This is a genomic window from Nitrospira sp. T9 (assembly GCF_052156535.1).
Lineage (GTDB): Bacteria > Nitrospirota > Nitrospiria > Nitrospirales > UBA8639 > Nitrospira_E.
Genome location: NZ_JBQKUP010000039.1, coordinates 57,672 through 115,342 on the forward strand (window position 1 = coordinate 57,672; position 57,671 = coordinate 115,342).

Below are 57,671 nucleotides of genomic sequence, written 5' to 3' on the forward strand. Positions count from 1 at the left end.
TTGAAGAAGACGACACGCAAGCAAGCGGTTGAGGAAGTTGTGCGGTGGCTGACCGGAGATGAAGAATTGAGTGATCATAATTAGTATAGAGCGACACCACCCAAGAGCGAGGTATGTTGACAATACCAACAGGTCTGTTAGGCGCAGCCCGTTAAGCGGTACTTAAACAAAGAGCACCTGAAAATATGTTGGGCTAAGTGGCTCCATCGGATTCGGTCTCCAGCAAAGAGGCCATCCATCCTCCTGCTGGAATCGTTAACAACGGGCAGGACACTTTTCGAAGAACTTGTTCCGTCTGACTGCCCCGCAGCGCATCCAAGAATCCCCGACGTCCTGCCGTCGTCATGATTAAGAGATCTGCTTTATGGTTTTTGACAGTCTTCAGAATAATCTTTGAAATGTCGCCGTTTTCTGTGACCTTAGTCCATCGCCACCCTGGTACTGACGGAAATCGTACTGTCGGCATTTGACCATTCTCGCCGACGTGGAGGACGGTGAACCGACCGGAACGGCAATTGAGCTGTTGCACAAGACGGGCGGCTGCCTGGATCGCAGGTTGGGGTTTAGGATCAGCTGCCACCGGAATCACAATATGCTTCAATGAGACGACGCCATCTTGTTTAGACACAAAACCCGTGATTCCCTTCGGTATCAAAAGGGTCATCAAGCGTGATTTCCTTGTAATCGGCTTGGCCACCGATCTGCTCATCCAGTAAATCCGGTTGTTGTCCTGTTGAGTCGCTAGAACAAGGAGATCGGTTGGGTGATGTTCTAACCACTCCAAGACGGATTTAACGGGATCCTTATGTTGGATCGTTAACTTTCTGACGTTTATTCCCAATTGCGGTACTGCTGACCGTGGACTGTGCTTCGGTAACAGTCCCCATCGTTCAAGTATATTTCTGACTCCAGGAAACTCTGTCCAATCCGTCTCCATATCGTTGGCGACATGCAAAATCGAAAGCTTTGCCTTGGCAGTTAAGGCTGCTTTAAGAGCGTGGGCGAAAGCCGTATGACTGCCTGAGCTAAAATCGGAACAATGAACCACAGATTGGATAAGCGGTCGTCGTAAACGATGGTTGGTCATGACACTCCTTTCACGAAAGACCTGCAACACTTCGGTCCACGATCCTAACCGGCAGATTGTACCCCAAATGATCGTGAAGAAAAATAGCTATGTCTCAAGGGTTCAATGGGTATTGTCAAATTGACGACATGAGGGCACAATGAAGCCACTTTTCAGAGTCGTGGCAGCACACACTTCATGCACACACGACGTCCTGCCAAACTTGGAATGCCTGAATACGTAACAGAGGATAGTTGACCGCTAGCATGAGATGGCGACTGGGCAATCTTCAATGAGCAAGTGGATGGCAATCTTCCTCTGCTTTGCCGCAGCTTTCGCGCAGACAATCGGCAGTCTGGCTTTGGGTCTGGCGACGAGAACTCTCTGTTCCGATTTGTGGTACAGAGTGATAGAGGAGAACGTGGCGACGATCGACAAGCAAGGGCACGGTCCGGACATCGGTTCTGACGAATGGAAGTCGGTGATTGAGTTCAAGCTCGGGATTCGGGACAAGCCGGATGTTCCGAGTCGTGACACCGAAGCCTGGTGCCGTCACATCGATCAAATGGTTTTGGAGAACCGCACTTCCTCGAAAGGTGTCGGGGATCCCGGCGGAACTGCCAAGGCGCAAGGCCCATCGTACGCTTGTATCAATGTTATTGGCGGTAGCATTGAGGCGATGATTTGCAAGGATGAGGAATTATCGGCACTCGATCGCAAGCTGTCCGGTGTCTACGCTACTGCATCGAAAAAAGCGATCAACGAGCATCCTCCTGTCCTCAGGACAGAGCAACGCGGTTGGATCAAAGGGCGCGACGACTGTTGGAAAATCGAAGACACCCGCGGATGTGTCCGGGATGAGTACACACGCCGCATCGCCGAACTGCAGGCCAGGTATCGTCTGGTACCCCACAGTGGGCCGGTCAGTTTCCTGTGCGAGGACACCTCTGCCAACGAGGTCGTCGCCACGTTTTTCCGGACCAAGCCTCCAACGTTGATTGCCGAACGCGGTGGCAGCCTCTCGCTGATGTTCTTACAGGGGAGTGGCAGTGGGGCTAAGTACCAAGGTCGCAACGAGACCTTTTGGGAACATCAAGGGGAAGCGTTGATCACGTGGGGGCATGGTTCACCGGCGATGCATTGCAAAAAGGCGTCGTGAGGCAGATCCGCGACAGCGAAAGAAACCAGAAAATGAAGTCTATTGAAGAATAAGGGCGTGTTGGATATTTCGCGCACAACACGCATACATACCCGAGGGAGTGCCGAAACCAATAGCGGGAGGGAATGTTCAAAAAAGTCCGTCCAGCCAGGCCGAAGCCATTTTGCCGCGCGGAGCGTATATCGAGTACGTGAGCACGGCAAAATCGCGAGAACGCCGTTGGCGGCTTTTTGCAACATTCACAATAAGGAAAGCCCAGGCCCAAAACGTCGCTACAGTCCAGGTCGATGATTTGTCTCAATGGGAAGAGAGTTTTATGACCCATGGGAAGCTGTTCCGCTCTTTGCAAAGGCGAAGAGCAAAGATTCTGCTGTTTCTGGGCTGCGGCTCATCCCCAACGTTCGGCGGCCATAGTACCGGAGGACTTGGCAGATGGTGCTGGCAGCGCGAGGGGCTCCGCAGTGTTTGAATGACCGTTTGTTTGAGGGATGAGAAGCTGAGTGCCGACCGGCGAAAGGAGCAGAGGCCATGATCAAGCACTTTGACCACGTCACCATTGTGGTAAGAAATGTCGAGGAAGCCAAGCAGTTTTTTGGCCTGCTGGGGTTCAAAGAAGACATGTCCGTCGTGATCGAAGGTTCGCAGTTCTCCAACTACATGGGGGTTGACGGTATCGAGGCTGAACACATCACCCTTGTGCTTGCCAACGTTTCACCACGAACGGAGGTTCAACTACTCAAGTATCGCTCCCCGGATCCTCTCCCGGACTCGGCTATTCGCAACCTCACCAAACTGGGGTTCAACCACGTCTGTTTCGCCGTGGACGATCTGGAGGCCGAGGTGGCAAGGCTTAAAGCCCACGGCGTTCAACTCCGCAACGAGGTCATGGACTTCCATGACCGCAAACTGGTCTTTCTTTCCGGGCCGGAGGGCATCACCGTGGAACTGTCGGAATGGGATCGAAGCCGCGGGTAACGTGAAACCAGCCGCTGCAGCTGACGGCGTGCCGCTATGAGGGTCCCTTCGGCTGAGCTTGATCCGTATGCGGCCTTGACTTAACGGAGGGAATCGACATGAATCGCGTATATGACCCAACGATTGAAAAGATTGCACGGGCGTTTCCCCAGGTCGACGTTTCTGACGTACAGGGCGCACGACAGATGGTAGCCGAATTCTGTGAGGCATTGCAGAAGTCAACGGGACGTCCCAGGCACGACCAAATTAAAGAAGTAGAAAAGACGATTCCAGGTCCCAATGGTGCTCCGCCCTTTCCGATCCGCCTCTACGTTCCTAAGGATCGCACCGAGGAGAGCCCGGCCTTTGTCAACTTCCATGGAGGTGCGTTCATTTTGGGTGATTTGGAGAGCGAACATCCGCGTTGCTTGGCAATGGCGGTAGAGGGTGGTGCCGTCTCAGTAGGCGTCGATTACCGACTCGCTCCAGAGCACCCCTTCCCTGCAGGGGTGGAAGACTGTTATGCCGCTTTGAGGTGGGTCGCGGCCAATGCAGAGGAACTCCAGGTTGATCCCAACCGTATCGCAATCGGAGGCGGCAGTGCAGGAGGTAATCTGTCCGCGGCCGTGGCGTTGATGGCCCGAGATCGCGGCGGACCGAAAATCGCCTTCCAGATGTTATTCTACCCGGTGGTTGACGACCGTTCTGAGACGGACTCCATGAAGGCCGGGACCGACCTGTATATCTGGGATTATTGGAACAATCTCCGCATGTGGGACCACTATATCGGGCGTGATCGTGTTGAGGTGTCTCCGTATGCGGCACCGGCACGGGCGGATACCCTCACCGGCCTGCCGCCAGCTTACGTGATGACCTGTGAGCATGACCCTCTACGTGACGAAGGGATTCTCTATGCGATGAGGTTGATGGCAGCCGGCGTGCCGGTGGAACTCCACCACTACCCGGGCACGGTCCACGGCTTTGACTTTCTGGCGCAGTCCGATATTTCCACGCTCGCCATAAGGGAAGGTGTCGAAGCGTTCAAGCGCGCCATGGGTAGGGCCTCATAATGTAGATAACTACAAGAATAGGAACGCATATGCCAAGATCGTCGCCACAGTCCAAGTCGAAGGTTTGCCGAAATGGGAGGAGAGTTTTAGAACGCATGGAGGGTTGTTCCGCCGACAAACGATCAATGGCCGGTACGATACAATTTTTTGTGCTGGACAAACAGTTCAAGTTCTAAGGTACTTGAAAGGCATCGGGGGATCCATTGAAAAACCCCAAAACGGACACTTGATCCCACTTTATTCGATGTTACTTTGGATAGACAGTAGACATACGATACCGAATCATTTGGATGTGCCTCATAACCACGGCTCGGAGCTGACGCCCTACATCGTGCGTTTTAGGCGTTACTTGCGTTGGAAAGCTGTGGGCCGTTGCTCAAACTCGCCGTTGGAGGGAATCGAAAGGCAAGGAACAAGGTGAAGCTCCTTTATGTCTTAATTCCGTCGATCATAATAGCTGGCGGATACCTGAGAATATCCTCCCAATAGTTTCCCTCTTCACCCGCTTGTGGATCAGGGCCAATGGTCAGGTTATGGAACGTGACGTCGCGAAACCCCGCGTCGTAAAGCGCCGACTCATGAGCTGCGATCGGCATATGATAGTTCTCGATCTCAATCGTTGAGTCGTCTAAATAAATCGTCCAGACGAGCGGGGCACCCTCATACGCGGATTCAGGCAACCGGGCCTGGAAACCATATTTTCGGTAGTCCGGCGGGTGGGCCTGCATTGAGTACAGATCCGGATTGACGATTAAGGTCACGAATCGTCCGCCGGATTTGATGCGCCGCGCCAGCCCGCGACACATGATACTCAGTTCCTGGTGATTGGACGCATAGACGAGTAAGCAAGTGGAAGTTGAGATATCAAACTTTTGTGCTGTTGTTGGCGCTCGTGCGTCCTCGACACGATATTCAATGCCGAGCGGTTCATAGGCTTCCTGCCGGCGAGCCAGCTCGATCATTTCTTCTGAAATGTCGACGCCGACCACCTCTGACGCACCGGCCTTGCGAAGCTCTCGTGTCAGCCATCCTTCCCCACAGGCCACATCGACCACCGATTTTTCGGCAAGATCACCGATCAAGTTCATCATTGAATACAGCACGCTCCTGGTCCACCACGGTTGCTCTTTTGCTTTCTTGTATTGATTCGCGATCTGATTGTAGTCCGTCGTCATTGTTCCCCCAATCGCTTATAGCTAAACGAACCGTCCTTGGACCGGAAGGGATTACGGGTTCCTCCTTTCCGCCATCGCGTTTCGCTATGCCAATTCTACCGTCTCGATACTATTTGTTTAAGGCATTGATTTTAGAAAATTAATGTGTCCGGTTTTTTTAAAATGTAGAAATTATTTTCAAAAAATACTTGTTAAGTCTACAAGGCTCTTTTAGTATCCACCTTTTCTTTTCTAAAGGAGTGCCATGCAGATTCGACCATGACCCATACTCTCATGAAAAGTAGATTCATTCAATGTAACCTAAAGGTCGACCTCGTGCCTTGTTCGCACCCCATTCACATCCTCATTGTATGGATGGTGCTCGGAATAGCTGTTTTCGGGTGCGCGTCCTTTGATCCCCGCCCCGTTAAGACCGTACCCTTTCAAGACCGCACTAAGAGTCAGACCCAAGGTAAAATCACGGTCACCTCCGCCGCTCTGACGGAGGAAGAGAGTGAGGCGGTTTTTGGCGTGAACTTAGGGGATGATGGCATTCAGCCTATTTGGCTACGCGTGGAAAACAATACTCCATCATACTACTGGCTCATTGAAAGTAGCTTGGATCCCGAATACTTCTCCCCATTGGAGGTTGCCTATCAGAATCACTCCTTCTTCTCCGATTCCACTAATCATGAAATGGACAATCATTTTATCAACGCAGCATTCCGTAATCCGGCCGGCCCTCATTCCACCACATCCGGCTTTGTTTTTGTCAATTTGTCTCGAGGACGAAAGTTCGTCCATGTGGATTTGTTGACTCCAGGGGATGTGAAATCCTTTACATTCATCCTTCCTGTACCTGATCTACATGCGGACCACCTCCAAGTTGAGTTTGATACGCTGTATTCCGAGGGTAAGATCGTCGATTATGAAGACGAGACAACCTTTCGAGAAGCCTTGGAACAATTACCTTGTTGTGCGACAAATGAAGATGGGACCAGAAAAGGGGATCCTCTCAATTTAGTGATCATAGGACCGCAGGGGGTCCTAGCCCCTCCCTTCATTTCCCGTGGATGGTACGAGACGGAGGTCATTTATGAGGGATCTATTTGGAAGACGATCAAATCATTTTTGCTCGGCTCCCGATATCGTTATTCTCCAGTGAGTCCACTCTATCTTTTCGGTCGGCCACAAGACATTGCCGTCCAAAAGGCTCGAGGTACTATTAAGAAGCGCAATCATTTGCGCTTGTGGCTCAGCCCTTTTCGTTTCAGGGGTGACCGAGTGTGGATTGGCCAGATCAGTCGTGATGTTGGAGTTCGCTTCACGACGAAAACCTGGAGCTTTACGACCCATGTCATCGATCCCGATGTAGACGAAGCACGAAATTCTCTTGCCACCGATCTCCTGTATACCGGGGGACTGGCAAAAATTGGGTGGGTCTCCGGGCTTGGGGTAGCCACACCTGATCATCCCCAAACGAATCTCACCGGAGACCCTTATTTCCATGACGGTCTCCGAACGGTTCTTCTCTTTTCAGACCAGTACACTACGATGTCAGAAATTCTCTTTTTTGATTGGGAAAACCCCTCTCTTAAAACAGCCCGTCATTTGCGACAGATTCCAAGCCTCGATTGACCTCACAATGTTCTGTCTATGGCTGGAACATGCGAGCATTTTCATTTTTTGCAAATGTTGGGGGGCAGATGATTATGAAGAGATAATCGCACTAGCCCAGGAATTGGTGGAGGAAAATGGAAGGACAGGAAAATATGACACCATCGTGATCAGTAGTGGATATCATGGACGCACTTGTTGCGATTTTGATAATGGCAGCCAGCATTCTTGTCCTGGGGCAACAAAGGGTCAAGGGGCAGGGGCAAGCCCTGATTGAAATCCTAGAGCGCGAGGGAAAGTGGGGTCGCTTCCAGGAAGTTGCGCTGCGCGGGTTGTTCAGAACAAAAATATGTCATTCACGAAGACAAAATTTCGATCAATTGCATCATGCCTCGATCCTCATGGACCAGATTGTGGCAATGCAAGACATACTTTCCGGTAAACACCTCGTATCGTGTCCGCATGGTCACGGTCACAGGTGGATTGTTTCTGACAAGGATGGTGTCGCGCCAGACCGGATCCACCGGCTTCCCATTGATTTTGATCACCTGGAAGGGATTGACATGTATGTGAAACGGATGGTTGCCGTTCTTCGATGATAATGTCCACTCCTGGACCCCATTGAGTTTCATCGTTCGATCCACACGGGTGTGATCGAACTCTTTCCCATCAATCATGAACTGACCGCCGGCAATGTTGAACACCAATTCCGGCTGCTGAGGAGGGTCAGTGAGTTCGTTGTCTGTAATCGGGCGAAATGGAGCGAGAGGTCGAAGCTCACGGTTGCTGGGAAGACCCATGTTGAGTCGTGGGCCTGCTACCTGAATATTCGCCAATAGTTGCTCAGGTTCTTGTTTTCCGTTCAGCCCTACCTCCTCCATCTTTTTTTTCAATCTGTACATGCCTGTGGGACCCGCTTTGATCAAAATGTCGGCGCGGTTGCCAGGGGCCAAAAAAACCTCCTTACTCGTATCGATCTTTCCTAAGGTAATCCCATCAATCGCAATGACATGGAGATCTTGAGGAACGCCTTCGTCATTTACCAGCTCTATGGTGAGCAATTCATCGATGCCGGCATGAATCAAGCGCCATCGTTGAACCTCGCCAGGCTGAAGGGTTAGCACCGGTTCCAATAATCCATTGATTGTGGTCGGCAGCTGGTTTTCGGGATTGTCGAACGGAATCCTGAGTTGTTGAAAAAGAAACACCTGATCACGAGCCACTTTGATTTCAGGCACTTGATCAATATCGCCTTCAATAATCAATGCGCCAGCCATGCCTTCTCGCAATTGAGATGCCGTCGATCCATGCCGGTGTGCGTGGTACCAGAACGTCCCGGCATGATGATGGTCAGGAATATCAAACTGGAATTGCAGATCTTTGCCGGGGGGAATCTCAAGGAGCACATTGTCACTATTGCCCGTCGGTGAAATATGAAGACCGTGCGTATGTAAATTGGTGGTGTTCGGGCAATTCTCTGTATTGGGTGGGCCGCATTCTCCTTGTTCGGGAGGTAGTTGGTTGAACAAGTAGACTTTCATGCGATCCCCGGCTTTGATTCGAAAGGTCGGACCCGTGAGCCCACCTTCATAAGATCGATTCGGTGGGAGAGGTTCTCCGTTGAGCGTATTATTGGCAAAGGCCACGCGCAATTGGGTATTGAGGAACCCATGCATCGATCGCCGCACTTCCGGCTGTGTAAAGTGTGCAAGGCCTGACGCATTTGTGGTGATCCCTGGTTCATTTGTCACATGGGTTGAAGCGGCTTCCTCCATGCCGTTAGATCCTGCGTCTGACAGTTTCTGAGGCCTTTCAGCACACCCAGTAAGACCGGATACCAGAAGTCCACCGCCAACACCGACTGCTGCCCGTAATAACTGTCGTCGGGTTAACGGAGATTCTTCGGAGGAGCCTTTTTCGTGTGATAATTCTCCATGATCCTCGGTCATTGCGTTCCTCCTTTTCAATAGTTGATCAGGATTTCATCATACAAGATATCTATAATAAAAAAACGGAACAGCGGCACTTCTTCTATGGTTCATTGAGGACTTCGAGGCGAGTCTGGTGGATCTGCGGGCCATCGCTTTGTATACTATCGCTTTGTTGATTTTCAATAAAGATATATTGGCAAATATCTGAGTATAAGTGGAGAGAAATTATGCCAGCCCAATATGATGCGATTGTGATTGGGAGTGGTCATAACGGACTGACATGTGCCTGCTACCTTGCGAAAGCCGGCCTCAAGGTTCTCGTGCTGGAGCAGTATCATTCGATTGGTGGGATGACCAACACGGAAGAGCTCACCCTACCCGGTTTTCAGTCAGACACACATGCGTTCTGCATTCAGGTTGGGAACTTTTCGCCGGCCCTTCATGAGCTGCAGTTAGCCCGATACGGTTTCGAGCTGATCTATTCCGACCCTTGTTTTACTCACGTCTTTCCTGATGGCCGCTCGATCTCCGTGCGTCGGAACTTAGATGAAACGTGTCACAGTATCGCTCAATTCTCAAAAAGAGATTCTGTAACGTGGCGCAGGCTATACGAACGATTTCTTGCAGTGAAGGAGCAGATTGTCCGTTCAATCAATAGTCCACCACCGACTTTTGCTGACCAAGCGGCGGTCTTACAGCGTTTGCCTGGTGGTCTCGACGAATATCGCTTTCAACTGCAAACATTCCGATCATGGTGCGACGAGATGTTCGAAGCGGAAGAAACCAAAGTTCTCTTCGGTTCCTGGGATTTGCATGTGGGTGCTTCTCCGGATGACGTGGGGGGTGCGAGCTTAGCCTGGCTTTTTTCCATGGTCATCCAGCACTTTGGGAATAACGTGGTAAAGGGAGGTATGCGCCATCTTCCTCTCGCACTGGCCGGATATCTCGAAGCTCATAACGGGGTAATCAGAACGGGTGCTCGAGTCAATAACATCGTGGTTGAGAATAATAAGGCGATTGCGGTAAGGCTTGTCGATGGTGAAGAGATTCGGGTAGACCAATTGATTGCTTCGAACGTCGACCCCCAGCACCTCGTGCTGGACCTGCTTGGCGAAGATCAGGTAGGGATGAATCTTGCCAATAAGATGCGTCAGTATGAATTAGGAGAATCCGTCATGGTTATGTATCTGGCGCTTGACAGCCCCGTCGAGTACAAGGCGGGACCGCTGGCCGGGAAGTCGGTTTATGTGCATCCCACCCCAGCATCCCTGAACTATTTTTCCCGTCTTTTTTATGAAGTCCGTCGTGGTTGGTTGCCATCAGAACCATTTTTTCTCATGTGCAACGACTCCGTCGGAGATCCAACTCGTGTGCCTGCCGGAAAAGGATTAATGAAACTTGTTGTGCAACCGGTTCCGTACATCATCAAGGGTGATGCCACAGGGAAGATAGCAAGTAAAACTTGGAGTGAAGTCAAAGAACCCTTTGCCGATTATATTATCGACTGCATCACGCGGGATTCTATTCCTAATCTCCGAGGAAAAATATTGAAACGAGTTGTCCATAGCCCGGAGGATCTCGAAAAATTGATGCCGAGTGCCCCCCGGGGGACGATAACCCATGGTGCCTTTGTCCCCTATCAGACGGGGTCCATGCGTCCGATACCGGAATTGGGGAACTATAGATCTCCTATCTCGAACGTGTATCTTTGCGGATCGGGCAGCCATCCGGGCGCCGGAGTCACGATGGCGCCAGGACGAAATGCAGCCCAAATCATTTATCAAGATCTCAAACTGGATTTCACCAACACCTTTCCCAGGTCATGAACATATTATTTAATTCCTCAGAAACTCGAGTTAGGCATTTTCCGAAATCCGGGCTCTCTCTTAGATATATGGGATGGTTGTAATTTGCCAGTCTCTGGTGACAGACGGATAGTGAAACGCAAGGATATATCGGGATCAATTTCTCACCATGACGTTTGTCATGGTTGGTTGGCCAAATCTCTGATGACATGTTCCAATCCGGTGACCACGCGGGCGAAGTGGCCAAAGTGAATATGATCAGGTGTATCGTTCGTGGTGTGGTAATTCGGATCTCGAAACAGGGCGGTATCCGTGACCATGAGGGCGGGAAATCCTTCTTGCCAGAATGCCCAATGATCAGACCAGTCTACCCCGGGCAACCATTCAAACAGCGCGGCGCCTTCTGAGGGAAACTGGGTGTGTTGCCGAAAGGCTCCTACCGCCCGCTGCACCCAATCCCGGTTCGCAAGATTACTCACAAACCCGATGAAATTTCCCGTTGACGGGTAAATGAGACCGAGGGGTGGCGGGTAGCGTTGGCTGCTCGGTGCGTCAGTATAGTAGCCAATAGTTTCAAGGCTGAGCATGAGGACAATGTGTTCATTCTGTTGGCGACTGCGCTGTGCGTACACCCAACTCCCCATGCTTGGGGTTTGAAAGAAGGGGGGTTCTTCATTGGCGAAGGCCACAAATCTGAGGGTGCGAGAAACAGGGGATTGGGCGAATTGCCGGGCCAGGGCCAACATCGCTGAGATCCCGGTCCCGTTATCATTCGCCCCGGGACTTCCTTTGACGGAATCATAGTGTGCGCCAATGACCAGGATGTCTTCCCGGCGATCCGTCCCGCGTACCTCCGCTTCGATGTTCTCACAGATTTTTCCGGAAACGTCGAATTTTTGGCGGAGGACATCATATCCGGCCGCTTTGAATTCAGCGCGAATGTATTCGGCCGCGAGCAGGAGTTTGTCGTAGTGAAAGAGATTGCGTTCTCCTATTTGCATGCTCAATATGTGGACATGGGTGTGGAGTTTTTGCTCCAGGTCACGTATTTCGTCCGTCGCTACTGGCAAGGCTCCTTGATAGCTACTCCCCGGCATCCAAATCATTCCGTACCATCCTCCTGCACACACAACGACCAATGTTCCCGCCATAACGACCCACCGTGAAGTGTTCACCTTTCTCCTCCGACCTTTCAGAATCAGAGTCCATTCTTTCCTGCGTGTGTAACCGCCGACCGCGGTGCGGTGTTATTTGGCATTCTGCAGGATTGTTGCGATAGGCTTATGTGATGAAACAGCAATGGGATTGCCATTAGGCACAGATGCTTCGCTTTCGGCTGAGGATGACATGCTGGAAATTATCCATCGATATTTAGGATTCCATTACTTTTCCGGCAACCAACCAGCCATGACACAGCGTTGTGCGAAGAGCGGCACGAAGCTTTGAGTGTCCAGGGAAATCGTATTCATGAATTGGTCTGCCAATGTTTGATCGGCGAAGCATTCATAGACATCATCCAGGAATCCCCCACGGAGTAACGGATGATACAGAAACTCTTGGCCTGGACCGGTGTGCACTTCAAGGGGATATTCTGTCACGTCAATGTTGATCAATCCGCAGGTTGCCAGCCATGTTCGGGCATCCACCGCCGAAGGCCGTTCGGCGAGATAGTCCGCAAATGCCTCTCGCTCTTTCGTAAGCCCTTGTTGGGTCATTTCCCGGTCCACGCGTTTCCATAAGGAATCAAACGTTCCAAGGGATGGGAATGTGAGAACCAATTGTCCTCCAGGCTTGAGAAGCCGAGCCAATTGCTGAAGTGCTTCAAGACGGTGAGGCCGAAAAAACATAAAGGACAGATTTCCTGTGATGCGATCGAATTGGCCGAGGTCGGGTGGCAACATTCGGACATCCCCAACCCGAAATTCCAGCCAGGGGAAATATGGTCCCTGAACGGCGCGGGCACGAATGAGTTGGGCGTGATTGACATCAATTCCAATGACATGGCCACCTGGTCCAACATGATGAGCGAGATAAAAGGCAGGAATCCCATCTCCACAGGCCACATCCAGTATCGTTGCGCCTTCAGAGAGATCCAAGTGGGTCAGCAGGCTTTCGGCAAATGGTTTCGACCAGGGATCCTTTTTCGGCAGTTCACACAGCCATGCCGGCGGCTTCTTCAACGAAGATGAATGGGAAGGAGTGGGCATCATGAACCACCACGGCTGAGCATCAATGAAACCCTAGCATGTTGGGGGCGGCTTATACGAGAGCCCTTGCATCTTCCACATTCAAGGGCTGTTGCCCGGAAACCCATGTATCGAGAACCCCCCACCACATTTTTCAATCTTCCCGCCAGGTGTGCCAGCTGGTCAGAAAAAATTTTCAATCATGCGTCCTGGTTTGATTTTGGTATGAACTATTCTCAAAAGACCGGCGTTGAGGGGAGAGACTGATTCGGTCGGGGTGGATTATATTTTGCCCGCATCAACGTAACGAGTAATCCGGGTGAGTAATCTGTGTTGTTTAATCATATCCTGGGTCTGATACGAATATGAAATTTAAAGAAAGCATGGTGTTTTTTTGTGTGAGGACGTTGAGATCTACCGATTCCGTGGCGTAAACAATCCCCCGACCTATTTTGAATTTACGGGATTGACGGAGTGGCTTCTGCCTGCACAGGCAGGTCTCGTTCTTTGGGCTCTGGGCTGGGACGATCCACATTTTCCAGGGATTCAGGAGCTGAGATAGGAAGTTATCGAGTCAGTACAACGACTTTCAAGGCATGCTCCATCTGCTGAGAGAACAGGAAATCGGTTTAATCTTCTTCAATGATGACTTGGTGAAGCAAGGTCTTGTTGGCATCAAACCACTCTATGTGGACCGACGGCTTCAAGCCATCAGGATTAACGGTGATTTTCCCAAAATTTCGTGAGGCGTCGTTAAAGTACTCAAATCGTGGCTCTCGATTAGAAATCTTGTAATTCATCGGAGCCGCCAGCGGACCGAAAATAAATTCTTTGCGATCCGTCAACCCAGGCAGCCGGCTCACCGCTCCAAGATGCACATCGCCGGCAAGAAACAGCACGCCCGTAATGCCCATTTTGTCTAAAAACTCCAAGATCTCATCTCGCTCATCGTGATATTCTCCCCATTTGTCGACCCGAGGATCGGAAAAGGGGACGGAGGAGATAATAAATTTGAATTTGGCGGAAGAGGCCTCGAGCTTGGCCAACAGCCATTGTTTTTGATCAGCTCCCAACATCGTGTTGGTTGCCGGGTTCCGATATTGGCGGGTATCCAGGAGAAAGAGTTCCACGGCTTTTCCCCAGCGAAATTTGCGGTAGAGACGGGTTGTATCTGTCGCGTGTTGATGAATGGGCCAATAGGTAAAAAATGCCTGGCGACCAATAGGCATGAGTGGATTCGTTGAGGTGAAGTCACTGTCCACTTCGTGATCGTCCCACATGGCATAGACACTTGTTTCGGCGAACAGCCGTCGAGCCAATCCGTCACGGTTTTCTCGATACTTGTGCCAATAGTCTGATAATTCTCGGGCAGGCGTGTCTTTGTCAGCGTAAATAGTGTCTCCCAAAAAGACAAAAAAGTCTGGATTCACCATGCGCATGGTTTCCATAATTGAAAAGGGTTGGAAACTGTGGCGCGTATCGCCTCCAATCACAAAGGACACGGTCGTCTCGTCGTCTTCAAGTGGAGCCGTGATGAATTGACACGGTCGTCCGGGATCTTTCCCCGGCACCAGGCTCCGATACCAATACCGTGTTTTCGGGGTCAAAGCCGTCAGGGGAATGTGAGTGGTGAAATCGGTTTCCGGAGAGGTTGACACCATTTTGGTTTCTTGAAAGGTGGACCACTGTGGGTCAGTGGAATATTGAATTTTCAGTGTTTGGGCGCCAGTGGTTTGCAACCACACGATGGCTTCATGCGGCGTCACATCTCCCACGGCGCAATTAAATTCGCTGCCTCTCTGTTCTGCACTATCAGGCAATTCTATGGAGGCGCACCCTCCCAACACTCCACAAAAGCAGATGAGCAATACCCATTCTTTCATGTCGGCCGGAGCAAGCCTCCAACCCGTAACCCAGCGTGGCTTCGCTTTCATCGTATGGTCAATCCTTTTGAATTTTTCCAGCCGGGAGAAATCCTCTGGTGATTAAAATAGATAAGGTCGGAAGGGGGATGAAGCCCACTTGGCATAATTTCCTCGAACCCGTTAGCGCGCGGGTACTTCGAATAAGATTTAACCGGGTTCGATCCTTCGCCAAAATTTGCACCTTTGCTCTTGCAAAGAATACAATTTTACTAGTCTCCCTGAATGACGAGGATAAGAGCAACATTTATGACGCCGTTTCCCTTTCTCTGTATTGCATTGCTTGGGGCTTTTCATCTCACTTCCCGTGAGGAGTCTGTCTTCCCTTATCAAGCTGATCACCAACCTTCCATCCAGGTCCAGCCTGTGGCCATGAATACCAATCCGTTTTCGTCGATTCAAACACGCCCGAAGCTTCCGGTCGAACCGGATGAATTCGATCCTCGGGAGATCAACGCCTACTATGATTGGCGCAACGATATGTTCTTCAGGGAATTTGACCTGACCGGCTCCGGGTCCGTTAATTTCATGACGGCGCGCCGAACCTATAAGGTTTGGCTCGACGAGTTCGGCACTCCGGTCGTCTTGACCGTTGGCGATCCGGTGTTTTTTTGGATTGATTTAAATGGAAACGGGAAGTTTGAGCAGGAGCTGGGTGAGATGTTCAAGGATTCCTATGAAGATGGGGTCACCGGCAATGAAGAGCCTTATGATAATAGCGATCTTCAAGAGCCGGCGGGCCCTGGCTCGGAATGGAACCCTCCCCCACAAGGAGGTTTTAAGCTCCCGCCCTGCGATTCACGGTTCGGGTGTTGATGTTATCCCAGAAAAATAGTTGCCTTTCATTCATCCACGAACGCAAATCCCACCTGCAAATCTCCTTGTGCATCAATGGTGACCTCCTGGCGCTGTTCACCCAACACCGGATGCCGGACTAACAACGTATACGTTCCCGGCGGAATTTGGTCAATGGTGAACCGGCCCTCTTGATCAGAAATGGCGAAATACGGGTTATCCACCACGTACAACCAGTTCTGCATGAAGTCATGCCGATTACAAATGATCCGCGCCACGACCCCGTCTTCCATTTTGTCTAAGGGAAATACCCGGGCGATTTCATCATGAGGGTGAAGATCCTGATTATGAACCGTGCGCAGAATTCTTCCCCTGGTATCCTTGGACACAAAGGAGTGCAGGACATGCTTGATCGAATCCTTGTTCTGAAACCGCACGGCTTCATTGGCTGCGATCACACCCGTGAAAGGACCAAAATTGCAATCTTGGGTCTTGACCTGAAGTCCGAGGGATTTCCCTCCCAGGTATCGAAATTCACCCGTTCCAGGTAAATTTCCCGTGAAGGTTTTTGGAGAAAAAGGTTTTCCCGTATCGATGCCTTCAAGCACGACCACCGCACCAGTCAAGAATCCATTCCGAGATTCAACTTTCATGAGGCTTCGTTCCTGGCCACAAATCTCTGGATTTTTATCTACCTTAAAGTGTAAAGGCTCAGGCGGGGAGCCTAGGAAAGAAACCCTTCCATGGATGGATCCACCAGTCTGAACATTCCCCACTTCATATGCATGGGACGCACCGGGACCCATGACCAGGGATAGACTAGCCAGTAATATCCACAAGGCATTGTTGTTATTCATGATCCATCTCCTTTTTTGCTTTTTCCTAGACTCTCCGGAATTTGAGCCATTCCTACCCAATCTTTTTTCTACATGACCATTTGCCATCCAACCCAAAAAGACCAGGCTTGCCTCAATTGCGGACCGTCGAGATATTGATAAATAGGCGCGCCGGCTTCAACATTCAGATGATTCTCGAGGCCCATAAAATCCGGAAACAGAATATTCACACCTCCCATAAGGTCCAACCGCTGTCCCCCTTGTCGATCAGTGTCGGCAGTTGGGACAAGAGGGATTTGTGCGGGTCCAACTGTTGTTTGGAGTTGGCCGTCTTCTCTCTTGATGTTGTACCATTGTTGCCAGTTCAATCGCGCAGACGTGCTGATCCAATCAGCCCAACGGTAGGCCCCCCAGGAATTCACCTTATATCGATTGCCCTCCTTATAACCCTGTTGATTGTGTCCGATACGAACCGTTCCAAGGGCCTGAAACCCCCACGAAACATTGTTCCGAACTCCGGTATAGGTCAGTCCGGGTAACAGATCGACGGTGCCTGAACCCAATCGCATTGGATAGGGCAGCAATGAGTTGTTCCCTAACGGTGTGTTATCCGTAGGATTGATATCTCCGGTCGGCAGCGATACACCCGTATTCAAATGAAACCGATGGGAACCGATACTGGGTGTTTCAAAGGCATACAGTCGCCAAAGGGCCGCCAACTTGGTATCCCCGAATCCGCTGGAGTTGGTCGTAAAATTAACCCCGGCTCTGTTTTGATGTTCCATCTCTTTCATGACGTAGGGGAGCATGGCCATCAGGGTAACCGTATCATTCAAGCCATACATTGCACTGAACATGTGCATCTGCGTCGTCATGTGTTTAGGAGTCACCGCAAAATCTTTTAACACGTCATTGGTGGATAGGTTGTCGGTACCATTCCGCATCTTGTCCATATACATGTACATATATCGGTAGGTAAACATGAACTCACCCTTGTTATGGGTATGATCCTGCATGACCCCGATGGGAGCGTGGGAATCGGGGCGCTCCGCCTGATAAAAATTGCCGATGACGAGCCGTTCCCCTTTTTCTTCGGCCTTCTTTCCTAAGGATTCCTCCACTCCCCCCATGAGACCATCCAATAGTGCCCCTTCCGCAGGCGGGAGGGCATAGACGATTCCAAAACTTCCAACGATGAGCCCAAAACATAGATATCGAATACTCCTAGTCATATCTTGGCAATCCTTTTTTGAATAGAATTTTCAGTCAATCCAGCTCCAATAAATGAATAATGGCGAACCCTTTCCGAATAAAACCTGTTTGGAGGAAAGGATGTTTCCAAAAAGCAAAATTCCGCTCGGAAGCTTGTCTAGCCAAGGCTTACGAATGAAACACTTTGAACATCGAATGTTTTTTATAACGAATGAAATGCGTAATGAGAAAAGCTAAAGGCAGGAAGGCGGGGCACGGGAAGCTGGAGGGATAACGAAAATAACTTGATGAGTGATTGGACACCAATCTTCAATTCGAAGAAAAGAATCAACCGGTCCATCCACCAGCACCCGGTTAGTTTCTAGTGTTTGCCCTGCAGCACAAAACCAGGTGCAGAGAAGTGTGGAATGAGTCCCTTGATGGTGTTGGGAATGGTGTTGGCTGTGTTCAACAGCCTGGGCGGTGAGTATGCCACTCAGGGTCAGTAAACAAAAAACCAGGCAAACAACAAATAGGTGAGAAATACGCTTCATTGTGTGAGAACATAAGATTCTTTAAGGCCTGTAATTTTACTAACAGATAAGGAGACCCCACTTCAACCCTATGATGGTGGGGCATTTTTCTACAAAGCCCGCTTTAAAAAGGGCTTAAGAATGATCAATGGAGGGTTTTTTGGAGAGTTCTGAACTTGTTTGAAAGAACAGACCACTCAGGATTTGCGAGTCCTGCCCCCGTAGGGGCACTTAGTCGTATCGACTCTAGGAGTACTTTCTTAATGTAAGAAGGATTCCCTCCAAAAATACAAAAAGGGATTTTTTGCCAGCTTATTCGGTGAATTAATCTACCCCTATTCTGGGTTCCGAGACACTTCCAAAATACACCAGAAGATCCCGTGCAGAAATTAAACCGACGATTTTCGGTCCATCACATACAACGAGATGGCGAACGCCTAAATCACCCATCAAATCTAACGCATCGTGCGAAGTTTGGGCCAACTGAATCGTAGGGAGAGGGGAGGTCATGAGACTCTCTACTTTGGTCTCATCCAGGTTTTTTTTGAGGCCAACGGCCTTATGAACAATAGCTGTATCAGTAATGATTCCAACTGGAATTCCTTTCCGCTCAACCAACAAGCTTCCAATTCCTTCTTTCTGCATCTTTTCGGCCGCTTGAGTGATTGAAAAACCTTCAGAAATGGTTTTCAGTTCTTTCTGCATAATTTGAACGATCATGTATGGTTCCCTTCTGATGAAGTTGTTTGTAATTTCTTTATATTATACCAATTTTTCCAATACCGTCACCGTTCTTTTTTATTCTAATCAAACGCCAATCGATTAGGCAGGAACGGTCATCCCGGAACGAGATTTATCTTATACAGGCCAGACCAGCTCTGGGAAATCATAATGAAAGACGAAATTCTTTCGCGGATTATTGCCACTTCAAAAAGCGGGTATTGGAAATTTTTTGGGAAAACCAATATCGGCCTTGACCTACTTCGCGTGTCGTAACCTATTTTTTACCTAGAGTTAATAAATGGATTTTTCCATAAGTGTTTTAACTCACTCCTCACTCATTTAAACCTTCAAACAATGACCACATTCCATATTTTCTTTCAAAAAGGCCCCCTTTAATTCCCAAGAATCCGTGGTCTGATAAATTCAGCTTTTTAGAGTCTGGAGGTGTTACCCTATTGTTATGCACTCCGAACGCTCAAAAAAACCCCAAAGTGATTCAGAAGGAGAGCCCTCGCCTTCACCCCAAAAAAGGATCCAAACTCAAATACACCGTCGTCAGAAAGCAAAAGCGGTTTCTCCCCTGGAAGACGAGTGGAATGACCAATCGGATACCCCCCCTAATCTTCGGACTCCTTCCTCGAAGATGAAAAAATCCTAGGTTGGTCATTTGTTGGGGGTGATCTCCAGGCAGCGCAGGATTCTAAGACCATGTGCGTAATTGGAATTCAAGTCAGGGGTTTGAGTAAAATCTGCCTCAACCTTCTCCCTTGTAAGCCATACCCTTCATTGCTTCCAATTGGGCGGTGTATTTTGGTTTCTATAGGGACCTTTCTCCCCTTAAAAAGGACATGGGCCACACACAAAAATTTCAGATTTTTTTGCGTAGGCTCTAATTTCTCTCTTCCTCCATTTATGATGAAAATTGGAGGCTGACGTTGATTCAAAAGGAGTTATATAGCAATAAAGATGACAGTTTTCTAGAATGTATTTAAGTTTTTTTACCTATTTATAAATATTCCCCACAACCATTAGATCCTAAAATATCAAACGAGTATTAGGATAACCTTTGCCTTTCTGCCTTGAACAGAGGAACACCATTCATGTGCCGAACCTTGACCGTAGGGCAGAAGTCCCAAGCCATCTAGTCTGATGGGTGGTGGAATTTATTCTTTTCCACTTCCGGCTATTCATAAACGCAGGATGGTGGGAAAATTTTTTACAGGACTATTACCTGTCTATATTTCATGGCACAGTATGCTATGAAATCTTATGAAAACTTTGCATTAATCTTCATTTCGAGCCCAGTTGGTCTGAATGGTCCTTACCCTGTTAGGTCTTTCGTTCCATTGATTCACAAAAAAATAGAGTGCTACGATGCCGGCCTCGGTAGAAGGCTTTGAATTGTAAACTATTTTAGGAGAGTCCCCGGATGTCTGGCTCAGACCTTCTCCTTGAGTATCTGACCAAATTCCTTCCTATCCTGATCTTCATCGGTCTTGCCATGGGGTTTGGGCTGGTCACTCTTGCTCTGTCCTATCTGGTTCAACCTAAATATCCCGAAGCCGAAAAGCTTTCGACCTACGAATGTGGATCTGAACCCTTTTCGGATTCACGTATGCCGTTCCCCATTCGATATTATGTCATTGCGATGCTGTTTGTGATTTTTGATATCGAGGTGATCTTCCTTTATCCTTGGGCAATTACCTTTAATCAGTTGGGCATGATCGGGTTTATTGAAATGATGATATTCATTGGATTATTTGTCGTGGCGTATGTGTACGCCTGGCGTAAAGGGGCCTTGGAATGGGATTAATTCAAATCGGGAAGCCACAAAAAGACGGCGATCTGGGGATTATGACCCTTTCCCTGGAGAAAGCCGTAAACTGGGCCCGAAAAGGCTCTTTGTGGCCCATGACGTTCGGTTTGGCCTGTTGCGCTATTGAAATGATTGCCGCCGTGTCATCCCGTTATGATATTGACCGGTATGGCGCAGGAGTGTTCCGCGCCTCGCCTCGTCAATCTGATTTGATGATTGTGGCCGGAACCGTCTGTCGCCGAATGGCTCCGGTTATTCGCAAAATTTATGACCAGATGCCTGAACCAAAATATGTGATTTCCATGGGGTCATGTGCCACATCCGGCAATATTTATGATAGTTATAGCGTTGTTCAGGGTGTCGATCGGTTCGTTCCCGTTGATATTTATGTGCCGGGATGTCCTCCGACCCCGGAAGCATTGTTTGACGGGATTTTGAAATTACAGGATCGGATCATGCAAAAACGGGTGTTCACCAAACAACCGGAACAGGTCAAAGTCTAAGGAAAGCCACGAATAATTCATGCATCCGATCGCAGAAAAGATCCAAAACCGATTTCCTGACGGGTTTGTGGGGGCCAATGAATGGCGGGGAGACTTGGCGATTACGGTCAAGCGGGAAGCCCTGCATGATGTCTGTTCATATATCCGGAAGGATCCTGACCTGGACTGCGATTACATGGTACATGTCAGTTCAGTGGATTGGCCTGATGATGAAGAACGATTTGAAGTGGTCTATGAAGTCTACTCGATTCGGAAACGCCATCGCATCCGAGTCAAAACCCGAGTTCCCGAACACGATTGTCTGGTCGATTCCATGACGGATCTTTGGATGGGAGCGGATTTCATGGAGCGTGAAGTGTTTGACATGATGGGGATCCGGTTTAACCGCCATCCTGACCTTCGCCGCATTTTGATGCCAGATGATTACACCGAAGGATATCCGCTTCGCAAAGATTTCCCCGTTCAGGGGAAAGGCTGGCGTGATACCTTTGATTTTTTAAACGACCCGACGTGATTGCCGAGTCCCTTTGGGGGCAAGGTGAGCCGGCAGGCTCTAGGCTAATATCATGAAACTGGAAGATCAACGTACGACCGTCTATAAAGTCGATCCGAACCACCCGGAAACGGAGTCATTGCCCACGCTCCGGACGGAAGAACTCCTGTTAAACATGGGGCCGCAACATCCCAGTACGCATGGGGTACTGAAGGTGATTTTGGAGCTTGAGGGTGAGCGGATTGTGAAGTCCACGCCGGTGCTAGGCTTTCTCCATCGAGGAGTCGAAAAACTGGCTGAGGGCGGGACCTATCACCAGTTTATCCCTCATACCGACCGGCTGGATTATGTTTGCGCGATGTATAACAACTTCGCCTATTGTCGGGCCGTGGAAAAACTCATGGATATCACGGTTCCTGATCGAGCGGAATATCTCCGGACTCTCGTGGCTGAAGTGCAGCGTATTATCGGCCATCTGTTCTGGTTGGGCACTCAGGCGCTGGATATCGGCGCGATGACCGTCTTCTTTTATACATTTCGTGACCGGGAAATTTTGTTGGACTGGTTCGACGAACTCTGTGGTGCCAGGTTGACCACCAGCTGGTATCGCATTGGCGGTGTGGAACGGGACTTTACTCCTTCGTTGACAGAAAAAGTCCAAAAATTCCTGGACTACTTTCCTCCAAAAATTGAGGAATATGTGATATTTTTGGAAAAAAACCGCATCTGGTTAGCCCGTACACGCGGGGTAGCGGTGATCTCTGCCGAAGATGCGCTGAGTTTTGGATTGAGCGGTCCGACCTTGAGAGGATCCGGGGTTGATTACGATCTGCGAAAATATGAACCCTATAGCGCCTATCCTAAATGTGAGTTCAGTGTGCCGGTGGGAAAAAATGGAGATACCTACGATCGGTACTGGATCAGGATTGAGGAAATGCGTGAAAGTATCAAAATTATTCAACAATGCCTGCAGCAAATGGAGCCAGGGCCGATTTTGGCTGATGTGCCGAGTGTGACTTTGCCTCCTAAGGATCGGGTGTTCACGAATCTGGAGTCGATGATTCAGCAATTTAAGCTTTTCTCTCAGGGATTTGATGCACCCGCCGGTGAAATCTATTGCGGAACGGAAGCGCATAAAGGCGAACTGGGATTCTATATTGTCAGCACGGGCGGAGGTCGGCCCTATCGTCTGAAAATTCGTGCGCCTTCTTTTATTCATATGGGCGCATTCGATTATATGGCCAAAGGCTATATGATTGCCGATGCGGTCACAATTTTTGGAACATATGATATTGTCATGGGAGAGTGTGATCGGTAGTGTCGCTCTGCCGCACCACGTTTTAAAGATATGTTGTTGGTTATTTCTAGAAGAGGACTTCAATGGGATTAAAGCCTGTCACTACGCCTGACGTCGAGGCGGCGACGATTGAACTCACCTTGGATGGCGAGGTTGTCCAGGCCAAGGAAGGAGTCTCCCTCTATGACGTCATATCCAGCACCGGAAAAATTGTGCCTGCGATGTGTTACCACTATACATTCGACCCATTCGGATCCTGTGGAATGTGTCTGGTTTTTCAGGAAGGGAAAAAAGCCCCTGTCCGGTCATGTACCGCGAAGGCCGCAGCCGGAATGGTCATCCAGACCGAAGGCGAAGAGCTGTTTCTGGCCAGGAAAAAAGCTGTGGAGAAGCATCTATCCGTCCATCCGCTGGATTGTCCGGTGTGCGATGCCGATGGCCATTGCGAACTGCAGGACATGGCCTTTCAACATGGCGTGACCAATTTAGCCAACGCAAAACAAAAAAATATTCCGGAAGATACGCGCAGCCTGGTTCTTGATTTCAATATGAACCGCTGCATCGCTTGCGGAGAATGCATCAATATTTGCAAAGACGTGCTACGCATCGATGCCCTGCAATTTATGAAAAAGGGCGGGTTTACCCAGGTAGTGGCGAAAGGCGATCAAGCGCTGGATTGTGAATTCTGCGGGGATTGCCTGGCGGTGTGTCCGGTTGGAGCCATCACCAATAAATTTTCAAAATATGCTTATAAACCCTGGCAGCTCAAAAAAACGACCACGACGTGCAATTATTGCGGCGACGGTTGCCAAATATATGTGGAAACCAAAGATACCGAAGTGGTTCGGGTGACCTCCCCCCTTTCCTGGAAAAACAAATGGGGAGATCGCACAGATACGGTAAATGGGCATGACGGTATCTGTGTGCGTGGCCGCTTTGGATTTCAGTTCATTGATAGTGACACCCGTCTGAAAACTCCATTGGTTCGTACCGAATCCGGATTGAAACCTTCCCCCTGGCTTGATGCGTTAGATTTGGCTGCAGGTCGTTTAGCCAATGTCAAAGCGCAATATGGTGCGCAAGCCATCGCCGGGCTTATTACAGCCCGGTGTACCAATGAAGATCTGTATGTGTTTCAAAAATTTATGCGTTCTGTTATTGGTACGAATAATCTGGACAGCAGTTCCAGATATGGGCATCTGAATTTTGTCAGGGCCATGAAGCATTCCTTGGGCCTTCACCGCATGATGAATACCTCGGAAGAGATCAATAAAGCGAAGGCCGTCCTCATCATTGGAGCCAACATTACAGAGACCAATCCGGTTGCAAGTTTGCGAGTGAAGTCGGCTATGGGGTTGTATAAGGCCCAAACCATTGTAGTGGATTCCATGCAAACCAATATCGCGAAATTGGCCTCTCACCCCATGATGGTGAAGCCAGGGACCGAGGGCCTCTTTGTTCAAGGTCTGGTGAAGTCGGTCCTGGATCAGGAGTTGATTGACGAAGAAGCTTCGTCGGCATTTCCCGAAGCCTTGCATGCGTTAAGGCAGGCCGTTGGGTTATTTTCTCTTGAGGACATGGCCAGTCAGACGGGGGTGGGTCAGGAGCAAATTCATGAGGCAGCTCGAATATTTGCTGAAGCGTCCAGGTCGATCATCATTTGCGGGGAGGGCATTCTCCGGCATGCCGGGGGCTATCAGCATATGTTGAATCTTATCGATCTAGCCTGGGTAACAGGAAAGCTTGGTCGAAAGGGATGCGGCATTAACACCTATACCGAGGAAGCGAACGAACAAGGGGCAATCGATATGGGTGTCGCACCGGAATATCTGCCCGGTCCGGTTTCCTTCACTGATTCCCAAGCCCGGGAAACGTTTGCTCGTGTCTGGGGCAACAACCTTCCGGATGTTGACCGCGGAGCCAATCTCACGGAAATCCTGGACCGTTGTCTAAATGGGGAGATTAAAGCCCTTTATCTGGTTGGCGAAAATCCATTAGAAACGCTTCCCGCTTCCTATGATGTCACAAGTGCTTTAGCGAAATTAGACGTCCTCATATGCCAGGATCCCTTCTTAACGGAAATCGCCAAGATGGCTCATGTAGTTTTTCCAGCTTCCACCTTTGCCGAAAAAGACGGCACAGTGACCAATCAGGAAGGAAAAGTACAATTTCTCCGTCCGGCTCTGGATTCTCTTGGCGAAAGCACCTTGGATTGGCACATCATGGTCGGCATGGCAAACGGGTTAGGCTCGCCCATGGAATACGAAACGACCCAGGATATTCAAAATGAAATCCGAAAAATCCTTCCGGGTTATTACAATCTGGGGAAGGTCTCTCACGTGGCTCCTGACCTTTCGGAGTATTTCTCGAAAGCTTTTCCCGAGGAAGTGGCGTCGCGTTATCCCGTAGGGATGGAGAGTCCTACTCCACGGCCTTTTGCCTTACGCATGATTCAATTGCTTTATCATTCAGGGAAGCTTTCCACCCGGGCTTCCGGCCTGATGGAAATTTCACCCAATACGTCTCGTCTTCGCATGAGCATCCAGGACTTCAACAGACTTGGACTCGGTGCTCATGACCGTGTGCGGATCACTTCAGATCAGGGCACAGTGGAGATGGGAGTGGAAGAGGATATGTCGTTATTGCCAGGGACTTGTACGGTTCCTGAACATTTCAATGATCCACCCGTAAAAGACCTGATGCCGGTTCAGATTGATCCTGTCACAGGGGTTCCTTATTTCAAGTTGACCTATGTTTCTATTGAAAAGGCCTGATCGGAAAGGCCAGCCATCAGATCATGAGTAATTCTCCAGCGACAAAAAAGTTTTTCGACGCCGTGCTCTTCCGCGAAATCTGGGATGCGATGAAGGTGACGCTTAAGCATTTGCTGCATCGCCCCATCACGTTTCAATATCCACGGGAGAAACGAACAATTCCTGATGCCCATCGTGGCGCCCTTTGCCTGCTGCGGTATGAGGATGGGAAAGAGCGTTGTGTGGGCTGTGATTTATGTGAGGCAGCCTGTCCGTCCCGCTGCATTAAAGTCCTTAGCGAAGAAGATAAGACTCTGCCGCTCCAACGTTATGCCACTGAATTTTATATCGATATTACCAAATGCGTCTTTTGTGGATACTGCGTCGAAGCCTGTCCGGTGAATGCGCTGGCGATGACAAAGGTCTATGAATTTTCGACTCATGATAAGCGGACCCTCCTCTTTGACAAGGCGCGGCTCTACCAGATTGGAGAGCGTCATATAGATGATGCCAAAAAGTATCTCTATGCCCATAACCAAGAGAAGGAAGGGGAGGAAGGCCGCGCCTACCGCTACCATTTCCCTGTTTCAATAAAAAGCACCCAGGAACCATAGTTTCATCATGATGTGGCTTCTTTTCGGATATTTTGCCACGGTGAGTGTCGTGGCAGGGGTTTTGACTGTGGCATTGCGAAATGCCGTGCACTGCGCTTTGGCCTTGCTGACGCTCCTGCTCCATGTCGCGGGTCTGTTTGTCCTGTTGAATGCGGAATTTCTTTTTGCGGTGCAGATCATTGTGTATGCGGGAGCGATTCTTATTTTGTATCTTTTTGTGTTGATGTTGATGAATTTAAAAACGGAGGAACAGCATCTCCATAAAAAATATGCCTTTTTAATATTTGCCGGAATCGCAATATTTGGAGAACTTCTGATTCTCCTCTTTCAATCGCCTTATGGCGGTGTGATTGGAGCGGCTACGCCTGACCTCATCCTGCAAACGGGACCAAGCCATGCCATTGGGATCACGATGTTTAGCGATTATCTATTGCTCTTTGAGGTGATTGGGATTTTCCTGTTAGGGGCTGTAATTGGTGCCATCGTTCTTGCTAAAACACCCGCGAAGACTGATTCACAAGAAGAACCAGGCATTTCTTCCATGCCCTAAGCCCCATAACTCATGATTCCTCTTTCAGCCTATGTGGCTCTCAGCGCTATTTTGTTTATGACCGGACTCGTCGGCGTCCTGATCCGGCGGAATTTTATTGTCGTCCTGATGTCCGTGGAGATTATGTTGAATGCCGCCAATATCAATCTGGTGGCTTTTTCTCATTATCTTCATTCCATGTCCGGGCAAATGGCGGCACTCTTTATCATTGCGGTGGCCGCAGCGGAAGCCGCTGTCGGATTAGCGATTATCATTGTGGTGTTTCGCGGGAAAATGGCCACGAACGTCGATCAAATTAATATTTTAAAGTGGTAACGTGTTCGATCTGCTCGTTCTCCTGATTCCTCTTTTTCCTCTGCTGGCCGTGTTGGTCAACGGGCTGTTGGGCTCTCGCTATTCCCATGATATGGCGGGGCGCCTGGCTTTTGGCTCCGTCGGATTGTCATTTCTATGTGTGCTCGGTGTTTTCGTTTCAATTCTCGGAGATCCTACCCCGCGAGAAGTGATTGCCTACTCCTGGATTTTCGGAGGCGATCTCTCCATAAATCTTGCCTTTCTCATCGACCCCCTGAGTGTCATCATGCTGTTAGTGGTGACCGGTGTGGGGTTTCTCATCCATGTCTATTCTGTAGGCTATATGCATGGTGAAGAAGGGTTTACTCGCTTCTTCACCTATATGAACCTCTTCATGGTTTCCATGCTCCTGCTGGTCATGGGAAACAATTATGTCGTGTTGTTCATTGGGTGGGAGGGCGTGGGCCTCTGTTCCTACCTGTTGATCGGGTACTACTACGAAAAAGTTTCGGCGGGGAAGGCCGCGACCAAAGCCTTTGTCGTGAACCGGATAGGCGATGCCGGATTTTTGCTGGCAATATTCCTGATCTTTTCCCATTTCGGCACACTCGATTACACGGCTGTGATGGCCAAAGCCTCGACTCTTTCATCTGAAATGGCCACCGCCATCTCACTCTGTTTGTTAGTCGGCGCGATCGGCAAGTCGGCGCAATTACCCTTGTACACCTGGTTGCCCGATGCGATGGAAGGCCCAACTCCGGTGAGTGCGCTTATTCATGCGGCTACCATGGTCACCGCCGGGGTCTATATGGTGGTGAGAAACCATGTGATATTTGATATGGCGCCGATGGCGTTGGCTACGGTGGGCATTGTTGGAGGCGTCACGGCACTGTTTGCCGCCACGATTGGACTCGTTCAAAACGATATTAAACGAGTGTTGGCCTATTCAACCGTCAGCCAGTTGGGCTATATGTTCCTGGCCTGTGGGGTTGGCGCCTATACTGCCGCCATCTTTCACCTGATGACCCATGCATTTTTCAAAGCACTTCTATTCTTGTCGGCCGGTTCGGTGATTCATGCATTGGGTGGGGAGCAGGACATCCGGAAAATGGGCGGACTGCATGACAAGATTCCAACGACCTATCGTGTATTTCTGATCGGAACTCTCGCCATTGCGGGTATTCCTCCCTTGGCAGGCTTTTGGAGTAAAGATGAAATTATGGCTCATGCCTTCGTTCATGGCTATTATCACTTGTATCTTCTGGCCGCTGTTGGAGCGTTCCTGACCAGTTTTTATATGTTCAGACTCACGTATCTGACGTTCTATGGGTCATCTCGAGTCGATCCACATGTGGCCCACCATATTCATGAATCACCTTCGGTGATGACCATTCCGCTCGTAATTTTGGCCGGGCTGGCCATTTTCGGAGGATTTCTTGGTGTACCCCCGGAGCATGGCTGGTTCCATGGATTTTTACATGATGTGGCGACTCCATTGGGTGCTGAGGCCCATGAAGTGGGGTGGGGTATGTTGTTGGGCCTCATGGGGGTGGCCATCGCGATTGCCTTGGGTGGATGGGGTTTAGCGCATTATATGTATGCCCTGCGTCCTCAGATGGCCAACGAATGGGTTGCAAAATCTCCGCGAGCCTACACCACGATTCTCAATAAATATTACGTCGATGAGATGTATGACGCTTTAATTGTGGAACCCTGTAAGAAATTGGGGTTGCTATGGGATTGGTTTGATCGACAGGTTCTTGACCGCTTCGTCGTGGGGATCGGGCGAGGCACGGATGTCAGCGCTGGTGCGATTACATGGGTTGAAAAATATGTGATCTACGCAGGATTGAATGTGGTGGGCTATTCCAATCATCTTCTCTCGTGGTCGTGGCGAAAAATTCAAAGTGGCATGGTCCATCATTATGCCGCCATTATTGTCATTGGGCTGGCGCTGCTCATTCATCTGGCCCTGGTGTGGTTTATTGGATCTTCCGCCGCCGGCATATCCATTCGGTAACTGACTATCATGCAAGAAGAATTACAATTCGGGTTCCCCATTCTGACCTTTCTGACTTTCTTTCCGTTCCTCGGGGCGATGGTTATTTGGGCTTTGAAGGATCAAGACCTGATCCGGAAGAGTGTACTGGGGATTGCAAGCCTGGAAATGGTCGTGGCGTCGCTGATGTTATGGCGATTCGTCCCGGAGACGGCGGCCATGCAGTTTGCCGAACGTCATGAATGGATTCCTTTCTTAGGGATAAGTTATCACCTGGCGGTCGACGGAATCAGCGTTCTGTTCGTGGGCCTGAACGCGTTCCTCATCCTGCTTCTGGTTCTCTACGCCTGGGATACGGTTCATGCTCGTCCAAAAGCGTTTTATATGTGCCTGCTGGGCATGGAAGCCACGATGATGGGGATTTTCGTCTCCATTGATTTGATCCTCTTTTTTGTATTTTGGGAACTTATGCTCATCCCCAGTTATTTCCTGATTAAACTCTGGGGCCCTGGAGAGCAACGCCAATATGCCGCATTAAAGTACGTTCTCTATACTCTTCTGGGGAGCGTGTTCATGCTTGTGGGCTTTTGCCTTCTGAGTTTGAACTATTTTGAAGCAAAACAGGTGTATAGCTTTGACTTACTCGATTTGCTTGCTGTTCAGATTCCCCTTAGTCAGCAACTGCTGATTTTTTGGTTGGTATTTTTGGGACTGGCCTTTAAAGCGCCCATATTCCCATTTCATTCCTGGTTGCCCGATGCCTTGGTTCAAGGGCCGATCCCAATGTCTGTCATGCTGGCAGGGATTAAATTGGGTACATATGGCTTCCTTCGTTTTTCTTTTCCTTTGCTCCCCGATGCCTCTCAGCACGCCACGGTGGTCGCTATTCTCATGACCCTGGGTCTGGCCGCTATTGTGTATGGAGCAATTGTCGCCATCATCCAGCCTGACTTCAGGCGTCTGCTCGTGTTTAGCAGTATTAGCCATTTGGGTTTTGTGGTCGTGGGTATGTTTGCGCTGAATTTCCAAGGAATACAAGGCAGCCTGATAACCATGATTAATTTGGGATTCAGCACTGCGGGATTATTTTTCCTGGCCGGATTCATTTATGAACGTCTGGGCCATAATGACGTACGACGATATAGTGGGTTGGCGAAGAAAATGCCGCTTCTTGCCACGTTTATGCTCATCATTGGGATGGCCTCCATTGGTTTGCCGGGAACCAACGGTTTTATAGGGGAATTCCTCATTTTATTGGGCGTGTTTCAAGCCTGGTGGCTCTATGGAGCCATTGCGGTTACCGGGATCATTTTTGCTGCAGCATACTTTTTGTGGTTTTATGAGCGGTCCATCTTTGGACCATTGAAAGACAGTGTGCCGGCAGCTATTAAGGATTTAAATAGCCGTGAATGGGCAATCGGGGTGGCATTGTCGGTCATGATTTTTTGGATCGGCATTTATCCTTCCCCGTTCTTGCGGATGGTCAATGGATCCGTGCAGGAGGTCGTCGATCGGTTGCATCCGGGAATGGCGACGGCTCAACAGCATGACTCTCTGCTTTCCCCTGAGGTCACCAGGAATTAACAATTATGGGTGAATATTCCCTACTCATTATCCTCTTTGCTCCATTTTTTGGCGCGATCGCTTTAATGTTCGTTCCCAGGGAGGAAGCGCTCCTGGTGCGAATGACGGCGGCTATTTCTGCGGGTATTTCCCTCCTGGCCTCCTTCTATATTTTTTATGCTTACGATACGGCGAAAGGCGGATTTCAATTTGTCCAGCGGTATGTCTGGTCTGAAGAATTAGGCATTGCCTTTTACCTCGGGGTGGATGGCATCGGCGGCCCATTGGTCTTTGCCTCCGCCATCTTGTTATTTGCGGGCATTTTTGTTTCGTGGCACATCAAGGATCGGACCAAAGAGTTCTATATGTTCCTTCTGATCCTTGCGGCGGCGACCATTGGGGTCTTCATGTCGCTGGATCTCTTTTTCCTCTATTTCTTTTACGAAATGTCGGTGTTGCCCATGTATTTATTGCTGGGTCTTTGGGGAAGTCATACCAAGGGGTATCTCGGCATGACCGATCCCGAAGGACGCAAACTTCGTGATTCCATCGGATTTATTTTTAACTTTGGATCCAACAGCAAAGAATACGCAGCCATGAAACTGGTCCTGTTCCTGTCTGCGGGGGCGGTGGTGGCCTTGATGGGAATCCTCCTCATTTACCACCTTTCCGGTCTCCACACCTTTGACATTGTGGTGTTGCGTGAACAGGCCCATTTTTCGGATACGGTCGCTACGTTAATTTGGTTTCTGATCTTTTTTGGTTTCGCCTCGATCGCCCCGATATGGCCTTTGCATTCCTGGTCACCCGTCGGCCATGCCGCTGCCCCGGCAGCTACCAGCATGCTGCATGCCGGTGTGTTAATGAAGCTTGGACATTTTTCCATTATTCGTGTGGCCTTTGAAATTCTGCCTGATGCGACGCGGGAATGGATGTGGGTGGCGGCTGTTCTCTGCGTTTTTTCCATCGTCTATGGGGGACTGGTGTCTTATTTTGCCAAAGACACCAAATATGTCATTGGTTATTCCAGCTCGAGTCATATGGGCTATATCTTCCTGGGCATGGCCGCATTGAGCTATATCAGTCTATCCGGCGCCGTGATTTATATGTTTGCCCATGCTCTGGCAACCAGCATGTTGTTTGCCATGGCCGGCTGGGTGTATGACCAAACCCATTCACGAGACATTCCATCCTTGGGAGGACTCGTTGAAAAGATGCCATTTATTGCCGGGGCCTTTATCGTCGCCTGTATGGCCTCAATCGGCATGCCGGGGACGATCAATTTCATTGCTGAAGTGATGATTATTGTGGGGAGTTGGGATGCATATCCCTTTCAAGTCGTTGTGGCGGTGCTTGGTATCGTCCTGACCCTTGCGTATATGTTCAAAATGATGCGGGGGCTGTTTTACGGGAGGTTGGATCCGGAATACGCCCATGCCACCGATGCCAGACATTGGGTGGATCGCATGCCATTGCTTCTTTTAATAGTCTGTAGCATTACTCTTGGGATTTTTCCCGGGCATTTTTACGAAGTGGTACGGTCGACTGTGGAGCCTATGGTAGACCGGATTAACCAGGTGGCCCCACTCATTACCCAAAACACTCAGGGCCTTTTACCGTAAACGAATCAAAATTGAACCTTCTGAGGACTGTCTGATTATTTTGCAATGATCTTTCAACTTGACCTTTCCGTCGCTGATTTGCTTCTGCTTCTGCCTGAGATTTTTCTCACACTCTGGCTGTGTCTCCTTTTGTCACTGGACTTTTCGCTGAAGCGGATGACGCACCAACAATTGGCCTACCTGAGTATTGCGGGGTTGGCGGTCACCGGTCTGATCCTATTGGGATTTGACCAAGCCGGGACCACGGGGGCCTTGTTTAAAAACATGTTCGTGCTGGATCGGATGGCCATTTTCTTTAAGCTCATTATTGTGGGCGCCACCGCTCTTATCCTGTTTATGTCGATTGATTATGTGCAGGACTTCCGGTTCTTCCGTGGGGAGTATTATGTCATGGTCGTGATGTCGGCCCTCGGCATGATGTTCATGGCTTCGTCGAATGACCTTCTCTCCGTCTTTGTCACCCTGGAATTTTCAACCTTTGGATTTTATGTGCTGGTCGCCTACCTCCGAGATGACCAGCGCTCATCGGAAGCCGGCCTCAAGTTTTTTATTTTAGGGGTATTTGCGGCCGGATTATTAGCCTATGGCATTAGTTTGGTCTATGGCGAAACCGGGACCTTAATTTTCTCTGAAATGACCGGTACACCTGGAAGTTATGGGTTGGCGATTGGCTACATTTTGATATTTGCCGCCCTGGGATTCAAGATCGGTGCCGTCCCTTTTCACGCCTGGATTCCTGACACCTATCAAGGCGCACCGACACCTGTGACGGCTTTCCTCTCCATTGCACCGAAGGCTGCAGCATTGGCTATCCTTATCCGGATGTTTTACGTGTCTCTTGCTTCATTCAAGCCAATGTGGGTGTTGTTATTTGTCGTCGCATCCATCTTCTCCATGACCTACGGCAATATCGTGGCTATTGCCCAAAAGAATATTAAACGGCTTTTGGCCTATTCCGGCATTGCGCAAATTGGAAATATCATGATCGGATTAGCCGCAGGGACGAAACAAGGCAGTGATGCGATTATGTTTTTTCTCCTGACGTATCTTTTTGCGAATTTGGGAGCGTTCGCTGTCATCATTGCCGTGAGTCGGGTCATGAAAAGCGACGAAATTGAAGATTATAATGGTCTGAATCGACGTTCCCCGTTTTTAGCGGCGTCCATGTTGCTCTTTCTGTTGTCGCTGGCTGGCGTTCCGCCGCTTGCGGGATTTATCGGGAAAATCTATTTATTTATTGCTGCCATGAAAGAGGAGCTATACACCCTTCTGATTGTTGGGCTCATCAATATCGTCATCTCCATGTACTACTATCTGATTGTCGTCAAAAAGATGTACATCAACGAACCCGCCGATTCTTCGCCAATTCTTGCATCCATGCCGATCAAAGTTGCGGTGTATGTCGGGATTGCCGGAACCGTGTTGTTGGGTGTGTACCCAGGACCGTTTATCGACTGGGCCGTTAGTGCCTCCCTTATGTTCTCCAATATCGCAGGACCCACCGTCGCCGCGTCCCTACTTCCTGGCGGATAATCGCCGGACAGGATATTTGCGCGTTCCACACTCCTTCTCTGATTGACAGGCACAATCCCTTTTTCCGTGTCTCCACGTGACCTCCTTGAAAGGGGAGAATGTGCGCTGAGGATGAGCACAGCTTGGTGGGGTATTAGGAAAAAATGGAAATTTGGTGGACTTACATCCGCCAGGAGAGGATGGTTTCTAGGGGATTGAGCCCATTAAGTTGCCAAATAGCCCCAAATACCACGGATATGGTCACAATCACTAGGAGAATCAGACCGATGAGGATCGAATTTTTTTTGCTACGTGGATAACGGGGGGGAGGAACTTTTGGGGACCCCGACGGGTCTTGCCACAATGCAGAGGGTCGTCGTGGCCCCAGGAGTGCTGTGGTTTTCCGGAGAGGTTCCACTTGGCTGGCTCGTGAGCCTTTTGGGGCTACCTTTTTCACTGGGGCGATTGAGGGTATTTTCCCTGGTGGCGTTGTCTCTGGCTTCACAGGTTGGGGAAGAACTTTCCTGGTATGGATATAGGATGCTCGACAGTGTGGACACACCAGCGTTTCCTGGATTGATTCGCCATTATCCTCCTGCTGTGGGTGTCCTCCTGCTAACGACACCCGGCAATAGGGGCATGTGCGGGCATCCGGCGAGACCAGACCGTGACATTGTGGACAGGTGTGTAGTCCGGATGCACGTTCTTCTTCTATTGCGTGCTTCCCAGGAGAAGGGAAGGCGCATTGAGGACAGGCTCGAGCTTCGGTCGAGACCTCTTTGTGACATTCAGGGCAGGGAACCAGGGCCATGGAGTGAATTTCCGTTTTCGCTATTTCACAGATTTTTCGAGCATATCTCTTCCTGATTTTTCAGGAAAGGAAAGTCGATACCTGGAAAATTTTCTTGATTTATGTGTAAATGCAGGAGTGTCTTCCTCCTTCTTGAACCGAATCAGAGATGAAGGGGAGAGCCTGGCCCTCCGCTATTCTCTCTCATCTGATTTGCTCTTCTCAAGGGAGAGCGGTTTTTTTAATAATCGGGTTTCTTGATTTCATCTCTATGTTCTCTTTTATGAGTAAAATGTGTAACATTTCCGGGCATGTCCAGACAGTGTTATCTTGGGGTGATACCTTGTCTTATGCCTGATTTTGACAGGGCGCAAGTCACTAACAGGGTTTCGCAAATTTCCATGAGGGTACTATGGCCAATGAAACAAAAGAGGAAAATCATTCTATCACCCAGGCGGTCAGCCAGCGATATGCTAAGGCGGTGACCAACGGTGAACAGTTGTGTTGCCCGACCGGGTATAACCATGAGGATTTGGGACAATTTATACCAGAACAGGTCTTAAATGTGTCCTATGGCTGCGGAACTCCGGTTGGCCTTTCAACTGTCCAACCTGGGGAAGTCGTTCTGGACATTGGTTCTGGAGGAGGGATCGACTGTTTTGAAGCATCCCGGAAAGTCGGGCCCCGAGGGCGTGTCATTGGAATTGATATGACCGATGAAATGTTGGCCTTGGCGCGTAGGCATGCACCAACAGTTGCTAGCAATCTGGGTTATCCGGAGCCGAATGTGGACTTTCGAAAGGGATTTGCCGACGCCATGCCTGTTGAAGACGATCAGGTGGATCTCATTATTTCGAATTGTGTTATTAATCTCGCTCCAGATAAGAGGAAGGTCTTCCAGGAGATGTTTCGTGTGCTCCGACCTGGTGGACGGTTCACCATTTCCGATATTGTTGCCGACCAACCAATGCCTAATTACTTAATCTATGACAAGGCCAAATGGGGCGATTGTTTGTCAGGCGCCCTTACGATCAGAGACTATTGGGGCGGGCTTCGGGAAGCCGGGTTCAAAGGGCTCCATCAGGTTAATAGTATTCCATGGAGAGTGATTGACGGTATCCAGTTCCTGTCTGTGACTCTCACCGGGTATAAACTGGCCTCCACATCGACCACTCCGTCATCGGCCTTTGCAACCCTCACCGGGCCGTTCTCTCAAGTGCAGGATGAGCTGGGTACAACATTTACTCGAGGCAATCCTCAGCAAATCGATGAACGAACGGCCGAATTATTGGCATTAGCTCCTTATCATGAACGGTTCATTGTCGACGAGAAACCGGTGGCTCTGGCGGTTCAAGATTCCCGAATGCTGGCCGTCTTTCCCGAAGAAGCGCCTTGTATTTGGGAAGGACAATTTGCCGTGTTGACCGGACCGTACCTAGAGGTCTGTGACGATGACCACCACACCTATCAATGCGGTGAGCCGGTAGAAATTTGTTCTAAAACGCACAAGGTCCTCCAGACCACTTCTTATCAACCCTATTTTGCGATCATCAATCGATCCAGGGAGGGCGTGGACTCCGAACCCGTCATTTGCGGGCCGTCAACGGGGTGTTGTTAGGAATTTCCGAAAAATCACCCTGTCGGTGTGTGAGAAGTTAAGGCCATCAAAACAATGAAAACTTCAGCTCTCCCCATGGTTGCCCCGGATCAATCTTTCGGGATAGTTCCGTTGTTCGAGAAAGCGTTGGCCCTCCATCATTCGCTTCCCCTCAAGGCTCAATCGATTTCCACACTTCAGGTCAATGTCGGGAAGGTTTGTAACCAAACATGTCACCATTGCCATGTCGATGCCGGGCCTCAACGGACGGAAAGCATGAGCAAAGCCACCATGGATCAGATCCTGGACGTTCTGGATCTCACCCCTCAGATTATGACGGTGGATATCACAGGTGGGGCGCCTGAGATGAACCCGCATTTTGAATATCTGGTTGAACAATGTCGGGTACGAAATCGAAAGGTGATCGACCGCTGTAATTTGACGGTGTTCTATGTCAAGGGGAAAGCGCATCTTCCTCAATTTCTTGCCGACCATCACGTGGCCATTGTCGCCTCCCTCCCCTGTTATGAAGCAGACAATGTCGATCAGCAAAGGGGGAAAGGCGTGTTTAATCGAAGCATTACCGCACTCCAGACTCTCAATGACTTGGGATATGGAACAGACGGGACCGGTCTCATGCTGGATTTGGTCTATAACCCCCTGGGCCCTGTCCTTCCACCGCCTCAAGTCGAACTAGAACAAGACTTTAAAGAAGAATTGGGGCAGCGATATGGCATACAGTTTAACCGCCTTTATACGATTACCAATATGCCGATCAGTCGTTTTTGGGATGAGTTACGCGAGGCAGGACAACTTGAGCATTACTACACGCTTTTATTAAATAATTTCAATCCATTGGCTGTCGATGGGCTGATGTGTCGGTCTCTGCTGAGTGTGGGGTGGGACGGGCGCCTCTATGACTGTGATTTCAATCAAATGTTGGATCTGCCGGTCCAGCCGGAATCTCCAGCCTGGATAGACCGGTTCAATTTGACGGAACTGAAACACCGACCAATTGCAGTCGGACCCCATTGCCTGGGATGTACGGCAGGTTCCGGTTCATCGTGTGGTGGAGCCCTGACCTAACCCGCCTGCCTTCCATCGTCAATCATCAGTTTTCGAATCCGGTCTTTCTTTAGGTGACGTCCTCAGGCTTGAAATGCCTGGCGCAATCCTGGCTACAGAAATAATAATTCTTTCCCTTTAGCTCCTGTACAATCGCCGTGCCCGCAGCTACGTATACTTTACAGACGGGATCTTGAATCATCACATCTTTCCCTGGGGTGGCAGGGTCAAGTTTGGGCTGACTCCATTCACGGAAAGCTCGACGAACCATAAAGAACAAGATCACTAAAAGAATGAGAATTGTAATTATTTTATACATGGTGTGTAATGAGCCTATTGAGACAGATAGCAATTTGTAGCATGTTTTCAGGTTTGATTCCACATATGCCGTAAACGGCCATTTCCCAAAATGATTGGTGATTTACATGGCTTTCTTCCATTGCTGTGCCCTTTCTCAACTTGTTAGGATTTTCGGTATGCTGCCGTTGATCTTTTTTCTGAAGCTCGTGGGTCTCAGCCCATGTTGATCCGGGTCATGCTAACAGTTCTCGTATTCGGGGGATGCACGATGAGCCAACCCCTAACGGGAACAATCGTCGATCTGACCTATCCCTTTGAGGAACAGACTGTGTATTGGCCAACGAATGAGTCCTTTCACTGGAAGAAAACGAATTGGGGGCCCAGCAAGCAGGGGTATTGGTATGCCTCGGCAGTCTACTCAGCTTCAGAGCATGGTGGCACCCATCTCGATGCCCCTATTCATTTTGCAGAATCCGGGTGGAGTGTGGATGAAATCCCCGTCGACCAGTTAACAGGTGAGGCGATCTTGCTGGATATTCGAGCACAGGTGGAGTCCAATCCGGATTATACTTTACAGGTTGACGATATTGCCCAATGGGAAATCTCGTACGGTCCAATCCCTCCCAAAGCCATCGTGTTACTCTTTACCGGGTTTGGACAGTATTGGCCGGATAAGGTCCGATATCTTGGTAGCCCCACTCCAGAGGATCCCGCTACGCTCCATTTCCCCGGCTTTTCTGCCAAGGCCATAACATTTCTGCTTACGAAAAGAGATATTTTAGGAATTGGGATAGATACAGCCAGTATTGATGCCGGGCAGTCACGGGATTTTCCCGTTCATCAAATTCTGGGTCGAGCGAATCGCTATGCGTTGGAGAATGTGGCGCATCTCGAACTCTTACCACCCAGAGGAGCTCGAATAACGGCCCTCCCTATGAAGATTCAGGGAGGCACAGGAGGACCGGCTCGAATTATTGCAACCGTGCCTTAGGGGCTCATCAGACAAACACTGAATGAAAGGTTTCCGGGCGCTCATGAAGATACTTGGAAAAATATTGATGCTGAACAAAAGGAAATTATGGTTACGATTACGTTAATGGGTGATTTGCAAACTGTTGATGGGGAGCGAGCTCTTGGATGCGAGATTGCTGACTCCGTCACCATTAAGCAACTGATCAGGAAACAAGGCAAACCGCTTCGGGAAATCTTTCAGTTGTTAAAAGAAAAAAAAGTCATGGTGACCGTGAATAAACGAATTGCCAGTGAAGAGACTAAAGTCTACGATGGAGATGCCGTCTATATTGTCGCTCACGATGGAATGGGACAAAGCGGACTTACGCTCTCACATTATTAATTCAAGATGACCATGTTGATGGGCCCGGGCCAACCGGCTTCTCCAGTGGATCACCCATGGGCTTCGGTCTTCTGGCAGAGACTTCTGTCCTGAGGCGGACATCCTGTCAGCGTATCAAAAGCCTCAGAATCGTCCATCCCCGGTGAGCGATCATTCACGCAAAAAAGGGAGCCGTCCTACTCGAACGGCTCCCCTCGAATGTTGAGATCTGATTACCCTTCCGTGATTTGAATCTTGCGAGGTTTGGCAGGCCCCACCTTTGGCAGAGTTACTCGCAATACTCCATTATTCAGTTTGGCTTCAATATGTTCCTGATCAATTACTTCAGAAAGAGTAAATTGTCGGAAATATTTCCCGGTCTCGTACTCGCGTAAAACATGCTCCTCTTTCTCAGGAACAGAAACCGACGGCACACCGCTTAAAGAAAGCACATCGTTACGAAGATCAATTGAGACATTTTCGGATGGCACCCCGGGCATATCCGCCACAATTGTCAGGGCCTGATCGTCTTCAAATATGTCAACATTGGGTGAAAACACCCGACCAGGGATTGTTTGTTCCGCATCCGATTTGACTTCCCGCTTATCCCGTACTTGTATGTCCTGCGTCTGTGTTGTCATGTGTTCATCCTCCTTTATTGAATGAGGGTTTCCCCATCACTCGCCTCTGTTTCAATCTTTACCCTGAAATGGCGATTTTTTTCGGTTTAGCCTTTTCGGCTTTAGGCAGGACTACCATTAAAATACCGTGTTGATATTTTGCTTGCACTCGTTCACTGTCCACATCCGTGGGTAATGCTAACTGTCGTCGTATTTTCCCGGCTTCCCGTTCTCGACGATGATATCGCACAGTAGATTGCTCATCCGGAATCGCCCGCTCACCTGTGACAGTAAGATTTCGACCTGTGACCGACACCTCCAGTTGATCGAGCGTCATACCGGGAACTTCCGAGCGAACATATACATTTTCGCTATCCTGTGACACATTCATAAGGGGATAGACGCCCGCTGGAGTATCCCAACCATTCACCCTGGATAGTCCATTGAACAAGTGCCCAAGATCCCGTCGAAGCCGGTCCAGCTCTGAAACTCCACCAGAAAAACCATCAAACGGCCAATTTTCCAATCTTCGAATGACCATAGTTTACCCCTCCTCTTTGAACTTCTCGTACTTCATCCTTCCACATGCTTGCTAATTCCTCATGGTACCTTCGAAGGTCAAACATGCATCGATGTTACTTATAAAATAATTTCAAAATTCCGGGAGTCAAGTAGGGCGATAGTATTCGGGGAAATGCCTAAGAGGAGTGGGAGATTATTCGTTACATCGGTACAAAAGATCGCGGGAGGAACGAGAATGAAAGCGGAGGTAATGAGAAACACAGGGAACCCAATCAGCCTAATTGACCTGAAGAAAGCCATAACCACATCCCTCTCACTTCAAACTGTCAGGCCTTTTAGATCATCCGGGAAGGAATAACACAACCTTGTAATGGCGTGCCTGTTTGTTTGAAACAGAAAGGACTTGTCCTGATCGTAGTGGGGAATTGTTGCCGGCATTGGGGGAATGTTTTTGGAAAACGTCTTTGCGTAAACCGTCTTTGTGTCGGTGCATGGGCGTTCGGGCCATGACGATCATGATGGTGCACAATATGGCCGCTATTGACATTGCTCAATCCAAATCGTGAAGGTATTCCTTTCCCGGCAGTATTTCGCGGTCTGCGGGAGGGCCGCTCACCATTTCAAATAAGGAGGATACGATGAATCAGCGATCTTTCGGTCTCGGATTACTGTTCCTCATGATGTTGGTATGGAGTGGATGCGATTCCGGCGAATACGGAAAAGAAACGAAACCGGAACCCAAAGCGGAAAGTACGCCAATGTCGCCGGCCGATGCTCCGGGCATGGTGGAAACGCCACAGGTGGAAGGTGCCCTGATGGCAACTGCCGGAGTGGCCGGTGCAGCGGAGAATGAAGAAGGAGTCAATCATTTCCAACAGGGACATTGGGAGGTGGCCCAGGAACATTTTACGAAAGCCGTAGCCGCGAATGCTGACCTTCCGGAAGCGCATTACAATCTTGCGCTCGCACTGGATAAGTTGGGAAACCACGGCGATGCGACGAACCATTTCAAAAAGGCCTTGGAGCTGGCTCCGGCTGATCCGATGATTGCCGGTTCTAAAATTCTTCAGGCCCATGTGGGCGGGTGAAATGCTCCCGTTGAAATAGGTCTAACAAGTCAGAAGGATTGTCAAAGGACTTTGACGGGCATTCTTGTTGTTCACCTAGTGAGGTCCACGGCTGCGCCGAATTCCGGTAAAACATTTATCACCGATAGGAAAAAGCTATACCTTGAGTGCTAGGAGCCCTTCTCAAAACAGGGGTCGCACCGGGATTGTTTTTTCCACTACCAGACTAGTTACGAGAACCGGTTTCAACTCATCCCACACTCACTGAAAAAATTTTGCCAGGCTCTCCCCCCATGGATGCATTGTATTACCCCTTTCATTTGTGTCACGAACAGACGCTTCATCAGATTTTGAAGGATTATTCTCCTGTCCATTTTCTGGATTTTATGGCCTTGCAATTAACCCCATTCATGGGGGCAACAGGGTTTCCAGACCGGATGGGAGATTATTATTCGGAATTATTAGAGAGGGGTAGAATCATTCAAGGGCATGATGTCAGTGGGCCGCTGAGTCCGACGATGGTTACGGCGGTCAATCAGGATCTCGCCGATCCTCTTTGGCGATCGATCTTTCAGGAGGCCTTAAAGGATGATCGACGGTTTCAGCGAGGATTAGTGGCATTCTCCCAGGATAGCCAGGGCCGAAGTTCCGTCCCGACAGACGTAGCGCTTTTGGCGGCCTTCCAACAGCCGGAAAGAGAGTTCGTGTTTTATACCGTCGAAACCCTTCAAGCTATGAGCCGAAGGCGGTTGGCGGAACAGGAGAACCTGACATTTGAGTATGGATTTGGATTGATTAAAACATCTGCGGCTCTGGTCTATAGTATTCAGCTCTGCCAACGGCTGGGCCTCGTTGCCGTCACCGATTCGCCTGCCCATCATCAGCTGCTGAGTAGGACGTTTCGGCGGGATAACGTGGAGTTAAGCTGTGCCTGTGTGAAGCGGGAAGGGTACTAAAGAGGAATATAGAACAATGCCGGCTACCGGGGGGGTTCCTCATTGCGGATTCGGAGAAAAACCGGAAAGCGAGGGATGCCGTTTTCGGTCAATCCCTGGTGACGAAATGTGACCCGGCTTTGTAACGGTGGCGGGCGACGCCGTTCCTCATGACTGAGCCCGCTTCCGATAAAGAAGATGATCCCATTATCCGTGCGCACCTTGAGTGAACCAATCAGACCGGCAAACTGACCTTTGCCTGGTCGATACCCGATGACTGTGGCCTCAGCATCAGTGAATAATTTCAACTTCAGCAAATCCTGACTTCGGCCACTGGCGTACAACGCGGTGTCCCTGTGCAGCATCAACCCCTCACCGCCTTCATCGATCACCCTGCTCAACCATTTCAACAAGTCTTCTTCGCTCTCGACCCGCTGTTGTTCAATGATCCCCAAATAGGAAGAGGCGCTTCCGGACTTCAAGCCATTCATCGCGATCACCCGTTGGGCGAAAGTTCCGCCATGTGCCGGGAGATCAAAGATCATGAAGCGCACATGTCGCCATCCCTCATGGGGGTGTTGTGTCCGGACAATGGATGATACCTCTTCATATCGCCCTCGACCCATCCATAACTCTCCATCCAAGGGCATGGCCGACAATCCTGTGGTAAACCATTCCGGTGCCGCAAACACATTGCCGCCTCGCGAAATCAGATGTGTTCCATCCCAACGAGCGCGGACGCCGTCGAGTTTTTCGCTGACCCGGTATTGGCTGAGATCAAGACCCTGCCGGTAGATGTCCGCTAACATCAGTTCGGGGATCGTGCCGGCTTGTGGGACAGAGAAGGGAACAAGAATGATGAGGAGAATGACCGCAAACAGGCAGTTCTGAAGTCTGCGACCAGACGCCGACAGGCGCAAACGATCGGGCGTTAAATTTGGCGGGGATAATCCAGGAAGGGATTGGTCTACGTTATCTCCTCCTCGGGAAGGAATGGTCTGGTCAATCGGCAATGGTGTCAAGAAGTTCGATTTCTTCAGGTAATAACGCCAATTGTCCGGACTGGAGATCGTCTTTCATGTGTTGTTCGCTGGTCGTTCCGGTCAACGGGAGCATTCCGATCTGCATGGCAAAGCGAAAGATCACTTGGGCCGGACTCGTCCCTAACCGTTTGGCGATGGCCCGTATGTCGGGATCGCCCACCACGTCCCTGTTGGCCGTCAGGAGTGAAAAGCCCTGGTAAATGATGCCATGAGATTGGCAAATCCCCCTCACTTCTCTATCCCATCCATGGGAGGCATAACACCGGTTCTGCACGACCATGGGTTTAACCCTCGCTTCCGCACAAAGTTGGGTGAGTTGTCCGGCCGTGACATTGCTGATGCCAATTATTTTAGTCTTCCCGGATTGATAGAGCTCCTCCATGGCCGCCCACACTTCCCGGTCCGATTCTCCCAATCCGAATCGTGAATAGGGCCCGTGCAAGACATACGAGTCCACATAGTCGGTGTGAAGGTGGGTCAGCGAGCTGGCAAAGGATTGCTGCACCTGAGTGGTGAGATCGGCTGAGACATCATAGGGCGTACGATGGTCCTGTCCGTTCACCGGCGTAAATTTGGTCTGCAAAAACAGGGCCTCCCGCTTCACTCCTTTCTTGTCGAGGGCCAGCAGAGCTTCACCTACCAGGTCCTCCCGGTAATGAATGAGCTGGTTGGCCGTGTCGATGGCCGTGAATCCCGAAGCCACCGCCAATTGCACCAGATGGGTCGTGGCACCTTCTTTCCATGCCGTGCCATACATCAACGAGGGAAGTGGGACATTATTATGTGCTGTCAATGTCATAACGATTCCTCCAGATTCAACGACCTACCCGGGTTGTCTTCTTCCTGTCCAGTTTCTATTGCTGAACGATGGAAATGTGGGACCTATTCTAGCTACTTCGCTTGTATTTTTCAGGTCTTCAGTCGGTATTTTGGAAGAAATGGAAGGGGCCGTGGAATTTGCCCCCGTTAGGAATGGGGTCATGGACTGCCTGGGCAGCAGATATCCCGGGAGAGACACTATCAATTCCCACGGTTGCCGGCCAGCATTCTACAGATGTTCCCGGCCATGGGGAGAGCGAAGATCCTGATCGGGACCGAGGGGGATGATACCCGTGGGGTTAATGTCATCGTGGGTGATGTAGTAATGGCGTTTAATGTGATCCATATTGACGGTGTCCGCCACGTCATCGTATTGATAGAGATCCTTGAGGTAGCCAAACAAATTGGGATAATCCATGATGCGCCGGATATTACATTTGAAATGTCCGTGATACACCGCGTCGAATCTGATGAGCGTCACGAACAGACGCCAATCTGTCTCTACCGGGTTCCTGCCAAAGAGAAACCGTTGTATGTTTAATCGCGATTCTAATCCATCCAAGGCCTCAAATAGACGCCGGACAGCCTGTTCATAGGCTGATTGAGACGTCGCAAACCCTGCGCGATAGACACCATCATTTACCTGTTCATAAATATCGTTATTCAGTTGGTCAATTTCCTGCCGAAGATCAACCGGAACGAGGTCTAACGTACTGACTGTGAATTGATTAAAGGCTGAATTGAACATCCGCATGATGTCGTCATCGGAATTACTCACGATACGGCAGGTTTCCTTGTCCCACAACACGGGCACGGTCACGCGTCCACGGTAAGCCGGATCGCTCGCGTAATACGCCGCACTTAGAAACTGAAACCCGTTGACCGGGTCGGTCGAATGCCCAGGTCCGTCTCGAAAGGCCCAACCCCGGTCATCCCGAATCGGATCAACCACCGTCATCCCAATCACATCTTCCAACTGCTTGAGCTTTCGCACAATAATCGTGCGATGCGCCCAAGGACAGGCCCAAGAGACATACAGATGATACCGCCCACGCGCCGCAGGAAATCCTGAACTGCCGTCATCAGTCACCCATTCCCGGAAGGCATCACCTTGCCGTGTAAAAGCACCTTCACTTGATTGTTCGTCAGGAAATTGCGGTTTTTTGTTCATCATATTCTCAATGGCCTTGCCCTAATAATTGAAAAGCCGTTTTGACCGAGGCCTTTTCCCTCTAAAGATCCATTGAGAAAAATAACCCTCAGTATCCTTAAAGTTTATCTCACTTAGATCTGAAAAATAAGTGGTCTTGCCAATATCTTGAGAACCCATAATTTCTAATTTACTTTTTCAGAGTTTTTCTTGAAAATTAACGAGTGTTAAAAATTCCCATTCTTGATATCATCTTTTTCAGTCTGTTTCCTGGTTCTTTTCTAATCTATATTGTAGAAAAAATTAAACGGAATTATGTTTAATGGAATCTTTTATTGACACACCTTTAGATAAAAAAAGGATTGGCCTTGTTAAAATTCTGCATTCGCTTAGGCAGAATCTTGACCTTTATTGCTTGATTTCTGTCAATGTGGAAGAAATCAACCAGGTAGCCGGGAAAAGTTTTTGGGGTCATTTGCAGAGATTGGCAATTCAAATGATTTCCTTGGAACTCTGCAAGATATATGAAAAGGAAAGAAATTTCGAACTTAACTCTATTGACTCTGTTGTTTTACAGCTTACAAAAGATAATGCTCTGCAATTAGATTACTGGAAACTCAAAAGTTTTATTCAGACTTACAAAAGTCCACTTAAGGATGGACCATCTATCTCTACGCTTCAGGCTACTATTGATTTATTCTTAGAAGCTTTTCAAAAAGATTTTGAACGCTTTAAATTCGTTAGGGATAAAATTATTGCACATTCCGAATATGACGTAGATGTTTCCTCTCTTCCCTCCTATGACACCATGGAGAGGCTTTTCATTTTTGGGGCAGATTTTTATGACCTTGTTTCATCAGCATTTGGCGATGTTTCCCCTGTTCCCATCAAAGATGACAGGCGAGTTAAAACTAGTTTAATAAAGGTTCTCAACCAATTAGGTGTTGAGAGATTAAAAGAAGATATGGAATAAAATTATGCCATTCCAATTATTAGCATTTTCAGAAATTCGCACTGAAACTTAGTAAGTAATCATAAATAATCAATTGATATGAAAAGCAATTTAGAAAATGGCAATCAGTGAAACATTTGAACAGTTTCTGCGTAAAACCGCCAGTGAATTAGTGGCGTTCTCCCAAAAGTATTTAACGCCACTTAATGCCTTTTTATCTTTGTCAATGGACCCAGAAAAAACCGAAGACATTATCGAATGTGGACTTACGGTAGATTATATCAACGCTAGTTTGGATGAAATTCTCACTCAAGACTGTTTTCTCCATCAGTGTTGCGGGGACATAGAGCGTCTTGCTTATGTATTAGACATTCTCTTTTTCAGCCGGCTCCCACCCCTATCCACCTCCGACTCACGTAATTCTCTATTTGATTTTCCCAATCCCATTGATCAAAGTATTGCAGAACTCGAGACCTCGCTTTACGGTCAAGGGCCTTTTGAAAAGAAAGCATTTTTTCATCTTTTTAATTTTGATGTATGGGATATTGAGGCACTTCCACCTCCTCCATATTCGGGATGGACCATCGAAAAGCAAGAGTGGCGAGCCAAAGCTCAGTTACTTGGCGAAAATACATTATCGAGTTTTCTAAGTCCTCCAGGGACAGGAGATTTCTTTCTGGTTGTTAAGGATAGTGAAGGGTTTGATTCTGAATTGTTGGGTGACTGGCTAAATCGTCGTTGGCATGATGCCTCACCTTTTTGCCAAATTCTGCAATATGCCAAAGATGCTATTGTGGATATTGATTATGTCGTTCCCTACTTTAACCCACCCTGGGTAAATCAAGTCCAACGAGGAGGTCTGTATTATTTGGGTACCCCGAGGCAAGACAAACCTCCGGAAAACTTATGGTATTTAATTTCACCCACCGAATCAGAAACAATTGAGTTGTTTTGGGGTTTGCATCAAAAACATGCAGAAAAATTTACAAAAAGTGGACCTTCCCTTAGAAAAGCGATCGGTATTGCGGGGGATTTTTATGAAGATGGTCATAAAAAGGTAAGTCGGATAGAACAATTCGCAGATCTTATTATTGCTTTGGAAGCCCTTTATACACCTTCTGATCAGGCCGAGCAAACATTCAGAATTTCACAAAGTTGCGCAGTTTTACTAGGAAATACATTAGAATCAAGAGAAAGTACATTTGAATTTCTCAGGGCAATGTTCAAGAAACGAGGAAAGTTATTTCACGGTCAGCATGACCCGTCTACTGAACCCCCAGAAAAATTTATCAATAATGAAGATTTGAAAAAACTCATCTCCATCGTCAGAAATTCTATCTTGAGATTCGTTGCCCTCCTTCTTCGAGGGGAAAATGATTTAATAAAAGTTCGAAAGGACATCGAGAGAGCAATTTTGGATGAGACCTTTCGTTGTGAATTTTTAGAAAAGACTGACTATGAATCGCTTCTAAGTTCTGATGGCGACAAGAGTATTTTCTGACAGCCCGGTTTCCACAGATCCTATTGCATTCTGCTTAGGCTTAGCTCTGGTTCATCTTTAATGATCTGGGTTAGCTCCTTCCACAAATATAGTTCAGACCTTCTATTTCCCAAACTAAAATAGGTTCAGCCTAATTCATAAAGAAAATCAACATAAAGCTGACCTGGTCTGGCAGTTGAAATATGCGGGGACTCCCACCCTTATGGGATATAGAAAAAGTCCCAACCATTTTAACTAACCAACGAAAAATGCCCACGAGCAGCAACCCCGCAGATGTTAATGCGAGACAGACCATGGTGATCTTCAGCTCCGGGAATGGCACTGACATTGATTGCCAGAAGTCCGGTCACAAAGGCAATGAAGCCTGCTCTGGGAGGGAATGGTCTCAGAAAAAAGCTGAGAATGGTGTGTCAAGGTAGTTGATAGGTGAATTCCGGCCATGTGGCCTCACCGTGGATGGCTCCTGATTCGGTTACTCCAATTTCCATGCGGGACTGAAACGGGGTGGTGCCGGAGATTCCGGTGAATCTGCCGGTTCCCCACATCCAGATGAATTCTCCCTCACACGTCTCCGCCAGGCTCTTGCAGGACCACCGGGAATGGATGACTTCGTGTGTGTCGGGGATCATCATCGTGCACGTTCCAAACGAATCCCGGGCTTTGGTCTTGGGATCAATGTTCATCGACACCTGGCAACGGATCTGTGCCCGATTGAAAAGCCCGTGTGACTTCTGCAAAGGAGTGCGCTCTTCAAGAATGCCGTTTACCTCTCCATGGAAAAATTTTCGGTAGTTTTCCATTTCAAACATGTTGCCTTTGCCCGACCAGTGACCAATCACATCCCCACTGAGAATCGTCGCACTCCAACTCCCCTCAGCAAAGCCGAGTAACAAGAGCAGGCTGACGCAACCAAATTTTAAGAATATCATGCTTAATTCCAATCCTGTTTTCAGTCTAAAACCGACAGACAGTTTTTGCAGTCCAGAGATCCTCAAGCTGGAGCTGAAACAGACTATGGTGAAGGTCCACGGTTAAGAGACACTAAAATGTAAGACATATGTTTTTCTCAGGCACGCCCGGATATTTGGGTTCATCAAATTGACTAGATCTACAGTGCTGCCCTTAAGGTCTTACAAAAGGTATCGCTCGCATTGAACATTTATATTGAAAAACCCAGGGTTTTATAGAGTACCCATTTCTGAAATTTACCCTTATTAGTACGTTAATAAGGGCCGGAAATAATTTCGCAACCGTTTGGAAAGGCAGGCTACCTATGGAACGGATTTCCTTTTGTCCTACACTGGCAGCCCCTCTGAATAAATCGGAGGTCGCGTCCTCCAGGAATGATAAATCTCAATGGAAGACTAAGGAAAATCGTCCATGTTTAATGGTTGTGGGGAATGATTCTGCGGCAGCGGGAACGTTGAAAGAGGCGCTAGGGGAATGGGGATACGATGTTGTTGCGGCAAGGAATGGATGGGAAGCTTTGGTTCTGGCGGGTCGCCGCCCGGTGGATGGAATGCTTGTAGATATGGATATGCCCATTATGGACGGGCGAACCATGTTAAGTGAATTGCGATGGTTGGGGCATCAGATGCCGGTGCTGATTATGTCAAACGAGTCGGACGAACAGGTTCATCCTCAACTGTTGATGGAAGGAGCCCAAGGCTTCGTTTTGAAACCGCCTCATTTCCAATCTCTCCAGCAAACTTGCAGAAAAGGATTTGCAAAGTAAGGCGTTGAGGAATATGCCTCTCCTATTTTCCCCATTGGATCGAATAAGAAATAAAAGAGTCTCCGTAACGGGCTTCATATTCCTGGACTGCCTTCCTTTTGGGAAGATGTCACTGGTAGCACACCTCTGAAAGTCGGCGCACATGGGAGGAGTCATGAATTGGCTTTTTCACTTTCTGCCTATTCTTTCCCGATTATAATCGATCATTCTGCAATTAATTATTAATGTCTAATGTCGCCGGACCATTTTCTTTCGTGTCAGAGGGATAGCTCCAACCCTTAGATTGTATGATTTACCCTAATGTTATTGTTTATTTTGAAACATTAAACCTTCACGGAAATCTCTAGGGAGGGATAGCATCTCTCGTTTATCCTATGAAGTTTATGGGTTTTTTCACTTAAAACTCGTTCCAGGTTTGTTTGGTCCGTATTTTGCTGTTAATTCAAATATATTGGTATTTCATTTATATAGTTCTTTTTAGTTAGTCCGATCATCGGTTTATCCGCCCTCCCCCTTCACCCAATGGTTTTCTGGTTGAAACCGGTTTGAAAGAGAGGCCCTCTCATGAACCACCTGCCTTCATCTCCTCCATTGGCAAAAGACTTAATGGACCCAAAAGCCTTACCACTAAAAAGTGGGAAATTCGAGAACGATCTGGCTTTGCAATTCCTCTCCGGTCAATATTGTGGATGGCCGGTGGTTGATTCCACCCGCAAAATTCTTGGAGTCGTGTCGGATCTTCGGCTGTTCGAGGCCGTTTCACGTTTGGATTCGCTGGATGAACTCAGAGTCGAAGACACCATGACCTCGCCGGTTTATGTGCATGAGAGTGAATCGCTTGATTCCGTGTTGAATCTGATGACCCAAAAACACATCCAGAGAATGCCTGTGGTGGGTGGTCAGAATCTTGTCGGAGTCATTTCCAAGGCCAATGTGTTACGGCATTGTCTCCCAACTTCGACTCCTTCCCAATTCGTTTCTGCGTGCGCATGGTGTGAACGCGTGCCGGATCCCTTTGTCGCACCAGCAGGTGCGAAAGGAAGGCAGACATTAGCGTCCTTCCTGTCGATGGACCATCTCAAATTCTCTGAGATCAATCTTGTGCATACCTATTGCCCTTCTTGTCTGCAAACCCTTCAGGCACTCAATCCAGCATCAGAGAGTCTGTCCTATGATGAGGCCGAGACCCAGGAAGTCCGTCCATGTCTGTTGGTGGTGGATGATGATCCTTCTGTGGTTAGGCTGTTAAGTCAGGCGCTCGAGGAATGGGGATATAGGGTCCTTGTTGCAAGAAATGGATGGGAAGGCTTGGCTGTGGCAAGCCGCCAAACCGTGGATGGCATTCTATTGGATATGGATATGCCCGTTATGGATGGGAGGACCATGTTGGATGAATTACGATGGTTGGGACATCAAATGCCGGTGCTGATGATGTCTGGCGCGTCGGACGAACGAGCCCTCCGGCAATTGTTACAGGAAGGCGCTCAAGGATTTTTTGTGAAACCGTTTCACCTGAAATCTCTGAAGGAAGCCTGTCGCAGGATCCTGCAAAAGAATGAGGCGCCGTCCTCTTTTCGCTACCATGTGGTCTGATCAAGCTACAGAAATCTAGGCCGTCAGTTAAACGTGCAATCCCGCTGCCGCATGGAAAAATCTTGTCAGCATGACGGGGGAGTCCTCATAAGGCAATGCCTTCGCGACGCAACAAGCTTCTTAAGCTCTGAATCACTGGAAACACCTCCTGGTTCCAGTCGGCGCCCTGTCGATCAAAGGCTTTCTGTTCTTCCTCAACAATCCATCGATCTTGTGCAAAAATTCCATTGGTAAACCACACAATAAACGGCCACAAAAGGTGGATGAGGCCGGGAATTGCAGGTTTTCGGACCATCATCAACCCAAAGGTGTGATTGATTCGTTGTGCTGAATCAACGGGAACATACACATTCCAGAGATTTAACGCGGGGTGAATGCTTCCGGCTGTCCAAAACTGGAGCGTTTGATAGGGGTAGTTGGTACAGATGGTCATCAGATCGTGCTTTGGCCCATCTGTTGATGCCTTGGTTCTCCCTAAAATGAGTTTCTCTCCGAGTGGTTGTGAGCCTTTGATTCGAGAGAAGGTATAGTCGACTTCCACGGCATGCGGCCGCTCTCGAAGTTCCAGAAAGACCGTTCGGATCCCGCCCATGAGTCGGCGATGCAAAAACTGATGGTTCATATCCATAAGGTTCTCATGCATGAATGAGTAATGGCAGCCCACCTGACGGTCAAGGTATCGAGTTTTATAGTGCGGATCATCTGCTAAGGATACATCCGGGAACCCGATCTCATTCACCTGGCTTACTGCCCCCGGAAACACAAATACCAGCCCATAGGCTTCACGACAGGGAAAACTCCTGACTCCTGCTGGGCGTGGTTGGTTCTTTTCTAAATAGGGGACACCCATGCATCGCCCTGTCTGGTCAAATGTCCATGAATGATACCCACACTGGACATGCTCTCCATGCACTACCCCGCAATGCAGGGGAACCTGTCGATGGGCGCATCGGTCTTCGAGCGCATACACCATTCCACTTACGGTTCTGACCAACACGATGGGATTGCCGGCAAAGGACACTCCAAGCATTTTTCCCTTTTTCAGATCTCTGGAGCGTGCGAGCGGATACCAATTGTCCGGGTGAAGACCGGTTTTTCTTAAATCAACTGTGAGAGGCGTTTTCCCGGACCGGGAGGCAGAGCCTTCCAGGTTAATGGGAACGCCGCTTTCCTTCTGCCTGTCTAGGTGCATTTGAGATTGTTCAATCATGAATTGCTCCAAAAAAGAAGACAACCGTGAAGGGAAAGGCCTGTGAAATTTCAGCGATATAGAGCAATAATTGGAATTGTATGAGGTCTTGGACTGGCATTAAGCGCGGTGAAGAATAAGAGGGTAGGGGCTTGAAAGGTTCCTTATTGGGGCACAGTATAGATCGTGTAATCAAAAATATCGAGTCGAAGCGAAACTTTTTCGTAAGCCTCCTTAGGTCACTGGCAACTCACATACCCGCAACCCATGTGTTTGGAAAAATATCCAAGAGTTTAGGGTATGATGAGAAAATCAGGAAATTCCTTTAGTGTAAGGATTGAGCGGCCAGGATCGACATCAAAGGATGGAAAGTTGTGAAGCCACCAAAACGTTCATGGCTGGGAACAGAATCAATCGGGCGAGCGTTATTGATTCTCTCCACCGTGTTTATTTTAGCCTTGTTCGGCATCCTGCTCTATACGATCACGACAATTCAGAATCAAAAGCTCGACAGTGTGCTGGTAGATCTGGCTGGACGACAACGGATGTTATCTCAACGACTCATGAATGAAATTTTATTGACTTCGCAAGGGATTCCTGCTGATTACCGGTTCACCCAAAAGATGTTGAACCAGACTCTGAATGTGTTACTCGTCGGTGGACAGGCTGTGGTGAATCCGGAAAGTGGCGATACGGCGGTCCTTCCTCCCCCTCCATCTCAGGAAATACGACAGGCTTTAGGAGAGCAACAAACACTCATGGCTGAATTTATGAAAAGGGCTGATACCTTTCTGAAAACGCCATCCGACCATCCCCAAAATTTTTTGGAGTTAGACGGACTCCTGGCTTTAAATGCCCGATTGATTGAAGTCGCCAACAAGGCGGTCAAGTTATACAGCAGAAATTCCCAGAAAAAGATCTCGAACATGATCGTTTGGGAATCTTTGATCGGTATCTTAGTGATACCGTTCGGAATTCTTATGACGCGACAGGTCAAATTGGCCAATCAGGAACTTGAACATGAAATTCAGGAACGCTCCAGGATAGAAAGGGCTCTACGCTATCGAATCGAAATTGAAAATCTCATGACGAATCTTTCAACCCAATTCATCAGTCTTGAAGCAAAAGATTTGGATGCGGAGATTAATCGGGCGCTGGAAGCCATCGGAACGTTTGGAGGGGTGGATCGAAGTTATGTGTTTATATTTGAGGATGACGGTACGACCATGAACAATACCCATGAATGGTGTCAGGCGGGTATTGAGCCCCAACTATCAAGACTTCAGGGCCTTCGAATGCAGGACATACCCTGGTTTGCAGAACGTCTGATCTCCGGCCCATTTTTTCAAATCTCAAGCGTGGCAAATCTTCCACTCGAGGCTACTGCCGAAAAGCAGGAATTTCAGAAGCAGCAAATCCAATCGCTGGTGATTGTGCCTATGGTCTTGCGGGGAAAGTTGTTCGGGTTTCTTGGTTTTGATTCAGTCCAGCATGAAAAGACCTGGTCCGAAGAAGACATCAGGCTCCTCCAAATGGCCGGAGAAATATTCGTAAATGGGTTTGAACGACAACAGGTAGAGGAAAATTTACGAAAGAGTGAAGCCGCAAAAGTTGAGGCCTTTCGTCAAAGCGATGCCCTTAAAACCGCGCTGTTGTCTTTAGTTTCCCACGAACTGCGGACTCCACTTACGGCTATCAAGGCCTCCATAGCCGGGTTGATTGAACTTTCCAGACAGGATGCATCCAAGGTGCAGCAGGAATTTCTCCAGGGTATCAATCAGGAAATCGATTTTTTAAATGGATTGGTTGATAATCTTCTGGACATGTCAAAGGTTGAAGCGGGAACGCTGGTTCCTCATCGTGAATGGCATTTATTGGAAGATTTGGTCGAAGGCGCAATCAGACGGTTGGAAATGTCTTTGAAAAGCCGATCGTTGCAAGTGAACCTGGGGGAGAAAATTTCACCTATTTTTGTGGATGGGATGGAAATTCAGCAAGTCCTGATCAATCTGTTAGATAATGCCATTAAATATTCTTCCCCAGGCTCCTTGGTCAGCATTGTTGGCCGCATGACGCCTAACCAGGTGGAGGTAAGGGTCTCCAGCGAGGGGGAAGGAATCCCTCAGGAAGAATTGGTCAGTATTTTCAACCGATTCTATCGGTTAAAGGGTCCGCGGACACGACTCATTCGTGGGACCGGTCTCGGATTGGCGATTTGTAAAGGTATGGTCGAAGCCCATGGTGGTCGGATTTGGGCCGAATCACAGAATCGAATCGTGACGATTTGCTTTACGTTGCCGACCCCTGATGCACCCCCTATGATAAATTTTGACCGGGAAGAGGAGTAAACGGTTTACCCATGGCGCTTGGATCTCGAATATTAGCTGTGGATGATGAGCGGCAAATACGTCGTTCTTTACAGATTAATCTTGAGGCAAAAGGATATGAAGTCCTGACGGCTGACACCGGAGAAGAGGCCCTCCAAATTATGAGCCACCGCCTTCCGGACCTGGCCCTTGTGGATTTACTGCTTCCCGGAATGGATGGCATCGAACTGACCCGCCAGATCCGTGAAACCTACCAGATTCCAATCATTATCCTATCCGCAATTGGGGAAGAAGCGAAAAAAATTGAAGCTCTCGAAGTCGGGGCAGATGACTATGTCACCAAACCGTTTAGCATGGAAGAACTGACGGCGAGAATCCGCTCGGTCCTGCGGAGGACATCTTCAATTTACGGCACCGATCCCGTGTTCACATTTGGAAATTTACAGGTTGACTTCGAGAGTCGAAATGTCTGCATTCGAAACCAGACGGTGAAATTAACCCCGACGGAATATGATCTGTTGAAGTACCTCATTCAGAATTCCGGAAAAGTATTGACGCATGGAACCATTCTCCGGGCCATTTGGGGTGCGGGATATAGCGAGCAGGCTCAATATTTACGTGTCTTTATTGGAAATTTAAGGAAAAAATTGGAAAAAAACACGGCACGACCTCAGTATATTCTCACCGATCCCGGAGTCGGCTATCGATTTGCCACCGATTTTGAGGAAGATGAGAAAACCCCCTGATTGTCCGTTTGCATGTAAGGGGTTCGTTATCAATAATTGTCCCTTACCTTCTCAGTTCCTGTAACCATTTCCTCTCTTTGTGGTTTCTCTCGTAATTTCTCAGGCCGCCTTGGCTTGACTTTCTTCCAGCGCAACATCCTTCCAAAAACGCGTCGGCAGGCCCTGCATTGCCCATCAGGATTGAATGTATGGCCTCTTTATTCGCTCCTGGGTTGGCGAGTGACTCAATCCGTTCTTCTTTATTTCATGAAATTTGTTACTGCCCAACATCGTATTCATCTATACAGGAATCAGGAAATGGCGTCATCAGGAATCTTTATGAAATCTTTATTTGAATGGGTCACAAATCAAATAGATTCTTTATGGGTTTGAAATTTACCATCTGGATGAACCACAACAACCGGTTGGAAGAAGTAAGGAATCGGGAGGTGAACAGATGAAAAATTTGAACTGGGCAATAACCTCTCCCACTCTGACTGTGTTAGGAATTTTCCTTTTATTCCTATCGATCTGTGGCCCTGCACCGGCCTCCACCCAGCCTTCGGATGTGAGGGTCTCAATGGATTATTGGGCACCCTATTATAGACCGGCCTTGGCCATTGTTCCCGATGGAGTCTCGATTCATGTTGTGAATCCTACTTCATCACCGCATAGCGTAACACACGATGGTTGTCGAACAGGTGGGCCTTGCGCATTTGATACTGGTGGCGTTCAACCCGGGCAGGAATTCACGATCCCTTCACTGCCTCCCGGTCGGTATTCCTATTATTGCGTGCTTCATCCCATCATGAGGGGTGAAATTATTGTTCTTCCCCATCACGCGGTCATAAGCCAGGGTACGTTACACGATCACCTCACGGTCACTGATGTCAAGGCGTCTCAGTAAAGACATGGTTGTGGGCATGCATTCCATATTCATTCGTTCATTTATGCGATGGATGATCATGGATGGGACGACCTCTCCACCCGATGCCGGCACACATACAATGAAAAGTCAAAAGCGCATTCTCATTGTCGACGATGATGCGGACGTCCTCCTGTTTCTGAGAGATCGTCTGAATGCCCTGGGCTTTGAGGTTCTTACTGCTGCCAATGGGAAGGAAGGGGTTGAGGCTCTTCAACATCACACGGTCAATGGGGTACTTCTCGATTTATCCATGCCGGTCATGGGTGGCCTTCTAATGCTGGAACAATTAGCGCAGTCTTCAACGCTTCCGCCGGTGATCGTGATGTCACCCTCTGAACACCAATCGGAAATTCAACTTGCCATAATTAAGGGAGCGATGGACTATCTCATCAAACCGATCGCTCCAGACGTATTGACCGAAAAATGTCTGCGCCTCTTTTATTAAAAACCTGCGAATCCAGGAAGGATTTTTATCCACAGAAAGGCGGCCATGAAGAATGGTAAATTGAATATTTCTCCGGGAATTCCCAATTCTGATATATCACGAATCCAGGAAAGTTTTGAGATCGTGGCGTCTCACGGAGAGCAGATTGTTTTTCGATTTTATCATGTGTTGTTTGATAAATTCCCGGAGTTTCAGACCTTTTTCCCGCAGGCCCAGTTAGCCCAACAATACGCGGCGTTTCTAAGCGGATTCCGCACATTGGTCTTGCGCATGGAAAACCCTGAGGAATTACGTTCTTCCCTCGTTCATTTAGGAGAACGGCACAAGAAATATGGTATTAAAAGCAAACACTACCCTCCGGTCGTATATGCGCTCTTGCATGTGCTGACGGAATTGGGTGGGGAAGGCATGGATGGAAAAACCTATGATGCTTGGGAAAATTTTCTTCACCTGATGAGAGCTATTATGCTTGAATGTTACTCTCTGGAAAAGTTGCCTGGTGAAGATGGGCAGGAGAATTTTCTCAGCACTGGGGCAGGAGGCAACACAAAAAGAATTCTGCTTATTGATGATGACCGCCAACTTTTAGACCTGTATCAATCATACTTGGAGCTCGAAGGGTATCTATGTAGTCAAGTTTCAGATGTGACCTGGGCATTTACCCATATTCAAATGAGTTACTATGACCTTGTCCTGACGGATTTCCAAATGCCTGCGATGAATGGCATTCAGTTACGGAGAAATCTTGAATATGTGGGTAATGGTTGTTGCCCCCCATTTGTCTTGGTGACGGGGAGTCCCAATCAGGAGATTCGAAGGCAGGCATTAGACGCCGGATTCGAGGCAGTGCTGAAAAAGCCGCATGATCTTCCTGAACTGAGTTCTCTCGTAGGAAAAGTTTTGAAAAAATCTACCGGTTTTCAGGGAAATCTTCAGGATATGTGAAGCGGGGTTGGAAAAATGGGGAAGAAATTTTCCCATAAACTACCTGTATGTGTTTACTGGGTAGTGAAACTGCAGGGCTTGGCAAGGCATTATATCCGTCAAGTTTTGATAATCACCTGCCATCTCCGGGCT

The 57,671-nt window shown here is 48.8% G+C and carries 52 protein-coding genes (1 of these 52 only partly in view); 34 read left to right on the forward strand and 18 right to left on the reverse strand.

Annotation, left to right across the window (positions count from 1 at the left end; all coding sequences use genetic code 11):
• On the forward strand, nucleotides 1-84 hold the end of the coding sequence (locus ACTRXD_RS16225; RefSeq protein ID WP_442432834.1) for a hypothetical protein. 192 nt of this gene lie to the left of the window's left edge; 84 of the gene's 276 nt are visible here — the last part of the coding sequence; the start codon falls outside the window, past its left edge; it ends in the stop codon at nucleotides 82-84.
• A 109-nt stretch (nucleotides 85-193) separates the two neighbouring features.
• Here the strand turns inward: ACTRXD_RS16225 and ACTRXD_RS16230 are convergent, their stop codons facing one another.
• Nucleotides 194-1,087 (reverse strand): universal stress protein, encoded by an 894-nt coding sequence (locus ACTRXD_RS16230; protein WP_442432835.1) that lies wholly within the window; start codon nucleotides 1,085-1,087, stop codon nucleotides 194-196.
• A 283-nt stretch (nucleotides 1,088-1,370) separates the two neighbouring features.
• Here ACTRXD_RS16230 and ACTRXD_RS16235 point away from each other — a divergent pair, with 283 nt between their 5' ends.
• From ACTRXD_RS16235 to ACTRXD_RS16245, 3 genes are all read left to right on the forward strand, one after another.
• Nucleotides 1,371-2,225, forward strand: coding sequence for an MliC family protein (locus tag ACTRXD_RS16235; RefSeq protein ID WP_442432836.1), 855 nt, complete (start codon nucleotides 1,371-1,373; stop codon nucleotides 2,223-2,225).
• 528 nt (nucleotides 2,226-2,753) lie between these two features.
• On the forward strand, nucleotides 2,754-3,200 hold the full coding sequence (locus tag ACTRXD_RS16240) for a VOC family protein (RefSeq protein WP_442432837.1): 447 nt from the start codon (nucleotides 2,754-2,756) through the stop codon (nucleotides 3,198-3,200).
• 98 nt (nucleotides 3,201-3,298) lie between these two features.
• Nucleotides 3,299-4,249, forward strand: coding sequence for an alpha/beta hydrolase (locus ACTRXD_RS16245; protein WP_442432838.1), 951 nt, complete (start codon nucleotides 3,299-3,301; stop codon nucleotides 4,247-4,249).
• Nucleotides 4,250-4,677: 428 nt separating this feature from the next.
• On the opposite strand, the gene ACTRXD_RS16250 is transcribed toward ACTRXD_RS16245, so the two are convergent.
• Nucleotides 4,678-5,340, reverse strand: a complete 663-nt coding sequence (locus ACTRXD_RS16250) for a class I SAM-dependent methyltransferase (protein WP_442432839.1) — start codon at nucleotides 5,338-5,340, stop codon at nucleotides 4,678-4,680.
• A gap of 399 nt (nucleotides 5,341-5,739) precedes the next feature.
• Between ACTRXD_RS16250 and ACTRXD_RS16255 the strand changes: the two genes are divergently transcribed.
• Nucleotides 5,740-7,041, forward strand: a complete 1,302-nt coding sequence (locus ACTRXD_RS16255; RefSeq protein ID WP_442432840.1) for an LssY C-terminal domain-containing protein — start codon at nucleotides 5,740-5,742, stop codon at nucleotides 7,039-7,041.
• A 335-nt stretch (nucleotides 7,042-7,376) separates the two neighbouring features.
• On the opposite strand, the gene ACTRXD_RS16260 is transcribed toward ACTRXD_RS16255, so the two are convergent.
• Nucleotides 7,377-8,969, reverse strand: a complete 1,593-nt coding sequence (locus ACTRXD_RS16260; protein ID WP_442432841.1) for a multicopper oxidase family protein — start codon at nucleotides 8,967-8,969, stop codon at nucleotides 7,377-7,379.
• 209 nt (nucleotides 8,970-9,178) lie between these two features.
• On the opposite strand from ACTRXD_RS16260, the gene ACTRXD_RS16265 reads away from it, so the two are divergent.
• Nucleotides 9,179-10,777, forward strand: coding sequence for a phytoene desaturase family protein (locus tag ACTRXD_RS16265; protein ID WP_442432842.1), 1,599 nt, complete (start codon nucleotides 9,179-9,181; stop codon nucleotides 10,775-10,777).
• A 158-nt stretch (nucleotides 10,778-10,935) separates the two neighbouring features.
• On the opposite strand, the gene ACTRXD_RS16270 is transcribed toward ACTRXD_RS16265, so the two are convergent.
• The 3 genes from ACTRXD_RS16270 to ACTRXD_RS16280 form a co-directional block, all read right to left on the reverse strand.
• Complete coding sequence (locus tag ACTRXD_RS16270) at nucleotides 10,936-11,931, reverse strand: M28 family peptidase (RefSeq protein ID WP_442432843.1); 996 nt, start codon at nucleotides 11,929-11,931, stop codon at nucleotides 10,936-10,938.
• Nucleotides 11,932-12,138: 207 nt separating this feature from the next.
• Nucleotides 12,139-12,966: a class I SAM-dependent methyltransferase gene (locus tag ACTRXD_RS16275; RefSeq protein WP_442432844.1), complete on the reverse strand. Its 828-nt coding sequence runs from the start codon at nucleotides 12,964-12,966 to the stop codon at nucleotides 12,139-12,141.
• A gap of 605 nt (nucleotides 12,967-13,571) precedes the next feature.
• Complete coding sequence (locus ACTRXD_RS16280; RefSeq protein ID WP_442432845.1) at nucleotides 13,572-14,876, reverse strand: alkaline phosphatase D family protein; 1,305 nt, start codon at nucleotides 14,874-14,876, stop codon at nucleotides 13,572-13,574.
• Nucleotides 14,877-15,113: 237 nt separating this feature from the next.
• Here ACTRXD_RS16280 and ACTRXD_RS16285 point away from each other — a divergent pair, with 237 nt between their 5' ends.
• Complete coding sequence (locus tag ACTRXD_RS16285; RefSeq protein ID WP_442432846.1) at nucleotides 15,114-15,680, forward strand: hypothetical protein; 567 nt, start codon at nucleotides 15,114-15,116, stop codon at nucleotides 15,678-15,680.
• Between the two features lie 26 nt (nucleotides 15,681-15,706).
• Here ACTRXD_RS16285 and ACTRXD_RS16290 read toward each other — a convergent pair whose 3' ends face one another.
• The 3 genes from ACTRXD_RS16290 to ACTRXD_RS16300 all read right to left on the reverse strand — a co-directional run bounded on the left by ACTRXD_RS16290 (nucleotide 15,707) and on the right by ACTRXD_RS16300 (nucleotide 18,939).
• Nucleotides 15,707-16,516, reverse strand: coding sequence for a hypothetical protein (locus ACTRXD_RS16290; RefSeq protein ID WP_442432847.1), 810 nt, complete (start codon nucleotides 16,514-16,516; stop codon nucleotides 15,707-15,709).
• 68 nt (nucleotides 16,517-16,584) lie between these two features.
• Entirely contained in the window at nucleotides 16,585-17,727 is a 1,143-nt protein-coding gene (locus ACTRXD_RS16295) for a transporter (protein WP_442432848.1), read from the reverse strand.
• Nucleotides 17,728-18,543: 816 nt separating this feature from the next.
• The gene (locus ACTRXD_RS16300) at nucleotides 18,544-18,939 is read right to left on the reverse strand and encodes a CBS domain-containing protein (RefSeq protein WP_442432849.1); all 396 of its coding nucleotides are present in this window, start codon (nucleotides 18,937-18,939) and stop codon (nucleotides 18,544-18,546) included.
• A 1,432-nt stretch (nucleotides 18,940-20,371) separates the two neighbouring features.
• Between ACTRXD_RS16300 and ACTRXD_RS16305 the strand changes: the two genes are divergently transcribed.
• From ACTRXD_RS16305 to ACTRXD_RS16360, 12 genes are all read left to right on the forward strand, one after another.
• Entirely contained in the window at nucleotides 20,372-20,755 is a 384-nt protein-coding gene (locus tag ACTRXD_RS16305) for an NADH-quinone oxidoreductase subunit A (RefSeq protein ID WP_442432850.1), read from the forward strand.
• Nucleotides 20,746-21,261: an NADH-quinone oxidoreductase subunit B gene (locus tag ACTRXD_RS16310; RefSeq protein ID WP_312645908.1), complete on the forward strand. Its 516-nt coding sequence runs from the start codon at nucleotides 20,746-20,748 to the stop codon at nucleotides 21,259-21,261. Before ACTRXD_RS16305 ends, ACTRXD_RS16310 begins: the two co-directional genes overlap by 10 nt.
• Nucleotides 21,262-21,280: 19 nt before the next feature.
• The gene (locus ACTRXD_RS16315; RefSeq protein WP_442432851.1) at nucleotides 21,281-21,775 is read left to right on the forward strand and encodes an NADH-quinone oxidoreductase subunit C; all 495 of its coding nucleotides are present in this window, start codon (nucleotides 21,281-21,283) and stop codon (nucleotides 21,773-21,775) included.
• A 154-nt stretch (nucleotides 21,776-21,929) separates the two neighbouring features.
• The gene (gene nuoD / locus ACTRXD_RS16320; protein ID WP_442432950.1) at nucleotides 21,930-23,072 is read left to right on the forward strand and encodes an NADH dehydrogenase (quinone) subunit D; all 1,143 of its coding nucleotides are present in this window, start codon (nucleotides 21,930-21,932) and stop codon (nucleotides 23,070-23,072) included.
• 62 nt (nucleotides 23,073-23,134) lie between these two features.
• Nucleotides 23,135-25,825 (forward strand): molybdopterin-dependent oxidoreductase, encoded by a 2,691-nt coding sequence (locus ACTRXD_RS16325; RefSeq protein WP_442432852.1) that lies wholly within the window; start codon nucleotides 23,135-23,137, stop codon nucleotides 25,823-25,825.
• Between the two features lie 23 nt (nucleotides 25,826-25,848).
• Nucleotides 25,849-26,418, forward strand: a complete 570-nt coding sequence (gene nuoI / locus ACTRXD_RS16330; RefSeq protein WP_442432853.1) for an NADH-quinone oxidoreductase subunit NuoI — start codon at nucleotides 25,849-25,851, stop codon at nucleotides 26,416-26,418.
• A gap of 7 nt (nucleotides 26,419-26,425) precedes the next feature.
• Complete coding sequence (locus tag ACTRXD_RS16335; RefSeq protein WP_442432854.1) at nucleotides 26,426-26,968, forward strand: NADH-quinone oxidoreductase subunit J family protein; 543 nt, start codon at nucleotides 26,426-26,428, stop codon at nucleotides 26,966-26,968.
• Nucleotides 26,969-26,980: 12 nt separating this feature from the next.
• Nucleotides 26,981-27,283, forward strand: coding sequence for an NADH-quinone oxidoreductase subunit NuoK (gene nuoK, locus ACTRXD_RS16340; RefSeq protein WP_312645914.1), 303 nt, complete (start codon nucleotides 26,981-26,983; stop codon nucleotides 27,281-27,283).
• Nucleotide 27,284: 1 nt separating this feature from the next.
• Entirely contained in the window at nucleotides 27,285-29,282 is a 1,998-nt protein-coding gene (nuoL, locus tag ACTRXD_RS16345) for an NADH-quinone oxidoreductase subunit L (RefSeq protein WP_442432855.1), read from the forward strand.
• A 9-nt stretch (nucleotides 29,283-29,291) separates the two neighbouring features.
• Nucleotides 29,292-30,845 carry a complex I subunit 4 family protein gene (locus ACTRXD_RS16350; protein ID WP_442432856.1) on the forward strand — a complete coding sequence of 518 codons (1,554 nt, stop codon included), beginning with the start codon at nucleotides 29,292-29,294 and terminating at the stop codon, nucleotides 30,843-30,845.
• 5 nt (nucleotides 30,846-30,850) lie between these two features.
• Nucleotides 30,851-32,446, forward strand: coding sequence for a complex I subunit 4 family protein (locus ACTRXD_RS16355; protein ID WP_442432857.1), 1,596 nt, complete (start codon nucleotides 30,851-30,853; stop codon nucleotides 32,444-32,446).
• 45 nt (nucleotides 32,447-32,491) lie between these two features.
• Complete coding sequence (locus tag ACTRXD_RS16360) at nucleotides 32,492-33,979, forward strand: NADH-quinone oxidoreductase subunit N (protein WP_442432858.1); 1,488 nt, start codon at nucleotides 32,492-32,494, stop codon at nucleotides 33,977-33,979.
• A 160-nt stretch (nucleotides 33,980-34,139) separates the two neighbouring features.
• Here ACTRXD_RS16360 and ACTRXD_RS16365 read toward each other — a convergent pair whose 3' ends face one another.
• Nucleotides 34,140-34,769 carry a hypothetical protein gene (locus ACTRXD_RS16365; RefSeq protein ID WP_442432859.1) on the reverse strand — a complete coding sequence of 210 codons (630 nt, stop codon included), beginning with the start codon at nucleotides 34,767-34,769 and terminating at the stop codon, nucleotides 34,140-34,142.
• A gap of 391 nt (nucleotides 34,770-35,160) precedes the next feature.
• Here ACTRXD_RS16365 and ACTRXD_RS16370 point away from each other — a divergent pair, with 391 nt between their 5' ends.
• Nucleotides 35,161-36,366: a methyltransferase domain-containing protein gene (locus tag ACTRXD_RS16370; protein WP_442432860.1), complete on the forward strand. Its 1,206-nt coding sequence runs from the start codon at nucleotides 35,161-35,163 to the stop codon at nucleotides 36,364-36,366.
• A 54-nt stretch (nucleotides 36,367-36,420) separates the two neighbouring features.
• The gene (gene arsS, locus ACTRXD_RS16375; protein WP_442432861.1) at nucleotides 36,421-37,431 is read left to right on the forward strand and encodes an arsenosugar biosynthesis radical SAM (seleno)protein ArsS; all 1,011 of its coding nucleotides are present in this window, start codon (nucleotides 36,421-36,423) and stop codon (nucleotides 37,429-37,431) included.
• A gap of 49 nt (nucleotides 37,432-37,480) precedes the next feature.
• On the opposite strand, the gene ACTRXD_RS16380 is transcribed toward arsS, so the two are convergent.
• Nucleotides 37,481-37,729, reverse strand: coding sequence for a YHS domain-containing protein (locus tag ACTRXD_RS16380; RefSeq protein ID WP_442432862.1), 249 nt, complete (start codon nucleotides 37,727-37,729; stop codon nucleotides 37,481-37,483).
• 249 nt (nucleotides 37,730-37,978) lie between these two features.
• On the opposite strand from ACTRXD_RS16380, the gene ACTRXD_RS16385 reads away from it, so the two are divergent.
• Both ACTRXD_RS16385 and ACTRXD_RS16390 read left to right on the forward strand, forming a co-directional pair.
• Entirely contained in the window at nucleotides 37,979-38,701 is a 723-nt protein-coding gene (locus ACTRXD_RS16385; RefSeq protein ID WP_442432863.1) for a cyclase family protein, read from the forward strand.
• A gap of 87 nt (nucleotides 38,702-38,788) precedes the next feature.
• Nucleotides 38,789-39,064 carry a MoaD/ThiS family protein gene (locus tag ACTRXD_RS16390; RefSeq protein WP_442432864.1) on the forward strand — a complete coding sequence of 92 codons (276 nt, stop codon included), beginning with the start codon at nucleotides 38,789-38,791 and terminating at the stop codon, nucleotides 39,062-39,064.
• 212 nt (nucleotides 39,065-39,276) lie between these two features.
• Here the strand turns inward: ACTRXD_RS16390 and ACTRXD_RS16395 are convergent, their stop codons facing one another.
• Nucleotides 39,277-39,684, reverse strand: coding sequence for an Hsp20/alpha crystallin family protein (locus ACTRXD_RS16395; RefSeq protein ID WP_312645926.1), 408 nt, complete (start codon nucleotides 39,682-39,684; stop codon nucleotides 39,277-39,279).
• Nucleotides 39,685-39,742: 58 nt separating this feature from the next.
• Complete coding sequence (locus ACTRXD_RS16400; protein ID WP_442432865.1) at nucleotides 39,743-40,204, reverse strand: Hsp20/alpha crystallin family protein; 462 nt, start codon at nucleotides 40,202-40,204, stop codon at nucleotides 39,743-39,745.
• A 619-nt stretch (nucleotides 40,205-40,823) separates the two neighbouring features.
• Between ACTRXD_RS16400 and ACTRXD_RS16405 the strand changes: the two genes are divergently transcribed.
• Together ACTRXD_RS16405 and ACTRXD_RS16410 are read left to right on the forward strand one after the other, a co-directional pair.
• Entirely contained in the window at nucleotides 40,824-41,273 is a 450-nt protein-coding gene (locus ACTRXD_RS16405) for a tetratricopeptide repeat protein (RefSeq protein WP_442432866.1), read from the forward strand.
• 272 nt (nucleotides 41,274-41,545) lie between these two features.
• Nucleotides 41,546-42,208, forward strand: a complete 663-nt coding sequence (locus tag ACTRXD_RS16410) for a hypothetical protein (RefSeq protein ID WP_442432867.1) — start codon at nucleotides 41,546-41,548, stop codon at nucleotides 42,206-42,208.
• Nucleotides 42,209-42,231: 23 nt separating this feature from the next.
• Here the strand turns inward: ACTRXD_RS16410 and ACTRXD_RS16415 are convergent, their stop codons facing one another.
• The 3 genes from ACTRXD_RS16415 to ACTRXD_RS16425 all read right to left on the reverse strand — a co-directional run bounded on the left by ACTRXD_RS16415 (nucleotide 42,232) and on the right by ACTRXD_RS16425 (nucleotide 45,220).
• Nucleotides 42,232-43,209 (reverse strand): DNA ligase, encoded by a 978-nt coding sequence (locus tag ACTRXD_RS16415; protein WP_442432868.1) that lies wholly within the window; start codon nucleotides 43,207-43,209, stop codon nucleotides 42,232-42,234.
• Complete coding sequence (locus ACTRXD_RS16420) at nucleotides 43,190-44,029, reverse strand: aldo/keto reductase family protein (protein ID WP_442432869.1); 840 nt, start codon at nucleotides 44,027-44,029, stop codon at nucleotides 43,190-43,192. Before ACTRXD_RS16420 ends, ACTRXD_RS16415 begins: the two co-directional genes overlap by 20 nt.
• Before the next feature lie 249 nt (nucleotides 44,030-44,278).
• Complete coding sequence (locus ACTRXD_RS16425; protein ID WP_442432951.1) at nucleotides 44,279-45,220, reverse strand: glutathione S-transferase family protein; 942 nt, start codon at nucleotides 45,218-45,220, stop codon at nucleotides 44,279-44,281.
• 301 nt (nucleotides 45,221-45,521) lie between these two features.
• Between ACTRXD_RS16425 and ACTRXD_RS16430 the strand changes: the two genes are divergently transcribed.
• Together ACTRXD_RS16430 and ACTRXD_RS16435 are read left to right on the forward strand one after the other, a co-directional pair.
• Entirely contained in the window at nucleotides 45,522-46,172 is a 651-nt protein-coding gene (locus ACTRXD_RS16430) for an AbiU2 domain-containing protein (protein WP_442432870.1), read from the forward strand.
• Nucleotides 46,173-46,269: 97 nt separating this feature from the next.
• Nucleotides 46,270-47,652, forward strand: coding sequence for a hypothetical protein (locus tag ACTRXD_RS16435; protein WP_442432871.1), 1,383 nt, complete (start codon nucleotides 46,270-46,272; stop codon nucleotides 47,650-47,652).
• A 410-nt stretch (nucleotides 47,653-48,062) separates the two neighbouring features.
• Here ACTRXD_RS16435 and ACTRXD_RS16440 read toward each other — a convergent pair whose 3' ends face one another.
• Nucleotides 48,063-48,581: a hypothetical protein gene (locus ACTRXD_RS16440; protein WP_442432872.1), complete on the reverse strand. Its 519-nt coding sequence runs from the start codon at nucleotides 48,579-48,581 to the stop codon at nucleotides 48,063-48,065.
• 344 nt (nucleotides 48,582-48,925) lie between these two features.
• Between ACTRXD_RS16440 and ACTRXD_RS16445 the strand changes: the two genes are divergently transcribed.
• The gene (locus ACTRXD_RS16445; RefSeq protein ID WP_442432873.1) at nucleotides 48,926-49,387 is read left to right on the forward strand and encodes a response regulator; all 462 of its coding nucleotides are present in this window, start codon (nucleotides 48,926-48,928) and stop codon (nucleotides 49,385-49,387) included.
• A 564-nt stretch (nucleotides 49,388-49,951) separates the two neighbouring features.
• Nucleotides 49,952-50,980 (forward strand): response regulator, encoded by a 1,029-nt coding sequence (locus ACTRXD_RS16450; protein WP_442432874.1) that lies wholly within the window; start codon nucleotides 49,952-49,954, stop codon nucleotides 50,978-50,980.
• An 85-nt stretch (nucleotides 50,981-51,065) separates the two neighbouring features.
• Here the strand turns inward: ACTRXD_RS16450 and ACTRXD_RS16455 are convergent, their stop codons facing one another.
• Complete coding sequence (locus tag ACTRXD_RS16455; RefSeq protein ID WP_442432875.1) at nucleotides 51,066-52,190, reverse strand: Rieske 2Fe-2S domain-containing protein; 1,125 nt, start codon at nucleotides 52,188-52,190, stop codon at nucleotides 51,066-51,068.
• 353 nt (nucleotides 52,191-52,543) lie between these two features.
• Here ACTRXD_RS16455 and ACTRXD_RS16460 point away from each other — a divergent pair, with 353 nt between their 5' ends.
• From ACTRXD_RS16460 to ACTRXD_RS16480, 5 genes are all read left to right on the forward strand, one after another.
• Nucleotides 52,544-54,517, forward strand: a complete 1,974-nt coding sequence (locus ACTRXD_RS16460) for an ATP-binding protein (protein WP_442432876.1) — start codon at nucleotides 52,544-52,546, stop codon at nucleotides 54,515-54,517.
• Nucleotides 54,518-54,528: 11 nt separating this feature from the next.
• Complete coding sequence (locus ACTRXD_RS16465; RefSeq protein ID WP_442432877.1) at nucleotides 54,529-55,242, forward strand: response regulator transcription factor; 714 nt, start codon at nucleotides 54,529-54,531, stop codon at nucleotides 55,240-55,242.
• A gap of 436 nt (nucleotides 55,243-55,678) precedes the next feature.
• Nucleotides 55,679-56,128, forward strand: coding sequence for a cupredoxin domain-containing protein (locus ACTRXD_RS16470; RefSeq protein WP_442432878.1), 450 nt, complete (start codon nucleotides 55,679-55,681; stop codon nucleotides 56,126-56,128).
• Nucleotides 56,129-56,144: 16 nt separating this feature from the next.
• Nucleotides 56,145-56,594: a response regulator gene (locus ACTRXD_RS16475; RefSeq protein ID WP_442432879.1), complete on the forward strand. Its 450-nt coding sequence runs from the start codon at nucleotides 56,145-56,147 to the stop codon at nucleotides 56,592-56,594.
• 45 nt (nucleotides 56,595-56,639) lie between these two features.
• The gene (locus tag ACTRXD_RS16480; RefSeq protein WP_442432880.1) at nucleotides 56,640-57,539 is read left to right on the forward strand and encodes a response regulator; all 900 of its coding nucleotides are present in this window, start codon (nucleotides 56,640-56,642) and stop codon (nucleotides 57,537-57,539) included.
• Nucleotides 57,540-57,671: the final 132 nt, after the last annotated feature.

Bases quoted from the DNA above. Each gene is read 5' to 3' on its own strand.
- ACTRXD_RS16230 (WP_442432835.1), bottom strand. From the start codon at position 1,087: ATGACCAACCATCGTTTACGACGACCGCTTATCCAATCTGTGGTTCAT.
- ACTRXD_RS16235 (WP_442432836.1), top strand. From the start codon at position 1,371: ATGGCAATCTTCCTCTGCTTTGCCGCAGCTTTCGCGCAGACAATCGGC.
- ACTRXD_RS16240 (WP_442432837.1), top strand. From the start codon at position 2,754: ATGATCAAGCACTTTGACCACGTCACCATTGTGGTAAGAAATGTCGAG.
- ACTRXD_RS16245 (WP_442432838.1), top strand. From the start codon at position 3,299: ATGAATCGCGTATATGACCCAACGATTGAAAAGATTGCACGGGCGTTT.
- ACTRXD_RS16250 (WP_442432839.1), bottom strand. From the start codon at position 5,340: ATGATGAACTTGATCGGTGATCTTGCCGAAAAATCGGTGGTCGATGTG.
- ACTRXD_RS16260 (WP_442432841.1), bottom strand. From the start codon at position 8,969: ATGACCGAGGATCATGGAGAATTATCACACGAAAAAGGCTCCTCCGAA.
- ACTRXD_RS16265 (WP_442432842.1), top strand. From the start codon at position 9,179: ATGCCAGCCCAATATGATGCGATTGTGATTGGGAGTGGTCATAACGGA.
- ACTRXD_RS16275 (WP_442432844.1), bottom strand. From the start codon at position 12,966: ATGATGCCCACTCCTTCCCATTCATCTTCGTTGAAGAAGCCGCCGGCA.
- ACTRXD_RS16280 (WP_442432845.1), bottom strand. From the start codon at position 14,876: ATGAAAGCGAAGCCACGCTGGGTTACGGGTTGGAGGCTTGCTCCGGCC.
- ACTRXD_RS16285 (WP_442432846.1), top strand. From the start codon at position 15,114: ATGACGCCGTTTCCCTTTCTCTGTATTGCATTGCTTGGGGCTTTTCAT.
- ACTRXD_RS16290 (WP_442432847.1), bottom strand. From the start codon at position 16,516: ATGAATAACAACAATGCCTTGTGGATATTACTGGCTAGTCTATCCCTG.
- ACTRXD_RS16295 (WP_442432848.1), bottom strand. From the start codon at position 17,727: ATGACTAGGAGTATTCGATATCTATGTTTTGGGCTCATCGTTGGAAGT.
- ACTRXD_RS16300 (WP_442432849.1), bottom strand. From the start codon at position 18,939: ATGATCGTTCAAATTATGCAGAAAGAACTGAAAACCATTTCTGAAGGT.
- ACTRXD_RS16305 (WP_442432850.1), top strand. From the start codon at position 20,372: ATGTCTGGCTCAGACCTTCTCCTTGAGTATCTGACCAAATTCCTTCCT.
- ACTRXD_RS16310 (WP_312645908.1), top strand. From the start codon at position 20,746: ATGGGATTAATTCAAATCGGGAAGCCACAAAAAGACGGCGATCTGGGG.
- ACTRXD_RS16315 (WP_442432851.1), top strand. From the start codon at position 21,281: ATGCATCCGATCGCAGAAAAGATCCAAAACCGATTTCCTGACGGGTTT.
- nuoD (WP_442432950.1), top strand. From the start codon at position 21,930: ATGGGGCCGCAACATCCCAGTACGCATGGGGTACTGAAGGTGATTTTG.
- ACTRXD_RS16325 (WP_442432852.1), top strand. From the start codon at position 23,135: ATGGGATTAAAGCCTGTCACTACGCCTGACGTCGAGGCGGCGACGATT.
- nuoI (WP_442432853.1), top strand. From the start codon at position 25,849: ATGAGTAATTCTCCAGCGACAAAAAAGTTTTTCGACGCCGTGCTCTTC.
- ACTRXD_RS16335 (WP_442432854.1), top strand. From the start codon at position 26,426: ATGATGTGGCTTCTTTTCGGATATTTTGCCACGGTGAGTGTCGTGGCA.
- nuoK (WP_312645914.1), top strand. From the start codon at position 26,981: ATGATTCCTCTTTCAGCCTATGTGGCTCTCAGCGCTATTTTGTTTATG.
- ACTRXD_RS16350 (WP_442432856.1), top strand. From the start codon at position 29,292: ATGCAAGAAGAATTACAATTCGGGTTCCCCATTCTGACCTTTCTGACT.
- ACTRXD_RS16355 (WP_442432857.1), top strand. From the start codon at position 30,851: ATGGGTGAATATTCCCTACTCATTATCCTCTTTGCTCCATTTTTTGGC.
- ACTRXD_RS16360 (WP_442432858.1), top strand. From the start codon at position 32,492: ATGATCTTTCAACTTGACCTTTCCGTCGCTGATTTGCTTCTGCTTCTG.
- ACTRXD_RS16365 (WP_442432859.1), bottom strand. From the start codon at position 34,769: ATGGCCCTGGTTCCCTGCCCTGAATGTCACAAAGAGGTCTCGACCGAA.
- ACTRXD_RS16370 (WP_442432860.1), top strand. From the start codon at position 35,161: ATGGCCAATGAAACAAAAGAGGAAAATCATTCTATCACCCAGGCGGTC.
- arsS (WP_442432861.1), top strand. From the start codon at position 36,421: ATGAAAACTTCAGCTCTCCCCATGGTTGCCCCGGATCAATCTTTCGGG.
- ACTRXD_RS16380 (WP_442432862.1), bottom strand. From the start codon at position 37,729: ATGTATAAAATAATTACAATTCTCATTCTTTTAGTGATCTTGTTCTTT.
- ACTRXD_RS16385 (WP_442432863.1), top strand. From the start codon at position 37,979: ATGAGCCAACCCCTAACGGGAACAATCGTCGATCTGACCTATCCCTTT.
- ACTRXD_RS16390 (WP_442432864.1), top strand. From the start codon at position 38,789: ATGGTTACGATTACGTTAATGGGTGATTTGCAAACTGTTGATGGGGAG.
- ACTRXD_RS16395 (WP_312645926.1), bottom strand. From the start codon at position 39,684: ATGACAACACAGACGCAGGACATACAAGTACGGGATAAGCGGGAAGTC.
- ACTRXD_RS16400 (WP_442432865.1), bottom strand. From the start codon at position 40,204: ATGGTCATTCGAAGATTGGAAAATTGGCCGTTTGATGGTTTTTCTGGT.
- ACTRXD_RS16405 (WP_442432866.1), top strand. From the start codon at position 40,824: ATGAATCAGCGATCTTTCGGTCTCGGATTACTGTTCCTCATGATGTTG.
- ACTRXD_RS16410 (WP_442432867.1), top strand. From the start codon at position 41,546: ATGGATGCATTGTATTACCCCTTTCATTTGTGTCACGAACAGACGCTT.
- ACTRXD_RS16420 (WP_442432869.1), bottom strand. From the start codon at position 44,029: ATGACATTGACAGCACATAATAATGTCCCACTTCCCTCGTTGATGTAT.
- ACTRXD_RS16425 (WP_442432951.1), bottom strand. From the start codon at position 45,220: ATGAACAAAAAACCGCAATTTCCTGACGAACAATCAAGTGAAGGTGCT.
- ACTRXD_RS16430 (WP_442432870.1), top strand. From the start codon at position 45,522: ATGGAATCTTTTATTGACACACCTTTAGATAAAAAAAGGATTGGCCTT.
- ACTRXD_RS16435 (WP_442432871.1), top strand. From the start codon at position 46,270: ATGGCAATCAGTGAAACATTTGAACAGTTTCTGCGTAAAACCGCCAGT.
- ACTRXD_RS16440 (WP_442432872.1), bottom strand. From the start codon at position 48,581: ATGATATTCTTAAAATTTGGTTGCGTCAGCCTGCTCTTGTTACTCGGC.
- ACTRXD_RS16445 (WP_442432873.1), top strand. From the start codon at position 48,926: ATGGAACGGATTTCCTTTTGTCCTACACTGGCAGCCCCTCTGAATAAA.
- ACTRXD_RS16450 (WP_442432874.1), top strand. From the start codon at position 49,952: ATGAACCACCTGCCTTCATCTCCTCCATTGGCAAAAGACTTAATGGAC.
- ACTRXD_RS16455 (WP_442432875.1), bottom strand. From the start codon at position 52,190: ATGATTGAACAATCTCAAATGCACCTAGACAGGCAGAAGGAAAGCGGC.
- ACTRXD_RS16465 (WP_442432877.1), top strand. From the start codon at position 54,529: ATGGCGCTTGGATCTCGAATATTAGCTGTGGATGATGAGCGGCAAATA.
- ACTRXD_RS16470 (WP_442432878.1), top strand. From the start codon at position 55,679: ATGAAAAATTTGAACTGGGCAATAACCTCTCCCACTCTGACTGTGTTA.
- ACTRXD_RS16475 (WP_442432879.1), top strand. From the start codon at position 56,145: ATGCATTCCATATTCATTCGTTCATTTATGCGATGGATGATCATGGAT.
- ACTRXD_RS16480 (WP_442432880.1), top strand. From the start codon at position 56,640: ATGAAGAATGGTAAATTGAATATTTCTCCGGGAATTCCCAATTCTGAT.